Source organism: Streptomyces sp. NPDC091416, from assembly GCF_044756845.1.
GTDB lineage: Bacteria > Actinomycetota > Actinomycetes > Streptomycetales > Streptomycetaceae > Streptomyces.
In genome coordinates this window covers 678477-734391 of the sequence record NZ_JBIVTU010000002.1, presented here as the reverse complement: position 1 = coordinate 734391, position 55915 = coordinate 678477, and the positions used below count along the sequence as shown (strand labels likewise).

The 55915-nt window shown below is 69.6% G+C and carries 54 protein-coding genes (1 of these 54 running past the window's edge); 28 read left to right on the top strand and 26 right to left on the bottom strand.

Going from position 1 to position 55915, the window contains the following annotated elements; all coding sequences use genetic code 11:
• Positions 1–921, bottom strand: partial view of a transglycosylase domain-containing protein gene (locus ACIQMX_RS10155; protein WP_402476287.1) — the 5' portion only. 1479 nt of this gene lie to the left of the window's left edge; 921 of the gene's 2400 nt are visible here — the first part of the coding sequence; the start codon lies at positions 919–921; its stop codon lies off the left edge, out of view.
• Between the two features lie 172 nt (positions 922–1093).
• Between ACIQMX_RS10155 and ACIQMX_RS10150 the strand changes: the two genes are divergently transcribed.
• From ACIQMX_RS10150 to ACIQMX_RS10135, 4 genes are all read left to right on the top strand, one after another.
• Positions 1094–1894, top strand: a complete 801-nt coding sequence (locus ACIQMX_RS10150; RefSeq protein WP_363068220.1) for an ABC-2 family transporter protein — start codon at positions 1094–1096, stop codon at positions 1892–1894.
• A complete protein-coding gene (locus ACIQMX_RS10145) occupies positions 1887–2765 on the top strand; it encodes an ABC transporter permease (RefSeq protein WP_363068223.1) in 879 nt (292 codons plus the stop codon). The genes ACIQMX_RS10150 and ACIQMX_RS10145 overlap by 8 nt, the downstream gene beginning before the upstream one ends.
• 29 nt (positions 2766–2794) lie before the next feature.
• A complete protein-coding gene (locus ACIQMX_RS10140; protein WP_402476283.1) occupies positions 2795–3787 on the top strand; it encodes an ATP-binding cassette domain-containing protein in 993 nt (330 codons plus the stop codon).
• A gap of 71 nt (positions 3788–3858) precedes the next feature.
• Complete coding sequence (locus ACIQMX_RS10135) at positions 3859–4548, top strand: DUF1707 domain-containing protein (RefSeq protein ID WP_363068393.1); 690 nt, start codon at positions 3859–3861, stop codon at positions 4546–4548.
• 13 nt (positions 4549–4561) lie between these two features.
• Here ACIQMX_RS10135 and ACIQMX_RS10130 read toward each other — a convergent pair whose 3' ends face one another.
• Positions 4562–5806: an SGNH/GDSL hydrolase family protein gene (locus ACIQMX_RS10130; protein ID WP_363068227.1), complete on the bottom strand. Its 1245-nt coding sequence runs from the start codon at positions 5804–5806 to the stop codon at positions 4562–4564.
• A 146-nt stretch (positions 5807–5952) separates the two neighbouring features.
• On the opposite strand from ACIQMX_RS10130, the gene ACIQMX_RS10125 reads away from it, so the two are divergent.
• Both ACIQMX_RS10125 and ACIQMX_RS10120 read left to right on the top strand, forming a co-directional pair.
• A complete protein-coding gene (locus tag ACIQMX_RS10125; RefSeq protein ID WP_402476280.1) occupies positions 5953–7347 on the top strand; it encodes a DUF445 domain-containing protein in 1395 nt (464 codons plus the stop codon).
• A gap of 63 nt (positions 7348–7410) precedes the next feature.
• Positions 7411–7533 (top strand): hypothetical protein, encoded by a 123-nt coding sequence (locus ACIQMX_RS10120; protein WP_402476277.1) that lies wholly within the window; start codon positions 7411–7413, stop codon positions 7531–7533.
• A gap of 175 nt (positions 7534–7708) precedes the next feature.
• Here ACIQMX_RS10120 and ACIQMX_RS10115 read toward each other — a convergent pair whose 3' ends face one another.
• Positions 7709–8011, bottom strand: coding sequence for a hypothetical protein (locus ACIQMX_RS10115; protein WP_363068231.1), 303 nt, complete (start codon positions 8009–8011; stop codon positions 7709–7711).
• A gap of 198 nt (positions 8012–8209) precedes the next feature.
• On the opposite strand from ACIQMX_RS10115, the gene ACIQMX_RS10110 reads away from it, so the two are divergent.
• The 3 genes from ACIQMX_RS10110 to ACIQMX_RS10100 all read left to right on the top strand — a co-directional run bounded on the left by ACIQMX_RS10110 (position 8210) and on the right by ACIQMX_RS10100 (position 10920).
• On the top strand, positions 8210–9721 hold the full coding sequence (locus tag ACIQMX_RS10110; protein WP_363068233.1) for an MFS transporter: 1512 nt from the start codon (positions 8210–8212) through the stop codon (positions 9719–9721).
• Positions 9718–10299: a TetR/AcrR family transcriptional regulator gene (locus ACIQMX_RS10105; protein WP_402476273.1), complete on the top strand. Its 582-nt coding sequence runs from the start codon at positions 9718–9720 to the stop codon at positions 10297–10299. The genes ACIQMX_RS10110 and ACIQMX_RS10105 overlap by 4 nt, the downstream gene beginning before the upstream one ends.
• A 66-nt stretch (positions 10300–10365) precedes the next feature.
• A complete protein-coding gene (locus ACIQMX_RS10100; protein ID WP_402476270.1) occupies positions 10366–10920 on the top strand; it encodes a hypothetical protein in 555 nt (184 codons plus the stop codon).
• Between the two features lie 59 nt (positions 10921–10979).
• Here the strand turns inward: ACIQMX_RS10100 and ACIQMX_RS10095 are convergent, their stop codons facing one another.
• Complete coding sequence (locus ACIQMX_RS10095) at positions 10980–11450, bottom strand: GNAT family N-acetyltransferase (RefSeq protein WP_363068239.1); 471 nt, start codon at positions 11448–11450, stop codon at positions 10980–10982.
• Positions 11451–11529: 79 nt separating this feature from the next.
• A complete protein-coding gene (locus ACIQMX_RS10090) occupies positions 11530–13392 on the bottom strand; it encodes a serine/threonine-protein kinase (RefSeq protein WP_402476266.1) in 1863 nt (620 codons plus the stop codon).
• 326 nt (positions 13393–13718) lie between these two features.
• Between ACIQMX_RS10090 and ACIQMX_RS10085 the strand changes: the two genes are divergently transcribed.
• Positions 13719–14339, top strand: coding sequence for a dihydrofolate reductase family protein (locus ACIQMX_RS10085; protein WP_402476264.1), 621 nt, complete (start codon positions 13719–13721; stop codon positions 14337–14339).
• Positions 14340–14441: 102 nt separating this feature from the next.
• On the opposite strand, the gene ACIQMX_RS10080 is transcribed toward ACIQMX_RS10085, so the two are convergent.
• The gene (locus ACIQMX_RS10080; protein ID WP_402476261.1) at positions 14442–16112 is read right to left on the bottom strand and encodes a cellulase family glycosylhydrolase; all 1671 of its coding nucleotides are present in this window, start codon (positions 16110–16112) and stop codon (positions 14442–14444) included.
• Between the two features lie 215 nt (positions 16113–16327).
• Here ACIQMX_RS10080 and ACIQMX_RS10075 point away from each other — a divergent pair, with 215 nt between their 5' ends.
• Both ACIQMX_RS10075 and ACIQMX_RS10070 read left to right on the top strand, forming a co-directional pair.
• Positions 16328–16831, top strand: a complete 504-nt coding sequence (locus ACIQMX_RS10075; RefSeq protein WP_402476258.1) for a cytidine deaminase family protein — start codon at positions 16328–16330, stop codon at positions 16829–16831.
• 415 nt (positions 16832–17246) lie between these two features.
• On the top strand, positions 17247–18005 hold the full coding sequence (locus tag ACIQMX_RS10070) for a MerR family transcriptional regulator (protein WP_363068249.1): 759 nt from the start codon (positions 17247–17249) through the stop codon (positions 18003–18005).
• 199 nt (positions 18006–18204) lie between these two features.
• Here ACIQMX_RS10070 and ACIQMX_RS10065 read toward each other — a convergent pair whose 3' ends face one another.
• Positions 18205–18828 carry a histidine phosphatase family protein gene (locus tag ACIQMX_RS10065; protein WP_402476255.1) on the bottom strand — a complete coding sequence of 208 codons (624 nt, stop codon included), beginning with the start codon at positions 18826–18828 and terminating at the stop codon, positions 18205–18207.
• Between the two features lie 194 nt (positions 18829–19022).
• Here ACIQMX_RS10065 and ACIQMX_RS10060 point away from each other — a divergent pair, with 194 nt between their 5' ends.
• Both ACIQMX_RS10060 and ACIQMX_RS10055 read left to right on the top strand, forming a co-directional pair.
• The gene (locus ACIQMX_RS10060; protein WP_402476253.1) at positions 19023–20030 is read left to right on the top strand and encodes a MerR family transcriptional regulator; all 1008 of its coding nucleotides are present in this window, start codon (positions 19023–19025) and stop codon (positions 20028–20030) included.
• Positions 20031–20736: 706 nt separating this feature from the next.
• Complete coding sequence (locus ACIQMX_RS10055; protein ID WP_402476250.1) at positions 20737–21708, top strand: tetratricopeptide repeat protein; 972 nt, start codon at positions 20737–20739, stop codon at positions 21706–21708.
• Positions 21709–21852: 144 nt separating this feature from the next.
• Here the strand turns inward: ACIQMX_RS10055 and ACIQMX_RS10050 are convergent, their stop codons facing one another.
• Complete coding sequence (locus ACIQMX_RS10050) at positions 21853–22227, bottom strand: hypothetical protein (protein WP_363068257.1); 375 nt, start codon at positions 22225–22227, stop codon at positions 21853–21855.
• A gap of 158 nt (positions 22228–22385) precedes the next feature.
• On the opposite strand from ACIQMX_RS10050, the gene ACIQMX_RS10045 reads away from it, so the two are divergent.
• On the top strand, positions 22386–23714 hold the full coding sequence (locus ACIQMX_RS10045) for a hypothetical protein (RefSeq protein ID WP_402476246.1): 1329 nt from the start codon (positions 22386–22388) through the stop codon (positions 23712–23714).
• Positions 23715–23752: 38 nt separating this feature from the next.
• On the opposite strand, the gene ACIQMX_RS10040 is transcribed toward ACIQMX_RS10045, so the two are convergent.
• Entirely contained in the window at positions 23753–24496 is a 744-nt protein-coding gene (locus tag ACIQMX_RS10040) for a metallophosphoesterase (RefSeq protein WP_363068261.1), read from the bottom strand.
• A 179-nt stretch (positions 24497–24675) separates the two neighbouring features.
• On the opposite strand from ACIQMX_RS10040, the gene ACIQMX_RS10035 reads away from it, so the two are divergent.
• From ACIQMX_RS10035 to ACIQMX_RS10025, 3 genes are all read left to right on the top strand, one after another.
• On the top strand, positions 24676–25281 hold the full coding sequence (locus ACIQMX_RS10035) for a CGNR zinc finger domain-containing protein (RefSeq protein WP_402476243.1): 606 nt from the start codon (positions 24676–24678) through the stop codon (positions 25279–25281).
• Positions 25282–25318: 37 nt separating this feature from the next.
• Positions 25319–26026, top strand: a complete 708-nt coding sequence (locus tag ACIQMX_RS10030) for a class I SAM-dependent methyltransferase (RefSeq protein ID WP_402476239.1) — start codon at positions 25319–25321, stop codon at positions 26024–26026.
• Between the two features lie 126 nt (positions 26027–26152).
• Positions 26153–26551 carry an ASCH domain-containing protein gene (locus ACIQMX_RS10025; protein WP_402476236.1) on the top strand — a complete coding sequence of 133 codons (399 nt, stop codon included), beginning with the start codon at positions 26153–26155 and terminating at the stop codon, positions 26549–26551.
• A gap of 204 nt (positions 26552–26755) precedes the next feature.
• On the opposite strand, the gene ACIQMX_RS10020 is transcribed toward ACIQMX_RS10025, so the two are convergent.
• A complete protein-coding gene (locus ACIQMX_RS10020) occupies positions 26756–27337 on the bottom strand; it encodes a DUF4303 domain-containing protein (RefSeq protein WP_402476234.1) in 582 nt (193 codons plus the stop codon).
• Between the two features lie 396 nt (positions 27338–27733).
• Here ACIQMX_RS10020 and ACIQMX_RS10015 point away from each other — a divergent pair, with 396 nt between their 5' ends.
• Positions 27734–28447 carry a DUF4232 domain-containing protein gene (locus tag ACIQMX_RS10015; protein ID WP_402476232.1) on the top strand — a complete coding sequence of 238 codons (714 nt, stop codon included), beginning with the start codon at positions 27734–27736 and terminating at the stop codon, positions 28445–28447.
• Positions 28448–28592: 145 nt separating this feature from the next.
• Here ACIQMX_RS10015 and ACIQMX_RS10010 read toward each other — a convergent pair whose 3' ends face one another.
• Complete coding sequence (locus tag ACIQMX_RS10010; protein ID WP_402476230.1) at positions 28593–29486, bottom strand: DUF1963 domain-containing protein; 894 nt, start codon at positions 29484–29486, stop codon at positions 28593–28595.
• Between the two features lie 183 nt (positions 29487–29669).
• Here ACIQMX_RS10010 and ACIQMX_RS10005 point away from each other — a divergent pair, with 183 nt between their 5' ends.
• On the top strand, positions 29670–30080 hold the full coding sequence (locus ACIQMX_RS10005; protein ID WP_363068274.1) for a hypothetical protein: 411 nt from the start codon (positions 29670–29672) through the stop codon (positions 30078–30080).
• On the top strand, positions 30077–32233 hold the full coding sequence (locus ACIQMX_RS10000; protein WP_402476227.1) for a tetratricopeptide repeat protein: 2157 nt from the start codon (positions 30077–30079) through the stop codon (positions 32231–32233). The genes ACIQMX_RS10005 and ACIQMX_RS10000 overlap by 4 nt, the downstream gene beginning before the upstream one ends.
• A gap of 24 nt (positions 32234–32257) precedes the next feature.
• Here ACIQMX_RS10000 and ACIQMX_RS09995 read toward each other — a convergent pair whose 3' ends face one another.
• The 8 genes from ACIQMX_RS09995 to ACIQMX_RS09960 form a co-directional block, all read right to left on the bottom strand.
• The gene (locus ACIQMX_RS09995; RefSeq protein WP_402476225.1) at positions 32258–32962 is read right to left on the bottom strand and encodes a methionyl-tRNA formyltransferase; all 705 of its coding nucleotides are present in this window, start codon (positions 32960–32962) and stop codon (positions 32258–32260) included.
• A 230-nt stretch (positions 32963–33192) separates the two neighbouring features.
• Entirely contained in the window at positions 33193–33816 is a 624-nt protein-coding gene (locus tag ACIQMX_RS09990) for a DUF6879 family protein (RefSeq protein WP_402476222.1), read from the bottom strand.
• A complete protein-coding gene (locus ACIQMX_RS09985) occupies positions 33809–34078 on the bottom strand; it encodes a hypothetical protein (RefSeq protein WP_402476525.1) in 270 nt (89 codons plus the stop codon). Before ACIQMX_RS09985 ends, ACIQMX_RS09990 begins: the two co-directional genes overlap by 8 nt.
• A 103-nt stretch (positions 34079–34181) precedes the next feature.
• Complete coding sequence (locus ACIQMX_RS09980) at positions 34182–34592, bottom strand: hypothetical protein (RefSeq protein WP_402476219.1); 411 nt, start codon at positions 34590–34592, stop codon at positions 34182–34184.
• 104 nt (positions 34593–34696) lie between these two features.
• On the bottom strand, positions 34697–35785 hold the full coding sequence (locus ACIQMX_RS09975; RefSeq protein ID WP_402476216.1) for a hypothetical protein: 1089 nt from the start codon (positions 35783–35785) through the stop codon (positions 34697–34699).
• The gene (locus ACIQMX_RS09970; RefSeq protein WP_402476214.1) at positions 35782–36738 is read right to left on the bottom strand and encodes an MvdC/MvdD family ATP grasp protein; all 957 of its coding nucleotides are present in this window, start codon (positions 36736–36738) and stop codon (positions 35782–35784) included. The genes ACIQMX_RS09975 and ACIQMX_RS09970 overlap by 4 nt, the downstream gene beginning before the upstream one ends.
• A gap of 17 nt (positions 36739–36755) precedes the next feature.
• Positions 36756–36977, bottom strand: a complete 222-nt coding sequence (locus tag ACIQMX_RS09965; protein ID WP_363068284.1) for a hypothetical protein — start codon at positions 36975–36977, stop codon at positions 36756–36758.
• 106 nt (positions 36978–37083) lie between these two features.
• On the bottom strand, positions 37084–37491 hold the full coding sequence (locus tag ACIQMX_RS09960; protein WP_402476523.1) for a hypothetical protein: 408 nt from the start codon (positions 37489–37491) through the stop codon (positions 37084–37086).
• Positions 37492–37600: 109 nt separating this feature from the next.
• Here ACIQMX_RS09960 and ACIQMX_RS09955 point away from each other — a divergent pair, with 109 nt between their 5' ends.
• A complete protein-coding gene (locus tag ACIQMX_RS09955) occupies positions 37601–38971 on the top strand; it encodes a hypothetical protein (RefSeq protein WP_402476211.1) in 1371 nt (456 codons plus the stop codon).
• A gap of 54 nt (positions 38972–39025) precedes the next feature.
• Here ACIQMX_RS09955 and ACIQMX_RS09950 read toward each other — a convergent pair whose 3' ends face one another.
• Positions 39026–40135, bottom strand: coding sequence for a cell wall protein (locus ACIQMX_RS09950; RefSeq protein WP_402476209.1), 1110 nt, complete (start codon positions 40133–40135; stop codon positions 39026–39028).
• A gap of 988 nt (positions 40136–41123) precedes the next feature.
• Here ACIQMX_RS09950 and ACIQMX_RS09945 point away from each other — a divergent pair.
• Entirely contained in the window at positions 41124–41855 is a 732-nt protein-coding gene (locus tag ACIQMX_RS09945) for a DUF5919 domain-containing protein (protein WP_363068292.1), read from the top strand.
• Between the two features lie 55 nt (positions 41856–41910).
• Here the strand turns inward: ACIQMX_RS09945 and ACIQMX_RS09940 are convergent, their stop codons facing one another.
• Entirely contained in the window at positions 41911–42726 is an 816-nt protein-coding gene (locus ACIQMX_RS09940; RefSeq protein WP_402476205.1) for a hypothetical protein, read from the bottom strand.
• Between the two features lie 220 nt (positions 42727–42946).
• Here ACIQMX_RS09940 and ACIQMX_RS09935 point away from each other — a divergent pair, with 220 nt between their 5' ends.
• The 4 genes from ACIQMX_RS09935 to ACIQMX_RS09920 all read left to right on the top strand — a co-directional run bounded on the left by ACIQMX_RS09935 (position 42947) and on the right by ACIQMX_RS09920 (position 47775).
• A complete protein-coding gene (locus tag ACIQMX_RS09935; protein WP_363068296.1) occupies positions 42947–43630 on the top strand; it encodes a hypothetical protein in 684 nt (227 codons plus the stop codon).
• A 74-nt stretch (positions 43631–43704) separates the two neighbouring features.
• Positions 43705–45150 carry a transcriptional regulator gene (locus ACIQMX_RS09930; protein WP_402476202.1) on the top strand — a complete coding sequence of 482 codons (1446 nt, stop codon included), beginning with the start codon at positions 43705–43707 and terminating at the stop codon, positions 45148–45150.
• Between the two features lie 2 nt (positions 45151–45152).
• A complete protein-coding gene (locus ACIQMX_RS09925) occupies positions 45153–46976 on the top strand; it encodes a DEAD/DEAH box helicase (protein WP_402476199.1) in 1824 nt (607 codons plus the stop codon).
• The gene (locus tag ACIQMX_RS09920; protein WP_402476197.1) at positions 46957–47775 is read left to right on the top strand and encodes a protein NO VEIN domain-containing protein; all 819 of its coding nucleotides are present in this window, start codon (positions 46957–46959) and stop codon (positions 47773–47775) included. The genes ACIQMX_RS09925 and ACIQMX_RS09920 overlap by 20 nt, the downstream gene beginning before the upstream one ends.
• Before the next feature lie 31 nt (positions 47776–47806).
• Here ACIQMX_RS09920 and ACIQMX_RS09915 read toward each other — a convergent pair whose 3' ends face one another.
• Positions 47807–48310: a hypothetical protein gene (locus tag ACIQMX_RS09915; RefSeq protein ID WP_402476194.1), complete on the bottom strand. Its 504-nt coding sequence runs from the start codon at positions 48308–48310 to the stop codon at positions 47807–47809.
• Between the two features lie 265 nt (positions 48311–48575).
• Between ACIQMX_RS09915 and ACIQMX_RS09910 the strand changes: the two genes are divergently transcribed.
• On the top strand, positions 48576–49868 hold the full coding sequence (locus ACIQMX_RS09910; protein ID WP_363068306.1) for a DNA (cytosine-5-)-methyltransferase: 1293 nt from the start codon (positions 48576–48578) through the stop codon (positions 49866–49868).
• Here ACIQMX_RS09910 and ACIQMX_RS09905 read toward each other — a convergent pair.
• From ACIQMX_RS09905 to ACIQMX_RS09890, 4 genes are all read right to left on the bottom strand, one after another.
• Entirely contained in the window at positions 49803–50306 is a 504-nt protein-coding gene (locus tag ACIQMX_RS09905) for a very short patch repair endonuclease (RefSeq protein WP_402476190.1), read from the bottom strand. The genes ACIQMX_RS09910 and ACIQMX_RS09905 overlap by 66 nt on opposite strands.
• Complete coding sequence (locus ACIQMX_RS09900) at positions 50281–53214, bottom strand: Z1 domain-containing protein (protein ID WP_402476187.1); 2934 nt, start codon at positions 53212–53214, stop codon at positions 50281–50283. Before ACIQMX_RS09900 ends, ACIQMX_RS09905 begins: the two co-directional genes overlap by 26 nt.
• Before the next feature lie 46 nt (positions 53215–53260).
• Complete coding sequence (locus ACIQMX_RS09895) at positions 53261–54790, bottom strand: ATP-binding protein (protein WP_402476184.1); 1530 nt, start codon at positions 54788–54790, stop codon at positions 53261–53263.
• A gap of 136 nt (positions 54791–54926) precedes the next feature.
• A complete protein-coding gene (locus ACIQMX_RS09890; protein ID WP_402476182.1) occupies positions 54927–55514 on the bottom strand; it encodes a hypothetical protein in 588 nt (195 codons plus the stop codon).
• Positions 55515–55915: the final 401 nt, after the last annotated feature.

Below are 55915 nucleotides of genomic sequence, written 5' to 3'. Positions count from 1 at the left end.
GGCGGGCTTGACGGGGCCGGGCAGGGGGAAGGTGAGGGCGGCGCGTTCGGTGGGGTCGAGCCATTCCTCCTTGACCATGCCGTCGAGTACGTAGTTCCAGCGGGCGAGGACGGCCGGCCTGTTCTCGGGGTGGGTGATGACGTCGTAGGCGCTGGGGGCGTTGAGCAGGGAGGCGAGGTAGGCGCCTTCGGCGGTGGTGATGTCGCCGATGTCCTTGCTGTAGTAGGCCTGGGCGGCGGCCTGGATGCCGTAGGCGTTGCGGCCGAAATAGCTGGTGTTGAGGTAGCCCTCGAAGATCTGGTCCTTGGTCTCCTCGCGGTTGAGTTTGATCGCGATGAAGAATTCCTTGATCTTGCGGACGACGGTCTGTTCCTGGCCCAGGTAGTAGTTCTTGACGTACTGCTGGGTGATGGTGGAGCCGCCCTGTTTGCCCTTGCCGGTGAGGGTGTTCCAGCCGGCCCGGATCATCGCCTTGATGTCGACGGCGCGTTCGGAGTAGAAGTCGCGGTCCTCGGCGGCGAGGACGGCGTGCTGGACGGTGAGGGGGACCTGGGCGAGTCCGACGTTCTCCCGGTTGACCTCGCCGTCGCGGGCGATGACGCTGCCGTCCTTGTAGAGGTAGACGTTGGACTGGGCGGTGGCGCTGGCGTTGGCGGGCGGGATCTCGACGAGTTGGTAGCCGGCGATGAATCCGCCGATCAGGACCAGTGCGATGAGGAGGATCGCGCCGAGGACCATGCGCCAGGTGGGGATCGCGCGGCGCCAGCCGGTGCGTTTGGGGCGCTTGGGTTTTTTCTGCTTGCCCGTGCCCTTGGCCGGGGTGCCCTGTTCCGCGGGGGCGGCAGCGTCGGCAGACAGGTCCCTGGGGGTCCAGCCCGGGTCTGCCGGGTCCCCGTTCTGCTGCTGTGGCTCGTCGCTCATGTCGGTGCAGACTCCTCGGCCGCGGTCAGTTCCCCCATACTGCACTTTTCTGCGGAATATCCACCGGATCGACCGCGGAAAAGCGGTCGCGGCGGTTCCCCCGGCTGGACTAGGCTCCTGCGCTTTGGTGTCCGCGCACGGCGGGGCACCCCGATCGTGGGGGGTGGTTGTGGTGCGGCTCTATGCCGTGGTGGCGGCGGGCGGGTTCCGGCGCTATGCCACGTACCGGATCGAGACGGCCGCGGGGGTGTTCACCAACACCGTCTTCGGTTTCATTCTGGCGTACACGTATACGGCGCTGTGGGACGAGCGTCCGCAGCTCGGCGGGTACGACATGGCGCAGGCGCTCACGTACGTGTGGCTGGGGCAGGCGCTGCTGATGACGTGCGTGATGATGGGCGGCGGCTTCGAGGACGAGCTGATCGAACGGATCCGTACGGGCGATGTCGCGGTCGATCTGTACCGGCCGGTCGATCTGCAACTGTGGTGGCTGGCGGGTGACTTGGGCCGGGCCGCGTTTCATCTGCTGGGGCGCGGCATCGTGCCGATGATCTTCGGTTCGCTCGCCTTCGATCTGGCGATGCCCGGGTCGCCGGGGACCTGGGTGGCCTTCCTGGTCGCGGTGACGCTGGGGGTCGTGGTGAGTTTCGCGATCCGCTATCTGGTCGCGCTGTCGGCGTTCTGGCTGCTGGACGGGGCGGGGGCGGCGCAGATGGCGTTCCTGGCGGGGATGTTCTTCTCGGGGATGCTGCTGCCGCTGAACCTGTTCCCGGGGCTGCTGGGCGAGGTGGCGCGGGCGCTGCCGTGGTCGGCGCTGCTCCAGGTGCCGGCGGATGTGTTCCTCGGGAAGCACACGGGCTGGGGTCTGGTGCGGGTGTACGCGTTCCAGGCGGGCTGGGCGCTGGTGCTGCTGCTGGCGGGGCGGCTGTTGCAGTCGGTGGCGACGCGGAGGGTGGTGGTCCAGGGTGGCTGAGTCGGTGGAGTCGGCGGACGCGGGTGTGGGTGTGGGGCCCGGTGCGGTGTTCGTCCCGCGGTCGCGGCTGGTCGAGGGTGTGCGGGCGTACGGGCTGATCGTGGCGATGTGGCTGCGCTCGACGATGGCGTACCGGGCGTCGTTCGTGATGACGACGTTCGGGAATTTCGCGGCGACGGCGTTCGACTTCGTGACGATCCTGCTGATGTTCTCCCACATCGACGCGCTGGGCGGTTACACGCTGCCGGAGATCGCCCTGCTGTACGGGTCCGCGGGTACGGCGTTCGGGCTGGCGGATCTGCTGATGGGGTCGATGGACCGGCTGGGCCGGCGGGTGCGGGACGGCACGCTGGACACGCTGCTGGTGCGGCCGGTGCCGGTGCTCGCGCAGGTGGCGGCGGACCGGTTCGCGCTGCGCAGGCTGGGGCGGGTGTCGCAGGGGGCGCTGGTGTTCGGTTATGCGCTGGTGACGCTGGACATCGACTGGACGGTGGCGAAGGTGCTGATGGTGCCGTTGATGGTGCTGAGCGGTGCGGCGATCTTCGCCGCGGTGTTCGTGGCCGGGGCGGCGTTCCAGTTCGTGGCGCAGGACGCCTCGCAGGTGCAGAACTCCTTCACGTACGGGGGCGCCACGCTGCTCCAGTATCCGCCGACGGTCTTCGCGACGGATCTGGTCCGCGGGGTGACGTTCGTCGTCCCGCTGGCCTTCGTGAACTGGCTGCCGGCGCTGTATGTGCTGGGCCGGGACTATCCGCTGGGCCTGCCGGACTGGGTGGCGTTCCTGCCGCCGCTGGTGGCGGGTGCGTGCTGGGCGGTCGCGGGTCTGGCGTGGCGGGCGGGGCTGCGGGCGTACCGGAGTACGGGAAGTTGACGCGGGGCGAGCGGGAAGAGGCGGCGGACATGGGTGTGAGTGTGGACACGGATACGGACTTCATCGAGCTCGACGGGGTCGAGAAGGTTTTCGACGTCCGTCGCAGGACGGGTTTCCTGCGCAGCGAGCGGCGGGAGGTGCGGGCCGTCGACGGGATCAGTTTCCGGGTGGGGCGCGGTGAGATGGTCGGGTACATCGGCCCGAACGGGGCGGGGAAGTCGACGACGATCAAGATGCTGACGGGGATCCTCACCCCGAGTGCCGGTTCGCTGCGGGTGGCGGGCATCGATCCGTCCCGGGAGCGTACGAGGCTTGCGCAGCGCATCGGTGTGGTCTTCGGGCAGCGGACCACGCTGTGGTGGGACCTGCCGCTGCGTGACTCGTACCGGCTGATGCACCGGATGTACCGGATTCCGGATGACCGCTTCCGGGTCAACATGGACCGTTGCATCGCACTCCTCGATCTGGCGGAGCTGTTGGATGTGCCGGTGCGTCAGTTGTCGTTGGGGCAGCGGATGCGGGGCGACATCGCGGCGGCGTTGCTGCACGATCCGGAGGTGTTGTACCTGGATGAGCCGACGATCGGTCTCGATGTGGTGTCGAAGGCCAAGGTGCGTGGATTTCTGCGGGACTTGAACGCGGAGCGCGGTACGACGGTGCTGCTCACCACCCATGATCTGACCGATATCGAGCAGCTGTGCAAGCGGGTGATGGTGATCGACCACGGGCGTCTGATGTATGACGGTGCGCTCGCCGGGCTGCATGAGGTGGGGGAGAGCGAGCGGATGCTCGTGGTGGATCTGGAGCGTGAACTCCCGCCGATCGTGCTGGAGTCGGAGCATGCGGTGCGCACGGTGAAGGTCGAGGGGGTGCGGCAGTGGCTGGCGTTTCCGGCGTCGGCTTCGGCGGCGCCGCTGGTGGCGCGGATCGCGGCGGAGTACCCGTTGGTGGATCTCTCGGTGCGGGAGCCGGACATCGAGGCCGTGATCGCGAAGATGTACGCGTCGGCCTCCGGCCTGTAGTGCGGTGACGGGAGCTGAAGCGGTCAACAGGCTCCAATAGGCTGCGCGGTATGACAAGCGAACTTCCGGAGATGCGTGCCTCCGATGCCGAGCGTGAACGGGTTGCCGAGGTTCTGCGTGAGGCGGTGGCTGAGGGCCGTCTGCAGATGGAGGAGTTCGAGCAGCGGCTCGACGCCGCCTACAAGGCCCGTACGCACGGTGAGCTCGAACCGCTCGTCCGTGATCTGCCCGCCCCCGGTGGCGGGGCGGTGGCGCCGGCGGCCGCGGGGCAGCGGCCGCGGACGGGCTCGCTGGCCCGCTGGTCGGAGCGGGTCGGCAAGCCGGCCACGTCGAAGGGTGCTTTCGCGGTCTGGAGCGGGTTCTCCCGTCGCGGGAACTGGACGATCGGCCGGGTGTTCACCGCGTTCGCGATGTGGGGCGGCGGCGAGATCGATCTGCGCGAGGCGAACTTCGAGGGCGGCGAGGTGGTCGTCCGCTGCTTCGCGATCATGGGAGGCATGCAGGTGACGGTTCCGCCGGAACTGAACGTCGAGGTGCGCGGGATCGGCATCATGGGCGGTTTCGGGGAGCGCACGAAGGACGACGGGTTCCCCGCACCCGATGCTCCCCGGGTGCGGGTCACCGGTCTGGCGCTGATGGGCGGCGTCGGTGTGGAGCGTAAGTGGAGCAAGGCGGAGAAGCAGCGTCGTCGCGACGCGGAGCGGCAGCGGCTGAGCGGTGCGGAGCGTCCGCGGCTGGAGAAGGGCGACGACGGGCGTTAGCGCCCGGCGCCTCTCACAGCGCGTCCGACGACGGCTGGGCGCGCAGCAGGGAGGCCACGTTCACCAGGGAGCCCAGGCGCTGGTAGCCGTCGTCGTTCAGGTGGAGGTGGTCGCCGGAGTCGTAGGCGGGCAGCAGCCGGTTCGGCCGCGACGGGTCCCGGACCGCGAGGTCGAAGTCGAGGAACTCGTCGAAGACGCCGCCGGCCCGGATCGTCTCGTTGACGTGTTCGCGTACGGCGTTCCGGGCGGGGGTCCAGTTGCCGTGGCCCTCGTACGGCATCAGGGTCGCGCCGATGACCCGCAGCCCGCGGGTGTGCGCGCGCTCGGTCAGGGTGTGCAGGGCGTCCGTGATCCGTGCGGGGTCGCTTTCCTGGGGGAAGGACTGGATGTCGTTGATGCCGAGCGCGATGACGACGGTCTTCACTCCGGTGACGGCCAGGACGTCCCGGTCGAAGCGGTCCAGTGCGCGCGGTCCGACGTCGTTGAGCAGGATGCGGTTGCCGCCGATGCCCTGGTTGACGACCGCGTACCGGCCGGCCAGCCGGTCGGCGAGCACGTCGGGCCAGCGGCTGTTCGTGTCGGTGGTGGAGCCGCTGCCCGCGGTGAGCGAGTCGCCGAACGCCACGAGCGTCCCGGTGGCGGCCCTGCCCCGCACGTCGACGGCGGTGAGGTAGCGCCAGTCGGTGGTGGGCCTGGTTCCCTGGGGGCCCTCGGTGGAGGACGTCTGGTGGCTGTTGGGGTGGACGGTGACCGGGCCCCGCGCGGTGGGGGTGCGCAGGGTGACGACGAGATCGGTGTCGGCGGCGACGGGGGTGACGACGGGGTCGCTGACGATCTGTCCTCCGGCGGCGATCGTCACGTAGGCGGCCTTGCGGAACGTCACCGGGACGGCGTTCACGGTGACGTGGTCGACGAGCAGCGGCTGCGTACCGAACAGGTTGGAGAGGGTGATGCGGGCCGCCTCGCCGCCGATGCTGGTGTGCACGACGTTACGGATGGTGCGCAGGCTCGGGTCCGGGCCCTGCTCGGGGTCGGTCGCGCCGAGGACGGGCGCCGCGGCCCAGGTGGCGAGCCAGAGGCCGGTGGAGCGCGCCGGTGCGGCGGGGGTGCGGGCCACGCCCTGCGGGCCGGCGACGGCCACGGCCTTCGCCCGGGGCTCGGTGAACAGCAGCGAGCCGGTGAACGCCACGAGCGCGGCGAGCGCGGCGGTGCCCACCAGGAGGGCTATGAGCAGGGCGGAACCCTGGCGCCTGGGCATGGACGGTGTGTCTCCTCATTCGTTCGTGGGCCGGACCCATGATGCGGCAGGGCTCGGGGAACTCGACGTGCGGCCCGGGAGTAGGTCAGGTAGGCACAATGCGTACGGGGCGCCGGGGGCGACGGTTACGCGGACGGGTGGAGCGGATGGAACGGATCGAAGGCACGGCCGAGCACGCGGCGGCCGGCACGGCGGGCACCGGCGCGGGCGCGGGCCCGGGCGACTCCGGGGAGGGGCCGGGGCGGCGGACGGGACCCCGTCCGTCGGCGTCCCTCGCCTCGTTCGCGTACACGGCCGCCGACGAGGAGAAGCGTCGTGGCGTACGCCGTATGAAGACCACGGCTTCCGGCCTCCTTCTGCTGGTCGCGCTGGTGTACGTCCTCGCCACCTGGGCGAAGAACGAGGGGGTGGGCGGCTGGCCGGGCTTCGTCGCAGCGGCCGCCGAGGCGGGGATGGTGGGTGCGCTGGCCGACTGGTTCGCGGTCACCGCTCTCTTCAAGCGTCCGCTCGGACTGCCGATTCCGCACACCGCCATCATTCCAAACAAGAAGGACCAGCTCGGGGCCTCACTCGGTTCCTTCGTCGGCGAGAACTTTCTGTCGGGCGGCGTCGTCCGTGACCGGATCCATTCCCTCGCCATCGGCGGCCGGGTGGGTGCCTGGCTCGCGGAGCCGCAGCACGCGGACCGGGTCACGGCCGAGCTGGCGACCGCGCTGCGGGGCGCGCTGACCGTGCTCCGTGACGCGGATGTGCAGGCGGTGGTCGGTGAGGCGATCACCCGGCGGGCGAACGCGGCGGAGGTCGGCCCGGGTCTCGGCAAGATGCTGGAGAAGGTCGTCGCGGACGGCGGCCACCGCAAGGTGGTCGACCTGGTCTGTGTGCGGGCGCACGACTGGCTGGTGCAGCACGGCGACTCGGTGATGGACGCGGTGCAGGGCGGTGCGCCGGGCTGGACCCCGCGGTTCGTGGACAAGCGGGTGGGCGAGCGGGTCTACAAGGAGCTGCTGCGGTTCGTCACCGAGATGCGTGACATGCCGGGGCATCCGGCGCGCGGCTCGATCGACACGTTCCTGACGGACTTCGCGGCCGACCTCCAGACGGATTCGGAGACCCGGGCCCGGGTGGAGCGGCTGAAGTCGGAGATCCTGGGACGCGGCGAGGTCCAGGACGTCATCGCGTCCGCCTGGTCGTCCGTACGGCAGATGGTGATCGCGGCCGCTGAGGACGAGCGGAGCGAGCTGCGGCTGCGGGCCCGCGCCTCGCTGATGTCGCTGGGCGCCAGGCTGGCGACGGACGGACGGCTCCAGGCGAAGGTGGAGGGCTGGCTGGAGGACGCGGCGGTGTATGTCGTGACGACGTACCGGGCGGAGATCACGTCGCTGATCAGCGACACGGTGGCCGGCTGGGACGCGGACCAGACGTCGAAGAAGATCGAGGCCCACATCGGCCGTGACCTGCAGTTCATCCGGATCAACGGCACGGTGGTGGGTGCGCTGGCGGGGCTGGCGATCTATTCGGTGTCCCGGGCGTTCGGGGCCTGAGGGGGCTGAAGGGGCGTTCGGGGCCTGAAGGGCTTGAAGGGCTTGAGGGGCCTGAGGGGGCGTTTGGGGCTTGAGGGGGCTGAAGAGCTTGAGGGCTTGAAGAGCCTGAGGAAGACCGAGGGGCTGAAGAGGCCCGAGGAGCCCGAGGAGCCCGAGGGGCTGAGGAGGCTCCTCAGGTTGGCCTGAAAACAGCCCCCGCACGCCCCGTCCACGCCCCCCGCGAGGGGCCGGGTGCGTATCCGTCCGGTCGAGTCCTGTCGATTCGTTTCGTTCGGATACGCACCCGGGTGACGCGGGGGAGTGCCCATGAGTACGCACCCCGGGCCACCCGCGTTCACCCCGCGCCGGGCGGATTCTCCGTTCAGGCGGCGCGGCGCGTGACGGCCCAGGACGCGGCGGCCACGGTGCCCGCCACGGTGAATACCGCGGGCCAGGCGCCGACCTTCTTCGCCAGCGGATGCGATCCCGCGAAGGCGGCCACATAGGCGCCGGTCAGGGCGGCGGCGGCCCGCGGCCCGGCCTGCCGGTTCCACTCGTACGCGGCGACGCCTCCCGCGGCGGCGAGCGCGACCCCGCCCAGCGGCCGCTTCCTGGTCCACCGTGCGACGGCGTAGCCGCCGACCAGTCCGCCCGCCGCCACCGCCGCTGCCGGAACCTTCGCCATCGCAGCCACCTCAGCCTTCTCGTAGATCGTCGCCGGGGATGCGGTATGTCCGCCCGTACCGGCTGTCGGATCCGAGGCTAACGCGGTCTTCGGGCATCCCGTCGCCGAGGGGGTGCACAGGCGTTTACCCTGGGGGTGAACAGACGTGCACCCCCTTGCCTCTGCCCACTCCGGCAGCCGAGCACCGTACGGAGACACATGCCCGCGGACATACCCGCCCCCGCCGCCCCCGCGCCCTCCGGCGTCCGGCCCCCGCACCCCCGCTTCGCGGTCGGCGTGCTGGCCTTCTGCGGGGTCGTCGTCGCCGTCATGCAGACGATCGTCGTCCCGCTGCTCCCGCACATCCCCGAGCTGACCGGCGCCACCCCCACCGCCGCGAGTTGGCTGGTCACCGTCACGCTCCTCACCGGTGCGGTCTTCACGCCGGTCCTCGGCCGGGTCGGCGACATGTACGGCAAGCGCCGGGTGCTGGTGGCCTCGCTCGCGGTCCTGGTCGTGGGCTCGGTGCTGTGCGCGATCAGCTCCCACATCGGCGTACTGATCACCGGCCGGGCCCTGCAAGGAGCCGCGATCGCCGTCGTACCGCTGGGCATCAGCATCCTGCGCGACGAGCTGCCGCCCGAGCGCGTCCTGTCCGCCGTCGCCCTGATGAGCTCGACGCTCGGGATCGGCGCGGCCATCGGTCTGCCGGTCGCCGCGCTCGTCGTGGAGAACTTCGACTGGCACACGATGTTCTGGGTCTCCGGTGTGATCGGCCTCGTCGACATCGTGCTGGTGCTGCGCTGCGTACCGGAATCCCCGCTGCGCAGCCGCGGCCGCTTCGACGTGGTCGGCGCGCTGGGCCTGTCCGCGGCCCTCGTCTGCCTGCTGCTCGCGGTCACCCAGGGCGCCGACTGGGGCTGGGGCTCGGTCCGCACGGTCGGCCTGCTCGCGACCGCGGTGGTCGTGGCGCTGCTCTGGGGCGCGTACGAGCTCCGCGTCGCGACGCCCATGGTCGACCTGAGGGTCTCGGCGCGCCCGGCCGTCCTGCTGACCAACGTCGCCGCGCTGCTGATCGGCTTCGCGTTCTACGCCAACTCGCTGGTCACCGCGCAGATGGTGCAGGAGCCGAAGTCCACGGGGTACGGGCTCGGCGCCTCGCTCGTCGTCAGCGGACTGTGCCTGCTGCCGGGCGGGGTGGCGATGGTGGCGCTGTCACCCGTCTCGGCCCGGATATCGGCCAAGCACGGCCCGAAGGTCAGCCTCGCGCTCGCGGCCGGGGTCATGGCCGTCGGCTACGGGGTGCGGTACTTCACCAGCCACAGCCTGTGGCTGATCATCGTGGGCGCCACGGTCGTCGCCTCGGGCACGGCCATCGCGTACTCGGCCCTGCCCGCCCTCGTGATGCGCGGGGTCCCGGCCAGTGAGACCGGTGCGGCGAACGGCCTGAACACCCTCATGCGCTCGATCGGCCAGGCCTTCTGCAGCGCGACGGTCGCTGCGGTCCTCGCCAACATCACGTTCCGGGCGGGCGGCAGGACGGCTCCGACGCTCCACGCGTACCAGCTGGTCTTCGTCATCGCGGCGGGCGCGGCACTCGCCGCCCTGGCCGTGGCGCTGTTCCTGCCGGGCAGCAGGCCGGCCGGGGCGGGTACGGTCGAGGAGAGAGGCAAGGCACCGGACACCCGCAAGGGGAGTGTGCGGACGGAAGAGCTCCAGGAGGGCGCATGACAGGCGGCCAGGTCATCGCGGCGGCCCCCGTGGCCCCCGCGGAGGCGGGCAGCGGCCGGGACGCGATCCTGCTCGCCGCACGACGGGCGTTCACCCAGCGCCCGTACGCCGAGGTGACGATCCGCAAGATCGCCGCGGACGCCGGGGTCAGCCCGTCCCTCGTGGTCAAGCACTTCGGCCGCAAGGAGGAACTCTTCAACACCGTGGCCGACTTCGGCCCGGCGGCCGCGGAACTCTTCGACGCGCCGCTGGACGCGCTCGGCCGCCACATGGTCGTCACGCTGGTGACGTACCGCCGCACGCTGAAGTCGGACCCGCTCCTGCGCGTCGTGTTCTCCCTCGGCAACCAGGACGAGCGCTCCCTGCTCCGCGACCGCTTCCACGAACAGGTCACCGCCGCCCTGACCGCCCGCCTGGCCGGCCACGACCGGGCCCTGCGCGCCGAACTCCTGGCCGGCCACCTCCTGGGCCTCGGCGCGACGCTCAGCCTCCACCGCGAGGGCGCGGGAGCGCTCGCCACCCCGGAACGCATCGCCGACCTCTACGCTCCCGCGCTCCAGACCCTGATCACGGGCTGAAAACCGCGGATCACCGGCCCGGGACCGCACGGTATGGTCTGGGCCAACCGACGAGGGGGGCCTCACGTGTCTGTTCACGCGCGCATCCGCATGTCCGCGGCCGCACTGGCGACGACGGCCGCTCTGGTGGGCGCCCTGGCCGGCTGCTCCGAGGCGAGTACGTCACAGGGTCCCGGCGGCGATGTCCCGTACGTGGCACCTTCGGTGAACGCGTCGGCGGTGAACAAGGGGATCGAGCGGAAAGAGGCCGACGCGGAGGCCTCGGAGGCGGCTGAGGCGAACGCGGCACAGGAGGAGGCCATGAACAGGCCTCAAGAAGTACGCGATGCCTTCGCCGGCCTCCAGGCGACCTACCAGGACGGCTGCGCACCCGGGGACGGCAACTGCGCCTACTTCCTCGGCCGGGTGAACGACGAACTGAACGGCCTGGACAAGTCGATGAAGGCCGACGGCGGCGGGCCGAACCACTTCAAGGAGCCGATGGGCTGGATCGGCGCGCTGCGCACCACGCTCGCCGGCGACACCACCACGGACAACCTGGAGAAGCACCGCAAGCAACTGCTGGGCACGCGCGAGCGCGTCAACACATGGATGCAGGGCCACCCGGAGGACTACCGCTGACGAGCTCTTCCTGACGCGGGCGCCCGCTCCCTCCGCACCCGCCCCCCTGCACCCGTCGGCTACGCCAGCTCCCGCTCCGCAACCACCTGGTCCCCGCTCAACTCGCCGGTAGGACGGAAGCCGAGCTTGCGGTAGAACTCCTCGGGACCGTGCGCACCGGGCACGTACGTCACGGTCGTCCGCGTGCACCCCCGCCCCCGCAGCTCGTCGTTGACGGCCTCGACGGCGAACCGCCCGTATCCGCGCCCCTGCTGCCCGGCGTCGATGTTCAGCCGCCAGAGCCCGGAACGGAACGGGTCATCGGGCGTCCCGGGAGCGAACTGCACGTTGATGAAGGCCATGACGAAGCCCACGAGTGTCCCGCCGTCGGCGATCAGCCGGGGCCACGCGATGTCGGGGGTGGTGTAGGCCTGGGCCAGCGACCAGGCGACGGGCTCGACGAGCTCGTTCTGGTCGGGCCGGACCGAGAGTGCGCAGGCTGCTTCGACGTTGTCGGATGTGACCGGCACGAGCCGGAGCGATGAGGACATCCCGGCAACCTACATTCGCGCCCGGGACCGGCGCCCCGGAATTAATGCCGGGGCGCCGGTCCCGGGCGCGAGGCGGCTGTCACCGCGAGGCGTTGCGCCAGACCGTCACGTCGATCGTCATGTAGTCACTGGGAGAGTCGTCGGGCGAGTGGCCCTGGTACGTCACGAGCGCCAGATGCCCCGTCCCCGTGATGACGCAGACCTGCCGCCCCTTGGTGAGCTTCTCCAGACCGATGTCGTCGGCGAACCGGGTCTCCGCCCGGCAGATGTCCAGCGACCCCTGCTGCCCCGGGTCGAGGAGGACGAGCTTCCCGCCCTCGGCCTCCGCTTCGAGGTAGCCGCCGGAGTCGTAGACGAGCTCGTACCCGGCGTCCTCGCCGTCCTGCGGGCGGATGTCGTCGTCCCCCAGCGTCAGGTGGTACCCCTGGGTGAGGTTGATGCCCGTGAAGGTGTCGGGTTCGGGGTCCACCGTCGCGGAAGGCATCGGATCCGTCGTGGCACCCGAGTCCTCGTCCCCGCCCTCCTCCGCCGCGGGGGTCGGTGTCGAGCTGCTCTTCTTCGTCGGGGTGCTGCCGCCCTTGGGCGACTCGCTGCTCTGCGACGACTTCCCGTCGTCCTTGAGCAGGAAGTACGCCGTCCCGCCGCCCGCGACGCCGATGACGAGCGCGACGGCGATCGCGATGGCGGCGACCCGGCCGCCGCGGCGCTTCGCGGGCGGCGGCGCGGTGTGCCCCTGGGGCGGGAGATGCCCGGGGTGCGTCTGGGCCTGCGCCGGGTACGCGGCGGGGAACGGCGCCGGGGTGTGCGCCTGCGCGGCCGGGTCCTGCACCGGATACGGGTGCTGCGGGGCCGGGGTCTGAGGAGCCTGCGGGCTCTGCGAAACCGGCGGCGCCTGGCCGGGCGGCGGCGTGACCGGCGGGCCGAACCCCGGGGGCGGCGTGCTCGGCGCCGCCGGAGCCGTGGGCGAATAGGCGGCGGCCGGGGCGGCGGCCGGAGGCGGCGGGGTCTGGACGGGCGCCGGGGCAGCCGCCCGTACGGTGATGTCGGCGGCCACCGGGCTCGGCAGCCAGTCCTCGGGGCGCCGCAGCACGGTCTCCGCGTTCGCGGTCTGGCACAGCGCGATGACCTCCGCGACCGACGGCCTGGCCTCCGCGTCCTTGGCCAGGCAGCGGCCGACGAGCTCCATCAGCCGCTCCGGCACACCGGTGAGGTCCGGCTCCTCGTGGACGATCCGGTAGAGCACCCCGTGCGAGGTGCCTTCGCCGAAGGCCGGTGAGCCCGTGGCCGCGAACGCCGCGACCTGACCGAGCGCGAAGATGTCGGTGGCCGGAGTGACCCGCCGCCCCGCGGCCTGCTCCGGGGCCATGAACGACGGGGTGCCGATGGTGACTCCGCTGCCGGTGAGCGAGGTCGCGTCGGCCGCGTACGCGATACCGAAGTCGATGACGCGCGGACCGTCGGCGGCCAGCAGCACGTTCGACGGCTTGAGGTCGCGGTGCACGATGCCCGCCCCGTGGATGACGTGCAGCGCCTCCGCCATACCCGCGATCAGCAGCAGCACGGCCTCCACCGGCAGCGCTCCGTGGGCGACGACCGCCTGGGCGAGCGAGGGCCCCGGCACGTACGCGGTGGCGAGCCACGGCTGGGCGCCGTTGGTGTCGGCGTCGATCACGGGCGCGGTGAACAGCCCCTGCACCCGCTGCGCGGACTGGACCTCCTGCGCGAACCGCCGCCGGAACTCGGGGTCCTCGCCGAACTCGGGACGGATCACCTTGATGGCGACGGGCCGTCCGCCGGGCGTGTACGACAGGTACACCTTGCCCATGCCGCCCGCGCCGAGCTTGGCCGCGAGCCGGTATCCGGCGATGGTGGCCGGGTCGTCACCCGTCAGTGGCTGGAAGACCTGGGAGGCGCTGCCGCGCTGTGGCTGCTGACCGCTCATTGACTCGTAACTCCCCCGGAGAGCACCGCTGTAGAGAACGGAACCTTATCCAAATCCGGCCGCGCACAGTACGTGTGTTCCGGACGGCTCGCACGCCCTGCGGGCCGGACTGCCCGTACAGACAGCGGACTTGCCCGTGGGGCCCGGATGCCGCGGACCAACACCGGCTGAGGGTGGCGTCGTTCCGGTGCGCTGAGCCACCGGCGAGGGGTGGGGACCCCCGCGCGGAAGGCGCCGTTCCCGTTGCGGGCCGGGCGCGTCTGTTTGATCATGACTGCCGACGGGTGCCGGGCCGACGGCGTCCGTCGACGGACGAAAGGCCCTTCGTGCGCAAGCTCGTGTACTACATCGCCTCCACCCTCGACGGCTTCATCGCCGGTCCGGACGGCGCCGATCCCTCCGCGCCCGACGGGTTCTGGCCGATCCCGGAGGACTACGTCGCGCACCTGATCGCCGAGTACCCGGAGACGCTTCCGGGGCCGGCCCGCGCGGCGCTCTCGATCACGGCGGAGGGAACGCACTTCGACACGGTCGTCGAGGGACGCCGCTCCTACGAGATCGGCATCAAGGCCGGTGTCACGGACGCCTATCCGCACCTGCGGCACCTCGTCTTCTCCCGCACGCTGGGCGAGAGCCCCGACCCGGCCGTGGAGATCGTCGCCGCCGATCCGGTCGCGCGGGTGCGGGAGCTGAAGCAGGAGGACGGCAAGGACATCTGGCTCGTCGGCGGCGGTGAACTGGCCGGAGCGCTGTACACCGAGATCGACACGCTCATCGTCAAGCTGAGCCCGCTGACGATCGGTGCGGGCATCCCGCTCTTCTCCCGCGAGGCCACGTTCGACCCGACCGCCTGGACGCTCACGGACCACAGGATCCTCGACAGCGGCGTGGCGTTCCTTACGTACGAGCGCGCCACGAACACCGTCAGGGTCACCGTCGACGACTGACCGGCCGGCGGAGGCGATGCCCTCCACCGGCCGGCGCGTCACGTACCTACGACGTCACGTACCTACGACGTCACGTACCTACGACGTCACGTACCTACGCCGTCACGCGGCCGCGGCGCAGGTCGCGCCGCTGAGCGTGAAGGCGGCCGGGGCCGCGTTCGTACCGCTCTGGCTGCCGGTGAAGCCGACGGTGACGGAGCCGTTCGCGGCGATCGTGGAGGTGTACGACGCGGGGGCGACGCTCACCGAACCGCCGGTCTGCGTGGGGGTTCCGCCCCACATGTTGGTGACGGTCTGGCCGTTGGCGAAGGCGAAGCCCAGCGTCCAGCCGTCGATCGTGGTGGTGCCGGTGTTGCGGATGGTGATCTCGCCCTGGAAGCCACCCGACCACTGGTTCACGACGCGGTAGCCGACGGAGCAGCCGACGCCCGGCGTGCTGCCGCCCTCGTCCGTGGTGACGGTCACCGTGGCCGAGCGCGCCGAGCGGTTTCCGGCGGCGTCGCGTGCGTACACGGCGAACGTGTACGCGGTGTCGGCGGTGAGGCCGGTGACGGAGACGCCGGTGGTGGCGGAGGCGGCGACGGTGGTCTCCGAGGTGCCGTTGACGCGGACGACGTCGTAGCCGGCGACGGCAACGTTGTCGGACGACGCGGTCCAGGTCAGGGCGGCGGAGGTGTCCGTCACCGCGGAGGCGACCGGGGTTCCCGGAGCGGTGGGGGCCTCGGTGTCCTCGGAGGCGCCGCCGAAGACGGTGGCCTCGCGGGAGGTCTGGGCGATGCCGTTGGCGCCGTGGAAGATGCGCTCGCCCCAGGAGCTGAGCTGCGTGGGGTCGAAGCCGATCGTCAGGTCGAGGATCGGGTCCGTGTTGCCGCTCCAGGACCAGGCGATGTAGCCGAGCTTGAGCTGCTCGGCGGTGGCCATCATCGTGTCCTCGTCCGGGTCGCCGTACTGGTCGGCAGGTCCCCCGAACTCCCCGATGAGCAGCGGCAGTCCGGCGTCCACGAAGGCGTGCAGGTAGTCGGTGACCTTCTGGGCGGTGTTGTAGACGCTGTACATGTGGATCGAGAAGATCAGGTTGCCGGTGGGGTCGGCGTCGTACACGGCCTGGGCGTTGTCCCGCATGACGTTCTGCCAGTCCTGGCCCCAGTTGGGCGCGTCCACCATGATCGTGTGCGCGAACCCGGCGGCGCGCAGCTTCTGGATCGCGGCGGTCGTGGGTGCGGTCCAGCCGGCCGGATTCGTGTTGCCCCAGGGCTCGTTGCCGATGTTGATGACGACGTAGTCCTCCTGGCCGGCGAGGACGCTCTTCAGGCTGATCCAGTAGTCGGCGGCGTGATCGAGCGTGCCGGCCGCGGAGTCCTCCCCGTAACCCGTGGTGTCGTGCACCTCGAGTACGCAGATGAGCCGGTTGGCCTTGCACTGCGCGATGACGGCGGCGACGTCGTCGGGCCCGTTCTTGCTCCAGCGGAAGCCGTCGGACAGCACGACGCGGACCGTGTTGGCGCCCGTCGCCTTGATGTCGGCCAGCGACTGGGTCTCGCCGGGGTACCAGGTGTGGGCGTGGTTGACCCCGCGCATGACGAAGTCGTTGCCGTTGCCCTCCACCAGGCGGCCGTCGCTGATGTGCAGCCCGGTCGCGGCGGCGGTGGCGGCCTGCGCCGGGGCGAGGCCGCCGAGGGCGACGAGCCCGAGGAGGGTGACCAGGGCGGTCAGGAGGGCGGTGACGGGATGCTTGCGCGCCGGGTGCTTCGTCGTGCTTCTTGCTGTTCTCACTGCGGCTCCAGGGGATGGGCGGGATCAAGAGCTGAGCATCGACAGACGTTTCAAGGCTGCGTGGGAGCGCTCCCACACTTGTGCGCTCCCATAAAGCCATTCAGTCAGGGGCACGTCAATACATCGGACGGATCCGAATGCTCGGGAGAGGGGTGCGGCAGCGTCGGCCGACCTCGACGCACCGGCACGCACCGCGAAGCTCTACCCTGCGGGGCATGGACATTCCCTGCCGCGAACTGACACCCGATGACCTCGAACTCGTCGCCTTCGCCAAGCGAATCGTGGACGCGAACACCGATGGCGAGGACGGCGCGCACACCATGGGTGCCGCCGTCCGGGCAGCCGACGGGAAGATCTACGGCGGCATCAACGTCTACCACTTCACCGGCGGCCCGTGCGCCGAACTCGTCGCGCTGGGCCACGCCCGCGCGTCCGGCGCCCGGGAGCTCGCGACGATCGTCGCGGTGGGCAACCTCGACCGGGGCGTCTTCGACCCGTGCGGCCGGGACCGCCAGGTGCTGTTCGACTACCACCCGGGCATCCGGGTCATTCTGCCCACGTCCGACGGCCTGAGGAGCGTCCGGATCAGGGACCTGATGCCGCTCGCCGCGGGGTGGACCATCGACGGGGGAGCGCATCCGTTCGGCGTGAACTCCACCGAGGACGTCGGGGACGCCGGGGACGCCGGGGACGCCGGGGACGGCCGCCCGGTCCTGTGAGCGTCGGGTACGCCGAGGACTCCGAGAACGCCGAGGACGGCCGCCCGGTCCTGTGAGCGTCGGGTACGCCGGTCGGGGCGCGGTCGGGGGAGCGCTCCGGGGGCGTGGAACGCCTGACGGCTGCCGTCGTACCGGTCACCGGACCGTGTGCAGTGAGGGCGGGACGGGGCGGCCGGGCCGAGGCGGAGGCCGAGGTCGTGGCGCCCGCGATGCCGTCCTGCGGTGAAGTCGCCGGCCCGGGTGCGGACCGGGACCAGGACCGGAGCCGGGGCCGGGGCCGGGGCCGGGTTCACGCGTTCCCGGTCGTTTCGGGTAAGCCCGGATTCCGGGGTTGAAGTTGCCGCTGCGGCAGCTTCTACCGTCCTGACCAGGGCCGGAAAGACCGGCCCGGTGACGCGTGTGTGAGGGAGCGGCAATGGAGTGGCCGATCGCGGAGGTCGCCCGGATGTCCGGCGTGACCGCCCGGACCCTGCGCCACTACGACGAGGTCGGCGTACTGTCGCCGGCCCGGATCGGCGCAGGTGGCTACCGCTATTACGGCGAGCCCGAGCTCCTGAGGCTTCAGCAGATCCTCGTACTGAGGGCGTTGGGCCTCGGGCTGCCCGAGATCGGCCGGATCCTGACCGAGCAGGTCGACGAGGTGGACGCCCTGCGCGGACACCACCGTCGACTGCTCGCCGAGCGGGACCGCCTCGATGCCCTGGCCACCACCGTCTCCCGCACGATCGCCGAACTGGAGCAGTCCAGAAAGGACGGCCGACCCATGACCATCAACCGACCGGAGAACCTGTTCGAGGGTGTGCAGCCCGCCCAGTACGAGGACAACATGCGCGACTTCCCCGCACTCGCCGAGGAGGTCGGCCGACGGGCCGCCACGATGACCCAGGACGAAGCCGACGCGGGCCACCGCGAGCGCACGGCGCAGATGATCCGCCTCGCCGATCTGATGGCCGAAGGCCACCGGGCCGACGCCGAGCCCGTACAGGCCGAGATCGACGCCCAGTTCCGGGCGCTGACCCGGCTGCGCACCGTCTCCGCCGAGGAGTACCGCGCCATCGGGCGCTCCTGCGTGGACAACGACGTCTGGCGTGCCGCGTACGAGGCGATCGCCCCCGGCCTGGCCGCGTACCAGCGGGATGCCATCGAGGCGTACACCGCATCCGGGCTGGTCTGACCGCAGGCGGAGCCGGCGCCTTGGTACCGGCTCCGCCGATGCGTTCCCGGGCTTTGGTACCGGCTCCGCCGACGCGTTGCCGGACTTTGGTACCGGCTCCGCCGATGCGTTGCCGGGCCTTGGTAACGGCTCCGCCGACGCGTTCCCGGGCCTCGGTACCGGCCCTGCCGGCCCTGCCGACGCGTTCCCGGCGCCTCCTTCAGATGGGGAGGTCGGCCGGAAAGCAGGCCGAGCGCAGCTCCGGGGGCAGATGCCCGGTGTCGTTGTAGAGGAGTACGGCGGCGGGCCGGCCGGGCTCGTACCGGATCACGGTCAGCGCGGCGTTGGCATGGTAGAGGCCCATCCAGCGCCACTTCGGAGCGTCGAGGGCATCCCGGACGAGCCAGCCGGTGAGGAAGTTGTGGGTGACGACCAGCTCATGACGCGGCTGGTCCCCGTCCACCGCCCCCGTGAACCGGGCGAGCGCCTCCCGGGCCGACTCCGGTCCCTGTTCACGCTCCTGGGCCGGGAACTCGGCCAGCCGCGCGATCATGGCGTCGGCCGACTCCGGCGGCAGCTCGTGCCGCTCCGGCAGGTACGGAACGTAGTCCCCGGCCGGTTCGGACATCCGGAGCGGAACGGCGTCCAGCTGCTCATGGATCAGCCTGGCGGTCTGCGCGGCCCGGGGGAGCGGACCGTGGTGGATGGCCGTGAGCGGGCAGCCCCGAAGCCGCCGGCCCAGCAGGACCGCCTGCCGCCGACCGTTCTCCGTCAGCTCGCTCTCGTCCGGCGAGGCCTCACCGTGGCGCGTGAGATAGAGGTAGCGGGTGGCTGTTCCGGTCATGGGGGCGAGATCCTCCGGAGTGTGGGTCGGTGATGCGATCGTGCGAGTCCCTGAACGGACGCCGCCGTACGCCCGTGTGGTTCCCGTCGCGGCAGGGAAGCCACGCGGAGGCAGAGTGCCCGAGGACCGCGAAGGACCGTATCCGGGACGGCCTTGACCTTGCCCCCGTGGGAAGGGTTTACGTTCGTCGGATCATGAGGATCAACGAGGTCGCCCGGTGCGCGGGTGTGACGACGAAGACGGTTCGCTACTACGAGTCGCTGGGGCTGATCGTCCCTGCCCGGCTCGCCAACGGCTACCGCGACTACTCCGCGCACGACGCCCGGCTGGTGCGTGAGGTCCGGGAGCTGAACCGCCTGGGCATTCCGGTCGGGCGGACACGTCCCTTCCTGGACTGCCTGACCAGCGGCCGGGACCACGCGGACGACTGCCCGTCCTCGCTGGCCGGCTACCGCGAGGCCATCGACGATCTGACCCGGCGCATCGAGGAGCTCACCGCCCGCCGGTCCGTACTGGCCCGGCAGCTGCACCGGGCCGCCCACCGCAACAGCCGCGCCCGGGCAGAGGGCGCCGATGAGGACACCGTGAGCCACCTGACCGATCTGCTGCCCCCGGACCTCCCCGTCCCCGAGGACGACGGAGCGGCCGCGCACCTCCCCGGCCGGGCGGTGCCGCCCATCGAGTTGCCCGACACCGCAGGCGGCGTCGTCCCGCTGCACGCCCTGGGCCATGGCCGGTCGATCCTCTACTGCTACCCGCTGACCGGGCGGCCCGGCACCGACCTCCCCGACGGCTGGAACACCATTCCGGGAGCACGGGGATGCACCAGCGAGGCCTGCGACTTCCGCGACCACCACGACGACCTCAGGGCCGCCGGCGCGACCCATGTGTTCGGCCTGTCCAGCCAGGACACCGCCTATCAGCGGGAGGTCGTGGACCGGCTCCGGCTCCCGTTCCCGATGCTCTCCGACCCCGGCTTCCTCCTCGCCGCGGCGCTCGGCCTGCCGACCTTCGAAGCCGCTGGAGCGCCTCTCCACCGACGGATCACCCTCGTCATCCGTGACGGCAGGGTCGAGCACGTCTTCTTCCCGGTCTTCCCGCCGGACACCCACGCGCATCAGGTGCTCGCCTGGCTCCGCGACAACCCGGAGGACCGGCCGGCGGAGAACGAGGTTCCGGCGCCCGGGCCGTCCCGTGACTGACCACGGCGGTTACGGCGACAGCGGCGACGACGACGGAGGACAGGACGACGCGGTCCGGTGAGCCGAGCGCGCCACCCGGTTCGGCTGGACGGCGATCGCCGGAGTGACGGGAGCGCTCGGCTGCGCGCTGATCGCCTTGGCCATGCTCTGTGCGGGCGTGGTGGCGGCATGCCTGTACGTCGTGGTGGCAGCGCACTACTAGCGCCGTACCAGTGCCGCGACGGGACGAACGTTGCCTGCGCTCATTGCGTTCGCGGACTACGCGCGGGCACCGTGCGCGGCGGCGAACTCCGCAGAGGTCCGACTCCCCGCAGCCGCGGTGCCGTACCTGGCAACCCTCGAACTCGCGGGCGCTGCCGGTTGATCGAACGCCGTACGGCGCGTCCGATCGGATGCGCCGCCGCGCGAAGGACGGACGCGTCCCGGACGGCGGCGGGGTGGCGTGCCCACGGCCGTAGGCAGTCGCGAGGCACCACCGCGGAGCAGCGCACAGCCCGGCACCACGAGCACGATGACTGCTCGCGACCTCATCCGTCATCTCGCAGAGCTTTCGTGACCTCGCAGAGGGGAAACGCGTTCGACTGATGCCTGCCCACGGGCAATGGTTGGGCAGTCAGGCAACCACCCGGGCGCGGCGGGTTCGTTCCGTTCGCCGCCGTGAACCGGCGGCGAACGGCCGGGTGCCGGGAATCCGGAGGGGACGTTCATGCAGGAGGGTTCGAGGGACGAGGGCAGGGCCGGCGACGGGACCGGCCGGCTTCGTGAGGCCGCCGAGGCGGGGGATGCCGAGGCGATGTTCCGGTACGGCCTGCGTCTTGGCACCCACGACGACCGGGCGGGCGGCGAACGCTGGCTGCGTCTGGCGGCCGAGATGCGACATCCCGATGCGGCAACCACCCTCGGCGTGCTGCTTCACGAGTGGGGGCGGAACGCCGAGGCCGAGGCGCTGCTGCGTGAGGCCGCCGGCGGCGGGCACGTGCGCGCGATGGAGATGGTCGGGTATCTCTTGCGGAAGCGCGGCGAGCAGGTCGAGTCCGGCCGCTGGTACCGGCGTTCGGCCGAGGGAGGCAACGCGAACGCGATGGCCGTCCTCGGCGAACTGTGTCAGAAGCGGGGTGCCGAAGCCGAGGCCGAGAGCTGGTACCGCCGGGCCGCCGAAGCGGGACTCGCCGACGCGGCGTATGCCCTGGGCCAGTTGCTCTACCTCAGGGGTGATGTGGAGGAGTCCGCACGGTGGGCCCGGCGGGCGGCGGACGGCGGGTCCACCGCCGCGATGAACGCCCTGGGCGCCCTGTCCCTGCACCGGGGCGACCGGGAAGCGGCGAAGTCCTGGTACCGCAAGTCGGCCAGGGCCGGCGACGACGAGGGCGCCCGCCGCCTCGCGGCACTGCTCAGCCGTGCCGAGATGGCCGCCGAACTCGATGCCTGGCTGACCGAGCGGGCCCGGAAGGGGGACGCCGACGCGGCGTTCGCGCTCGGGCGTTCCAGGGAGCGGGATCGTGATCTGCACGCAGCGCAGGTCTGGTACGAGAAGGCCGCCGAGGCCGGGCATATCGATGCGATGGTCCGGCTGGCGGATCTCTCGGAGCGCCAGGGTTACTCCCGGCAGGCGCAGGCGTGGCGCCGGAGGGCCGAGGAGGCGCGGTCGCGGGGTGACGACGGGGGCCACGGTCGATAGCCGCCCGTGCCGTACCGGCGGGCCGACCGGCCGGCTGGGCCCGGCGCGCGGCGCCGCCGATGCCGGTCCTGCGCGACGCCGCCGATGCCCGGCCCGTGGGCAGTCGCCGATGCCCGGCCCGCGGGCAGTTGATGAGGCCGGTCGCTATCCGCCCAGGCGGGTCGTCATCTGCGCCGCCTGGTCCGGGTCCAGCGGATAGGGCGACCCGTACAGCATCTGGCCGGTGAGCACGGCGGGCCCGGTGACCGCAGGCGAACCGTGCTCGGCCGCGAGGCTGCTCGCCGCGGGATTGGGCGCACCCGGGTGGGGCCGGCCGGGCGCGAGCTCGGAGTGCCAGAGGGTCAGGTCGTCACTGATCCTGGTCGACCGTATGTGCTCGGATCCCAGGAGGCGGCTGACCTCCTGGACGAGCTCCATCCCGAACAGGGAGGTCGGCACGTTCTTCACGTGTCCGTCCTTCATCACCAGCATGCGGTGCGTTCCGGTACTGCTTTCCTTGCGGCGGCTGAAGAGTCCCATCCGGCGACCCTAGTGCCATGAGCCCGCGCCCCGGGCGGAGTTGAGCTGGTTGCCGACTGCGGGCACGCGCGGGGCGATCTCCGTTCCGTGACCGAATCGGTCGGCATCCGTGCTCCCCACGAGTGGTGCGGCCCGGGCAGGGTGGTGCGGGGGGTCTCATGCGCAGACTGTTCGGTCTTCTGCTTCTTCTTCCGTTGCTCGCAGGCTGCTTCGCGTCCGGTCCACCGGACACCAAGTGGTACGAGGACGTCGAGGACGCCTTTCGTGTGCCGTTGCCCGTGCCGACGGACGGATCGGGGCGCTGGGCGCTGGTGAACCCACGCCTGGGGGTCATCGGGCAGGGCCGGGTGGTGGCGAGGGTCGACGCGAGCGGGGAGGTCCTCTGGCGTACGAGGCTGCCCGCCCGGTTCGCCCTCACCGGACGCCCGGGGCAGGTGCACGCCGTCGTCGGCCCGTACGAGACCCCGTTGACGCTCATCGGTGAGCCCGTGCCCGGCCGGTTGCCGTTCGTCGCGACGCTCGATCCCATGACCGGCCGCTTCACGGAGCTTGCCCACCCTCCCGCCCGTACCCCTGGGGAGCTGCGGTACGTCACCGTCACGTCGACATCGGGAGCGCGTACGGCGGTGGCCGCCACGTGCCTGCCCGAATCCTCCTGCACGCTGACAGCCTGGAACACGGTCACCGGCCAGGTCCGGTGGAAGTACCGAACCCGCGGCCCGGCAGTCTTCGCCGGCCCCTGCGACCAGGACGGGATGGGGGCGGGACGTCCGGACAGCCAATGGCGGAGATGCGATCCACTGGTCTTCGTCGCCGACGGCCGGCTCGTGAGGCTCTGGAGCGGGGAGGACCGGCTCCGGTCGAACCCCGTCGACCTGCCCGCAGGTGACATCGCGCAGGTGATGCCCACCCTCTACCGCGTCCTCGTGGTGACAGTCCCGCACGGACCCGGCTGTCGCGCGCAGGCAGCGGCGTACGGCTTCGAGGCCGAGACGAGTGCTCCGGCCTGGGAACGCGCCTTCACCTGGGACCAGCCCCAGGCGGCCGTCCATGAGGGCTGCCGCAGGGATCCGTCGATCCCGCTCCTCCTGGACTCCACCCTGACCCTGCCGGACGCGGCGGGCGCCTTGGTCGGGGACGATTACGACGGAACGTTCTTCCTGCGCCTGAAGCCCGGCGAGTACCCCGTCATCCACGGCGTCGAGGTGCTCGCGTATCGCCCGGACGGCAGCCACCGCGACCCGGAGCGTCGCACCTCGTCCGGCCTTTCCCGAAGCCGTCCCGAAGAACTCGGTCCGACCGCCGTGGAGTTGGGGCAGGGTTGCTGGTACGTCCCAGGGAAGGGCCGAAGGGGCGAGGTCGTCGCGGCCGACGTCTACGGGAAGATCACCTGGCGGCGCGCCACCAGCGGCCTCCCGTTCTTCCTCGGCAACCGCCTCGTGTACGCGCACGGTCCGAGTCTGGCCGCGCTCCGCCCGGCCGACTGAGCCGCCCGGCCCCGAAGCCTCCCCGTGCGCGCGACCGCTTACGGGAGCACGACGCGGTAGTGGGTGGTCAGCCGCCGCTCGTCGTCCAGGACGTGGAACGCGAGGCCGGGCGGCTGCTCCAGGTCCGCGACCTGCTCGCCCTCCCAGGGCATGCGCAGGGTCCAGGTGACGGCCGGTCCGACGATCAGCGGGCGGGCGGCGAAGGTCGAGGCGGCCGCGGTGTGGGCGTGGCCCGTGAGGACGGCGGCGACCCGCGGGTGCGCGTCGAGGAGGTCGGCCAGGTTCCCGGGTTCCTGGAGCAGGCAGGAGTCGGGCAGCGGGTGATGCAGCGTGACCGGCGGCTGGTGGAAGGCGATCAGGGCCGGGGTGTCCTGCGGCAGCGCGGTGAGGGTGGAGTCGATCCAGCCGACCGTTTCGGTGTCCAGTCGTCCCTCGTCCCGGCCCGGGATGGTGGAGTCGCACATCAGGATCGCGGTGCCGGAGACGTGGTGGAGCCGGTTGATCGGCCCGTCCTCGGGCGCCTCGCCGAGCAGGGCCTTGCGGTACGCCGGCCGGGCGTCGTGGTTTCCGGGGCAGGTGAGCACGGGGAAGGGCGCGGCCAGGATCCGGGCCGCCTCCTCGTACTCGGCCTCCGCGCCGTGATCGGCGATGTCCCCGGTGACCAGGACCGCGTCCACCGGGTGCGGCAGGGCCCGCAGGTAGTCCATGACGCGGACGGCGCGCCGGGTCGCCCTCTCGCTGCCGTCCAGGTGCAGGTCGCTGATCTGCGCAAGCAGCGTCATTCCGCGGTCTCCTTCGATGGCGGCCCGGCCGAGGCCGGTCCTGTGTGGGGCGGCGCAATCGCTGCGCCACTCTCAGGCTCTAACGGAAGTTGTCAGCTTTTCCGTTAGAGACCATAAGGTGTGTCCAGGGATGTGATCAAGTGGTCGACGACCACCGACGAGACGGAAGGGGACGTCCTGTGGAGCGCTGGCTGCCCTTGGAACTGGCGAGCACGGTTCGCCACGACGGCGACGGAGGCGTTGCCGACGACCTCGTCACGGTCGGGGGAACGACGCGCTGGATCCAGGCGCAGGCGGATCTGCTGGCCGCCCATGTCCCGGTCGCGGAGCTCGTGGCCGACGAAGACGTCAGACTCCGCGTCATCGAGCTCCGGCAGGCGGTCCGGGCCCTGTTCGCCAGGGCCGTCAGCCCCGCTCCGCCCAGCCCCGCGGACGCCCGCCGCCTGATGCCCGCCGACCGGGCCCTGACCCACCTCAACACGGTGGCCGCGCGTGAACCGGTCGCACCACAACTGGACTGGCCGGCCGAAGGAGTTCCCGGCCCCCGGCTGCTGTCGGCGGAGAGCGACCCGTACGTACGGCTCCTCGCTGCTCTGGCCCGGTCCGCCATCGACTTCCTCGGCGGCCCGCAGCGCGAGCAACTGCGCTCTTGTACCGCGCCCCGCTGCGTGCGCTACTTCGTGAAGAGCCACGGGCGCCAGGAGTGGTGCAAGCCGTCGTGCGGAAACCGCGCCCGGGCGGCCCGCCACTACAGCCGCCGGCGCACGGCGGCCGAGGGCGGCTGAGGGGCCGCTTCCCCACGTCGTCAGAGAGGTGACCGTCATGCCGGACGTCGACGGCCAGATTCCCTACTGGGACTCCGCCGCGGCCACGAAGACGTTCACGCACCCGCTGCACATGCCCTGGCTGGACGGCCTCGGCACACACGCGGCGATCCTCGACTACGGGTGCGGCTACGGCCGCACCCTGCACGCGCTCCACCAGCAGGGCTTCGACCACCTCACGGGCGTGGACACCTCACCGGCGATGATCGAACGGGCCCGCCACCTCCATCCAGCCCTGCGCTTCACCGTCCTGGACACGCCCCCGCACTCGCCGTACCCGGACGCGGCCTTCGACGCGGCCGTGCTCTTCGCGGTGCTGACCTGCATCCCGGACGAGGGCGCACAGCATCGGCTGATCGCCGAGCTCCACCGGCTGCTCAAGCCCGGCGGGACCTTGTTCGTCAGCGACTTCCTGGTGCAGGACGACGCGCGCAACCGCGAACGGTACGAACGGGACGCCGCCCGCTATGGCACCTACGGTGTCTTCGAGACGGACGAGGGCGCGGTGTTCCGGCACCATCCCCGCTCATGGTTCGCCTCGCTGCTCCGCGACTTCGAGCCCGTGGACACCCGGGACATCACGGTGAACACGATGGGCGGACACGAGTCGACGGGCATCCAGCTCCTGGTGCGCAAGCCTGCCCAGCCGTCCCCCGAGCCCGGGTCCGGCCTGGTCGAGGAGGCGGAGCGCCCGGGCCGCTCGTGAGCGCGCCGGCCGGCACCTCGTGGTGGAGGAGGTGCTTCCGGGCTGCCGGATCGCGAGTCGTATGGTCATGCGGAACGCCCCGAGCCCTCAGTGGCCGGCAACCGTTCCGAACGAGTGGGAGAGACCATGTGGCCGCGAGCCAACGGCATGCGCGCACTGGAGCTGGGCCACCCCGGCGACATGCGCGCCGCGCTGAACGCCCTGGTCCTGGCCGGCGACAAGACGGCCACGACCTGCCTGCTCGACGAGTACGCCGAGGAGACCGAGGGCCTGGAGTACGTCGGTGAGCGGCAGGCGCTCCTGGACAGCGAGGGCCGTCCGATCGCCACGCTGGAGTACACCGGCGTCGAGGTGAAGCCCTTCGCGGAGGTTACCTGGGAGCACGCCCGCGCCGAGGGCGAGGGCGACGCCTCCCTCGACGCCTGGCGCGAGGTACACCGCCGCTTCTGGGCGGGGTCGGGGACGCCGGTCGGGGATGACACCGTTGTGGTCTGCCTGACCTTCCGGGTGGTGAGCCGCGTCTGAACTGCACTGGCGGTACGGTGCCGCAGGTACGGACGACCGGCCCGACGGCAACGACGCCGGCCTCTTCCCTGCCACCTCACGCCTGGCCAATCCACCTATGCGTGTGACCGCGCAGCCGCACAGGCGGGTGCGTAGAGGATTCCGGTCGCCGTATCCGGCCGCGGCACGAAGGACGAGCCTGCGCCGCCGTGCGGCCGATCCGTCTCAGACGGCGTCGAGCTGCAGGAACTCCCGGAACTCCGTCGTGCTGACCTGATCGTTCAGCGCCGCGTTCCACTGCGCGATGTCGTCATTCGAGACGTCGGCGTCGAGTGGGAGGAAGACCAGGACGGCGTTCGGCCACTGGTCGAAGAACCCGCGGGCAACCGCGTCCGTCAACGCCTGCGAGATCGAGTCCCACACCGTCCTCCGGAATGCGCGAAGGCCCGGCACCGCGAGAGGGTCGGCGCTCGAATCGGTGAAGCGCAGCGCCGCCCGTTCCGCCTCGGCGCGGATCGGCGCCAGCGGGTCGTCGGTCCCGTCAACTCCTGCGATGCCCAGATCCCATTCGCCGAGGTGCCATCTCACGTCGACGGCGAACTCCGGTTCCTCGGCGGTCATCCCGTCGAAGTGCTGCCGCGAGTGAGCGAAGGCGACGATCGACGTGGCGTGGGCGTCGGTCGCGATGCCGACGCCGACCACGTCGGCCGCCGGCAACTGTCCTGCGACCGCTTGGACGGCCCGTTCGAGCGCCGAGCCCAGGCGGTCGGACCAATCGCGTGCCCACGCGGAGAGCTGAGGATCCATGGCTCCATGGTCGGCTGTCTCCGGTCGGTGAACCATCGACAACACCTCGCGGGCGCGGCGAGTGCGTCCCGGTTCTGCGCCCCTGCTGCGAGAGGAACCGCACAAGACCCTCTGCGGCTCCAACCCGCTCGGGCCTGGGGCCATGCCTCTGCCCTCCCGGCGTGTGCGGCTGGGGTCCGTCGTGGGGTCCGTCGTGGGGATCATCGTGCGGATCGGAGGAAGGACGGGGCGCCGTGTCCGGGGACGACAGCAGGGCGTAAGCGAGGCGGTAGCCGGACGTGAGCGGCGGGCGGAATGCTTCACATGTCAGCAGGCCGAGCGAGGTAGCGGCTCGCCGCGTGTTCCGGGCCGCGACTGCACCTCCGTATTCGACCGCCATATATTCGAGGAATTCACATGCGTACGACGCCCCACTCCCGCAAGCGCACCGCCACCATCGGCGCAGCACTCACCGCCGTCCTCGCTCTCGCCCTCACCGCCTGCAACGGCGACAACAGCGCGTTGGGCAGCGCGCAGGCCGGCCCCGCCGCGTCGGCGGACAAGGCGGGCGGCACCGGCGGGGCGGGCCAGACGGACCAGAGCGCCGGTACCGGCACCGGCGGGAGCGACCAGAGCGCCGACACCGGCACGGGCGGGAGCGACCAGAGCGCCGACACCAACACGGGTGACACCAGCGGGGCCAAGGTCGGCATGTGCCGCTCCGGCGCGCTCGACGCCACTGCCGCTGACAACACCACGGACAAGACGGACGGCGTGGTCACCGTCACCTTCGAGAACGTCGGCGGCAGCGACTGCCGCATCAGCGGCTTCCCGGGTGTCGATCTGAAGACGTCCCTGGGCGACACCTTCTCCGTGGACCGCAACGGCGAGCAGGCCGCGCCGCAGATCCTCAAGGAGGGCGAGACTGCAGCCTTCAACATCACGTTCCCTGTCAACAACAGCGGCGGCTCCGGCGTGCGGCTGACCGACATGGTGGTGACGCCCCCGAACGAGACCGAGCCCTTCACCCTGACGTGGCCGGCGGGCACGCTCGCCGTCACCGACGGCGAGGGCGGCGGGAGGATGGAGGTCAGCCCGGTGAGCAAGGTCAGCGACTCGCCGGCCAGCTGACCCCGCTCCGCCCCGCCGGGCCCGCTCAGGAACTGCTGCGGGGGCCACCATGACGTTGAACGCGTGCGCCCCACCCCCTCCCGCCACCCCGGAGAACAGCAGCGCGAAGTCGGCGCCGCCCCAGCGGAGATGGGCGGCGCCCGGGTCACGCGGTCCTGAAGCTGGTCACGGCCAGCGCCTTGTCCACCCGAGCGGCGGCCAAGTCGTCGTGGCGGATCACGAAACTCGTGCAGTACTCCTCGTAGAGCCGGGCTTCACCGGCGAGCGATATCCATTCGCTCGTCAGCCGGTGCCGTTCCTCCTCCAGATGGGAATCCCATTTCGCGATCGGGATGGCGGAGATCTCGCCCGCCTTCTCGCGTCCCGCGAGGGACTGCTCCGCAAGACTGCTGATCACCTCGGCATCGGCATACCCGCCGATGAGGACGAAGGCGTCGGACGACCATAGGTCGTGGGCCAGAGCCCGGAGTTCGGCCAGGTGCGGCAGGTCACGCTCCATGGAGCGGAACAACTGCTGCTGGAAAGCCGACATGTCCTCCCACTCGAGATCCTCCCAGAACTCGTGCCACTCGTCGTCCTCGTCGCCCTCCTGGAGCCAGAGGGGCAGTTCGGCTCTGAGCTCGGCGCTGACGTCGAGCCGCTCGCGGACACACCGGGAGCCGGGGGCTTTCGCGATCGCCGTTTCGGTGCCGTCCGGTACGTAGACGACACGCGCGTACCTCCCGGAACTGTCCTCGTGGTCCCGCTCCTGGTCCACGAAGAAGAGCAGGGTCCCGTCCACCGGCAGGTCGAAGCCGTCGACTCTCGGCAGCGCTCCACAATCGACGGAAAGAAGCAGCGGCAACGGAACGTCCCCGGCGGACGGCCACTCCATACCCACCGGCAGCCTGGGCACCCCGCCGAACTGCCCTACCGGAGAACCACCACCGCCCACGGACAACCCGATCGACAGCCGAAGGTGCCGGCTGAATTCGCTGATCTCGTCGTCCGGGATGCCCAACCCAAGGGCTGCCCGGCGAAACTCTCCCTGATGATCCATGCCTGAGAAGGTAGCTCCCTAGCAACCCAGCCGGGATCATGGATTATTGGCGAGAGAAGGCGGTGCGGAGGGAAGCCCGCAGCCGGGGCCGAGACGGCGTGAAATGCCGCTGAAAGTCCGGTGTACTGAGACCGCGTCGGCTCCCTAGAGTTGTCACGGAGCCGGATCGAGGGAGGACAACGGATGGACGCGGAGATCACCCTCTTGGCGGGCACCGCCGGGACGACGATCGCGGCGCTGCTGGCGACCGACACGTGGAACGGCGTGCGGAACGGCGTGCTCACCCTGTGGAGGCGTGTCCGACCGGACCACGAGGAACAGGTCGCCGCCCAGATCGACACGTCACGCCGGGATCTCCTGGACGCGCAGTCCGATGGTGACGAGGAGACCGAACGGGAGATCGCGGCGGAGTGGCAGGGCCGCATTCGCCGTCTTCTCGTCGCCCACCCCGAGCTGGTGGCGGAACTGCGCTCCCTGCTGACCGAACTCGACCCCGGCACGTCCGCCGTCCCGACCGTCACCCAACGGGCGACCGCATCCGGCAGCTCACGCGTCTACCAGGCCGGCCGCGATCTGAACGTCGACCAGCGGTGACCGGCCGCAACGACGGCCGGGCCAATGACCAGGGGCGCGTCTACCAGGCCTCCGGTGACCAGCACATCACCGAACACCACCATCACGGCGTCACCTGGGCCGGCCCGGACTCGGTGCGGCAACCGCCCATCGGCCGGGCACCGGCGATCCTGAGGGACCGCGGCGAACTCATCGGACGCCTGAGAGAGGCGGTAGCCGAGGACGCGGGAAACACCGTGTTCGTTCTGCACGGCCTGGGAGGATGCGGAAAGACGGCCGTGGCGTGCGCACTCTTCGAACACGCCACCCGGGAACGCGGACGCCTGGGCCTCTGGGTCGACGCCTCCGATCAGGCGTCCCTACGGGCAGGGATGCTCGCCGTGGCCGCCGACCGCGGCGCCGGCGACGGGAAACTGATGGCCGCGCGCAACGGCTTGCGCGCGGCAGCGGACTTGGTCTGGGAACATCTCGACCGGTCCGACGCACCATGGCTGCTGGTGCTGGACAACGCCGATGACCCAGCGGTGCTACGGGACGGCGGATGGCTGCGCACCAGCCCTCGCGGAACCGTCCTGGTGACCACACGGCAGGCCGCCGGCCACTGGTGGCCCGCTGCCGAGCTGCTGTACGTGGATGTCCTGCCACGTGAGGAGGCGGCCCAGGTCCTGCGCGACCTCGCCCCGGGAACGGGCTCCGTCGAGGACGCGGCCGCCATTGCCGACAGCCTAGGCCGCCTGCCGCTCGCCCTGACGCTGGCGGGCGGGTTTCTGGCCCATCAGGTGATCGACCCCTGGACGATGGAGGAGTACGGGCGTCGCCTGCGGGAGCGTCCGGATCCCATTGAGCTGATCGACCAGGGAGCCCTCGACGCGGGCAACGACTCGCGGCACCTGGTCAGCGGAACGTGGCAGCTCTCGTTGAACTCCCTGGCCGGACAGAACCTGCCCGAGGCCGTCACCCTGCTGAGCCTTCTGGCCTGCTGGTCGAACACTCCACTGCCCCTGTCGCTGCTGGCCAACGCCCGGCTCGACCTGCCCCTGCCCGCCGGCCGAGTGCAACTGGCGCTTCGGGGGCTGCTCGACCACTCGCTCACCGAACTCGTGCCCGGCGACATCCGCTGCTTGCGTACGCACGGCGTGCTGCTCGACAGCGTCGCGCGCGTCACCCCGGCCGGAGAACGAGACCAACTCGTTGCCGCGGCAGCCGGACTTCTTCTGCAGTCCTTGCCCGCGTCCCCGGAACGCGGCTTGCGCGACAGCCTGCTCACCCCTCTCGCCCCTCATGTGCTGGCGCTGCTTCGCCGCGTCATCACCTGGCCCGAGACCACGATCAGTACTGCCGAGTCCGCTGCCACCTGTGCCTTACGTCTGGCGACGGCCCAGCATCGTTCCGGCGACTACGCATCTGCGCTGGCGACGGCCGAACAGACGACGGTTCTCGCGCGACGACGACTGGGGAACGATCACGTCCTGGTGCTGCGCCTGCGGCAGCGGATCGGGAAGGCGACCGATCGTCTGGGACGCCTCGATGAGGCAGCGAACTGTCACCGCGAGCTACTCGACGACCTCGAACGGGTCTGCGGCCCCGAGGCACTGGACACCCTGACCACGTGCCTCCATCTGTCCCGCCCCCTGGTCTGGCTCCATCGACTGACGGAAGCCGTGCAGCTGATGCACCGGGCGGTCGCCGGCCGATCGATGCTGCTGGGCCCATGGCACCCGCTGACGCTGGAGGCGAGGGCGTGCCTGCTCGAACTGCCTCCAGGACCGGACCTGGACCGTGAGGCACTGGCAGGCCCCGATGTGGTCGCCGACTGCCGCCGGGAGCTGGGAACCGACCACCCCATCACGCTGTCGGCCGAGCTCAACTGCGCGGGAGCGCTGCTCAACACCGGAAAGCACACCGAGGCGCTGCTGTCGGCCCGCCGCGCACTGACAGCACACGAACAGCGGTTCGGAGCCGACTACCCCATCACCATGGCGACACGAAGCTTGCTCAGCAACGTTCTGAACACAGTCGGAGAACACCGGGAAGCCATCGAACAAGGGGAAGTGGTCAGGGAGTGGCGTGAGCGGGTGCTCGGCCCGGAACACCCGTGGACGAAGGGGATCCAGGACAAGCTCAGGAGGTACCGGCAGTCCCTGGCAGAGGCAACGTCATCGGACTCGAACTGACCTGTGGGGGCCGGAGTGCCCGCTTCAGGACCCGGAGTCCGTCATCGGAACGGACTCCGTAATCCATACGTGCCCGTCCCCACACATCACCCGGAATCCGTCCGCCGGCCGCAACGATGTGCGCAGAACCCGCACCCGACGGTCATTCACCAGGGCAACCGGGCCGGATCTGCCCGAGCTGGCGAACCGGATGGCACGCACCTGGTTGTGAACCGCCTCCCTGGAGGCGCTCCAGTCGATCTCCGAGAACGCGGGTTCCATCCACCCCGCGTAGGTGGCAGAGCTCTCCTCCTGCGGTGTACCGGGCGAACCGGCCACCGCCAGCGACAGCGCGCGGGGCAGAAGCCGCTCAATGCACCGGTCGACCTCTGCCCACAACGGCTGCGGAGCGACATCGTCACCCAATGCGATGCCCGCCTCCTGGGCCAGGATCCCGCCGGAGTCGAATGCGCTCTCCATCCAGTGGATGCTGACGCCGATCTCCTTGTCGCCGTTCCTGATCGCCCAGTTGACCGGGATGGGGCCTCGGTACTTCGGCAGCAGCGATGTATGGACGTTGATGGCACCCAAGTTCGTCGACCGGAGTACTGCCGGCGGCAACTTCCAGGGAAAGCCGTAACAGACGATGAGATCGGCCTGGTATCCCGCGACGAGGTGCGGCAGCATGCCCTTCCGGCCCGGAATCAGTAGATCCATTCCGTTCGGAAGGGCGTCGACGATCTCGCTCACGACATCGCCCGCACCACTTCGCGTCGGTTCGCCCGGCCGCAGCGACCGTGCGTGTAGGTAGGCGACGGGCGTGTGCCCGGCCCGCTCGCACACGCGGTACAGGAGGGCGAAGCCCTGGGCAGAGTATGAAATCAAGACAATGCGCATATGCGGCCCCCGTAGTGCTCCTGGCATTCGGCCGAAATTTCACCCCCGCCCCTGAGTCCCGGTCGACTTCAGGGCAGGATCAGTCAGCTCTGTTCCTCGGTAACGGTCGGCGGGGGCAGCGCGGCGACCCGGCGGCTGAAGAAGTCGCCCAACGGCTCACCGGCCCGGTGCATTTCCTGAATCGTCTTCCGCCACCCGGAGATGACGTAGGGATCGTCGAAGCGGATACCGCCGGCGAGCTTCCCGTCGTCGTCGTAAAGCACCTCGTACATCACGGAAGAACCCAGGACCACGATCTCCGGGAGTGGATGCTGCGCTTCGTACGGGAGGATGCCTTCCCGGCCGAGGACTCTCGTATCCTCCCCGCACTGGGATTTCAGGTGCAGCAGATGTAGTTCCCACTGGAGGTACGGAGCGATGGGCTCCTCGACACAGCGGACACGGTGGAGGGCGAATCCGCTTCCGGCGATGCGCCGGAGGTACTCCTCGTAGTGACCCCGCTGCGCCTCGATCAGCGCCAGGGACTCGTCCCAGCACCCTTCGTGGAAGGCCTCCCAGCTCTCCACCCCGGGCTCCTGGAAGCTCTGTTGACGTTCGAGCTTCCAGAACCCCTCGGAGCCGGAACGCCAGAAGTAGCGGCCGAAGTCCTCGGTGTAGTCGTCGAGCCCGAGCCGCTGACCCGGATCGTTGGTCTGTGGGCTAAGCATCAGGGAGGTCCGTTTTCGCCGCAGCGGCTGTCCTGCGGGGGATGACGACGATCCGTTCATCGGGCGCGACGACAAACCCCGGGGGGAGGTTCGACAGGTAGGAATCGGTGACGTCGCGGCCAACGACGGCGATGTCCCCGTTCTCCAGTTCCCAGATGTCAGGGCACCCCTGCTCGCCGCCCGTGGTTCCGAGTTCGGCGGGGGATCTACCCAAGCGGCGCACCAGCGGCGAAGAGGGATCGGCTTCCCAGCCCCGAATCATCACGGCTCTCCATTCAGTTCCCCCGAAGGTAACCGAGAGCACGTCTGACGCAGTGCTGGGCTGCGACTTCCGGCCACCCAAGTGATGGGACGACGGGCCCGCGTCACGGCCTCCGCCACCCGTCCGAGGCGCGTTTGACCGCGTAGCCGCACAGGCGGGTGCCGTAGAGGTCCAGGGCGTCGTCCGGGTCCGTGGCGTAGTGCTCGGCGATCTCCGCCCAGCGGTCCCAGCCGTAGAGGCGGGCATGGCGGCGGTCGTCGTCGGTGCGCGGTGGTTCGTGGAGCTCGGTTGCCGTGGCGCGCTCCCGGAGCCATGCCTGCCAGGCGGGGTTGCCGGTGGGCCTGGCGGTGTGCGGGTGGGAGGCCACGGCCGACAGGTCCTCGTGAGGGGCGTCAGCGGTCCGGCTGCGGAGTTGTGCGGTGATGTACGCGGCGGGCCGTGCGGGACGCCAGTTGATCCACCAGGAGGTCAGCTCGGCGGCGATGTCGTGGGCGTCGAGGCCTTGGTCGATCAACGGCCGCAGGCATCCGTAGCCAGCGGAGGTTGCCGGGCCCGACGGCGGCGGGCCCGGCAACCCTTCGTCCGTTCGTGGCCGCCTCGCGCCGAGCGAGGACCGCTTCAATCCGTCGGCGCGGGCCAGCAAGGCCCCTTCGGATCGCCGTACCAGAACCGCTGACCGTCCGGTGTGATGGTGAGCCCGAAGTCCTCGTGGGCGGGAGTGCCGTCGCGGAAGACGGACGCCAGATGCTCCACCGTGTCCCAGAGCCGCTCGGGACCGATTTGGCGGACCGTACCCGTGGCGTGGGCCGTGGCCGTGGAGCCGTCCTCGGTCCACAGCCCCACGCCGGTGACCCGACCCGTCGCATCTCGCCACGAGCACGAGTTGTACCCGGGGAGCGCCAGGGACAGCGGGAACCGGAGTCGGTCGATCACGTCCGACACGGGGACGGCAGTGGTCTCGCCGACCGCGGTTTCCACGCCCGGGAAATCGGGGTTCAGAGCGGGTCCGCGACGGCGCATGAAGAAGGCAGGCATCGACAGGAAGCGGCCCGATGCCTCGCCATCGCCCGAGACGACGACCCTGGCGATGCCGTACCCGATCGGCGCGACGATGACCGTTCCCACACGCGCCTGGCTGAGCAGAGCGGGCGGGACGCGGCGGAGACCGGCTGTGGCAATGATGCGGTCGTAGGGCGCTCGTTCCGGCACGCCCTCCGTCCCATTGCCTGCCAGCACGAAGGGCCGGTACCCGGCCGCTGCCAGCCGGCCCTGGGCGAGGAGGACGAGACCGGGGTCCACATCCACGCTCACCACGCTGTCGTCGCCCAGTACCGACGAGATGAGGGCCGCGTTGTAGCCGGTTCCGAGGCCCAGTTCGTAGAGCCGGTCGCCGGGTTCGGCGCCAAGCGCGTCGAGCATGGCCAGCATGAGCCGCGGCTCGCTGGACGAGGATGTGGGAATGCCGTGTTCATCGAGCTGAGTCGTCAACGCGATGTCCGAGTAAACAGTTTCCAAGTAGCCCGGATCCCCGTCCGAGAGGGCGAACCACTGGCCCTTGTCGTCCTGCTGGTGGAAGCGCGGTACGAAGAGTTCACGCGGAACCGTGGCGAATGCTGCCGCCCACTTGCTTCGCTGCCCGTCATCGAGGGCAGCGGCGAACTCGGCGCGCAAGGTGGCCGCCGAGGTGAGGTCGTGCGGTTCGTTCATGCCGTGTTCCCTTGCAGGTAGTCGGCGTGTGCGGCTGCGATGGGCAGCCCGGTCCGGTTCTCGACCCACGACCATGTACCGGCCGGGTTGTTCTCGAAGAACACCCAGTCGTCGTCCGGCGTGACCGCGAAGTCGAAGGATCCGAAGACGATGCCGTACGACGCCATGAAACGACGAACCGCGACAGCGACATCACCGGGCACCTCGGTGGTTCCGTACTCGATGTGCTCGTAGTCGGTCCGCCAGTCAGTGCGGGCCTTGTCCGACGTTCCGAGGAGCGTGCCCGCGAACATGGCCCCATCGACGTAGACAAGACGTACCTCGTACTTCTTCGGCACGTCCTCCTGGAAGTAGTGAGCCGTGAGTCGGATGCCGTCGTCGAAGCAGGCCGGATCGACGCGATGGGTTGCCACCATCAGCTGCCGATCGGCACCGGTGTTCAGGCGTCCTCCCAGGACCGGCTTGCAGATGAGCGGACCGTTCACCGTCTTCGCGAACGAGCGGGCACTGGCCGGATCGTTGGTGATGACGCTGCGAGGGACGCGCAGGCCGGCGCGAGCGGCTGCGACGAGCTGCTGGGGCTTGTGCGCGGCAATGCGGTCGTGGTGCGGATTGTTGATCCAGCGTACGGGCAGCGCGGACAGGAGATTGAGCAGCGCGGCATCTGCCTGGTCCCGCGCCCAAGTCGTGTAGGGCTCTGCCACGGTGTCGGCGATGACAGGACGTCCGGGGCGTCTGTAGTAAACGGCCCGGACGTCTCCGAGCCGCACCGACCGGCGCTCGTCGCTCAGCACACCTTCCCATCCCGGAGCCGTCGGCCCGTGGTCAGCGGCCAGAGTGACGCCTTGGGGGAAGTCGGCCGCGTCGAATCGCATGACGGGCACGTCTCGCCGGTTCAGTTGGTCCACGACCATGTCGGCGGAGGCGTCGAGCCGTTCAGCGACGACGAGCACAGGGCGGACGGTGGCCATCAGGAAGCGGGAGCGAAGTAGGGGTCGGTCACGTCATCGCCCCTGCCGTCCAGATTGGTGTCGGTGGTCGAGGCCGCATGGTCGGCGGTGTGCCAGGCCGTGCCGTCGGCCTGAAGGTTCATCTGGCGGTCGTCGTCCCAGACGACACCCGCGACGGACGTGGTCACCAGACAGGGCGGCTCGGCCGCACGGGCGGCGAACGGGATCGTGGTGATGGCCATGACTTCTCCTCGATGGTGATCTGTCGTTTCCCGGCGAGTGCTCGGAAACGGTGGTGCGAACCGACCCCGCACGTTCCTTACGAGGTCGACGGGTCGGAGGCGGCTCCTATGCCCCGCCCGGGTGGAGCGGGAGGCCAGGTCGATGGTCCGGGGCCTTGAGGAACGCGTCGAAGACGTCCAGAAGGCGCTGGGCTACGAGGGCCGTGTCGCGCAGATACGCGAACGCCTCGAAGACCGGTGTTTCCTCACTGGGGCGCCGACCGAGGTCGAGCAGGGCGTATGCCTGCCTGAAGAGATCACGGACAGCCGGGTCGGAGTCGTATCCCAGCTCTTCGCCCATCAGGAGATTGAGGTGCCCCCGGACATGGCGAACGCTCACGTTGATGTCCTCGCGCGTCGTGGTGGCCAAGGGCAGGGCGAGCGCGTGGAGCAAATCGTCGCGGACGCACTCCACGTCGATCGGCAGGCTGCCGGGATCCACTCCGACAGTCGGGGCGTCGTGCTCCTGCGCCATGGTGATCACCACATATCTCCCTCGGGGCCGTTGGCGGCGGTACGTGAAGAGCTAACCGCGCAGAGTGTCGGTGCGGGTACCTTGGAACGGAGGGCAGAGCATGAATCCCATGAATGCGCGGGGAGTTGACGTGGCTGCAGCGTCCGAGAAACAGCGCAACACCAAACTGAAATTCCTCCTTGACCAGGCGCAATGGTCCGAGACGCGACTTGCTCAAGTTGTGAACCGACTGGGGACCGAGGCCGGCATGGGTCTCACATACAGCCAGTCCACGGTGGCTCAGTGGATCAGAGGCTCGCAGCCGAACGAGCGGGCCAGACCCCTGATCATCGAAGCGTTCGAGCGGAAGCTCGGGCGCCCTGTCCCCTACGCGGAAGCCGGTCTCGAGCGGCCGAAGTCGGAGGGGATCGAGGCGCCGGGCGAAACCGTCGAGTCCCTGCTCCAACTCGGGAAGGCAGACATGGACCCGTCACGCCGTCGCGTGCTTGCCGCCGGTCTCTATTCGGCTGCGCTCTCCGTACCTCTGTTCGCCGACGTCGCCCACGCCGACGACAGGGAGCGCGTCGCCGGGCCGACCGGGCGGATCGGCCCGGGCGAGGTCGAGACGGTCCGGAGGATGACCGACAAGATCGCCGACATCCTTGACGAGCTGGGTGGCGGGCACGCACGGCCCATGGCCGCCGCGTTCCTCGTCAACACGGTGGCTTCGTATCTCAAGGCCGGCGCCACCGAGGACGTGCACAACGACATGCTGTCCGCGGCCTCCGACCTCACCTATCTGACCGGTTGGATGGCCATGTACGAACGGGCCCACGGACTCGGCCAGAGGTACTACCTCGAAGCGCTCAAACTCGCTGGGGAGTCCCGGGACCAGATCACGTACTGCCGCACGCTCCGAGGCATGAGCCTGCAAGCGACCAATCTGCGTCACGGCCGCAAGGCCCTGGAACTGGCGGATTCGGCTGCGGAGGCGGCACCACAGGCCGGCCCGAGGCTCGTCGCGTTCCTGCGCGGGCAGCAAGCGCATGCCTCGGCGATGGTGGGGGACAAGCGAGCCGCGGCCACGCGGCTTCGAGAGACCGAGGCGGCGCTCTCCAGGGCGGACTCCCGCCGTGAATCGGTCGGCGGATACGACCAGGCCGCCTACCTCTTCCACGTCTCCCACGTTCATTACGAGAACCGGGATCTGGCCGACTCCATCCGCGCGATGAAGCAGTCCATCAAGGCGACGCCCAGTCAGGAGAGGCAGGGCCGTCTGCACGCGAACGCCGTGCTGGCTCAACGGCAGTTCGAGTTCGGCCATGTCGAGGAGGCGTGCGCTTCGTGGAGCGCTTTCCTCGACGACTACATGGTTCTCTCCACGGCTCGCGGCGACGAGCACTTCGAGAAGATGCGGAAGAGTCTCGCTCTGCATCGGACGTCCCGCGCGGTGCGAGGAATCGGCGAACGGGTGCGGGTGGTGGCTGCCATGAAGGCGTGAGTCCGGACCGCGGGGACGAGCAAGGAGCCGTCGTGATGGCACGTCGGGTCCGTTTCAGTGCCGTTCCCGGTCCTCCGAGGCGCGTTTGACCGCGTAGCCGCACAGGCGGGTGCCGTAGAGGTCCAGGGCGTCGTCCGGGTCCGTGGCGTAGTGCTCGGCGATCTCCGCCCAGCGGTCCCAGCCGTAGAGGCGGGCATGGCGGCGGTCGTCGTCGGTGCGCGGTGGTTCGTGGAGCTCGGTTGCCGTGGCGCGCTCCCGGAGCCATGCCTGCCAGGCGGGGTTGCCGGTGGGCCTGGCGGTGTGCGGGTGGGAGGCCACGGCCGACAGGTCCTCGTGAGGGGCGTCAGCGGTCCGGCTGCGGAGTTGTGCGGTGATGTACGCGGCGGGCCGTGCGGGACGCCAGTTGATCCACCAGGAGGTCAGCTCGGCGGCGATGTCGTGGGCGTCGAGGCCTTGGTCGATCAACGGCCGCAGAGCGTGGGCGAGTCGGCGTAGTCCCTCGCTCTGGGTCCAGGGGACGCGCGGCCGTACCTGAGCGGCGATCCGGATGTCGGCGGCGACCTGGAGCGGGCTTCTCGGTGTTGAGTTGCGTGGGCGGGGGGTGGTTCGTGACCTCGCGCGCTTGCGCGGGGTGTCTTTAAGCTTCCCGTCTACCTCGACTACAGGTTTACGGGGGCGGGCGGCAAGAGATTGGGGCTCACGCGCCCGGCGGCCGGTACCGTCCGCCGCTGCGGTGTGCGCGGGTGGCACCGGCACCCCGATCACCCGGGCCCCGAACCCCTGGCCGTCGATGCGGTTGCCGTGCGCCCGGTCGTAGGCGTACGGGATGGTGGCCGCGTAGATCGTTGCCGTTCCCGTGTACGGACGCCCGGGAAGCCGCAGATTGCGTCGCGATCCGTGGCGCACCCAGGCCAGTGCGCCCAACTCCCGCAGGTATCCGACGTGGCGCTTGACCGTCGCCCTCGACAGAGCGCAGCGGGTGGCAGTCCCGTCGAGGTCGTACAGTATGGTTCCCGCGGTGTAGTCCATCCGCCCGGCCAGGTCCCGCGCGATACGTAACGTCGCCTCGCCCGCTTTCGGATGGAGCCCGGCCTCCTCGATCAGCCACGCCACGGCACGCAACCAGGCCCGGGGCTGAGCATGCCGGGCGGGGGTTGTGGACACCTCTTGGAACGGGCCGGGGACGGGTTGCCAGTCTGGCTCGGGGCATGGCTGGGAGACGCGGCACGGGGCCGCGCCGAGAACACGACGCATCACTGTCCAGGGAGGGGAGGGAGGGCAGGCCGCGGCGGAAGCGCGCGCCGCCCCAGGGAGTTGGTATCGAAGGGCAGCGGCACGTCGGCTTTTGGAGTGATCCTGGGAGGGGTTCAGATTCCGGTTGGCCGAGGAAGGCGGCAGTGTGGCGGTTCTGCCGGCCGTCGGCCGCTCGGCATCTCTACCTCGGCTGGCAGAGAATTTCGGCCTGACCGGTCCCAGGCGGGCAGTGCATGACCGTGCTCCGAAGCGGAGGGCGGGAAAGCGGTGTCGGCCCCTGGCTGTGATCGCCGAGGCGACGGGGAAGGTGCGGCGGTGTCCCGTTCCGCAGGGCGGCCCGAGCCGGCGGGCTCACGCAACAGCGCCGCAGTGATTGTCTCGACGGCCTCCGCATTCAAGATTCCGAGGTAGACGTACGGTCTCCCGGTGGACGTCGTCGCCGGGCGGATACGGCGGTAGCTGCGCTCCGGAAGTCCCAGTTTGGCGAGGGCCGCCCTCAATCCCTCACTTGCCGCCAGGGCGGCCGCACGGCTCTCCCGCCACTGCTGGAGGCCGACGTCATTCACTGGATCCCCTGGGCTTCGTGAGGGTGCCTGCGGATCTCTACCGAGGCATCGGTGGCGCGTGAGTAATCTCCCGCGCCTCTGGCGATGCGCCGTTGTTCAGCTAGGTCGGAGCAGACACGGCAGCCGGCTGATGGCTCGGGTGGAGCGGGCGGGATGGGGAGCGCGACAGATCCGTCGGATGCGGGCTTCAGGTTCTTCATGGCGGTGAGGATGGCCGCCCCTTTGGGACGTATCTCCTCGAACCCCAGGGACGGTTGGACGCTCTGCCGCTATGTTCCAAGAAGGCCCAAACGTCGCAGGGAGAAGTCTTGAACGTCGCTCTACGATCGGCTATGTCGGATGCCCAGTTGTCACCCCGCAGGCTCGCGGCTCGCATCGGGGTCGCGCCGAAGACTGTAGAGCGATGGCTGGCCGACGCCGAGCTCGTACCCCACGCAAGAAACCGTATTGACGCCTGTCAGGCGCTGAAGGTGGATGAACAGATGATCTGGCCGAAGGCTGTGCAGGTCCGAGTGAAGTCCGGCCATGACCGGGAGCTTGTTCAGGCCTACCCCTACCGGTCCGCATGTCCGTCGACTGTTTGGGGTGAACTGATCGAAGGCGCTGCGGAGGAGATCTACCTGGCCGGATACACGAACTACTTCCTCTGGCTTGAGCAGCCGGCCTTCGTTGAGACCCTTCGAAGGAAGATCGATTCTGGATGCCGGGTCCGGTTCCTGCTGGGCGATCCGGACGGTGAGGTCACCCGCCAGCGGGAGACCGTCGAGGATGTCGCACTGAGCGTTTCCACGCGCGTCCGTATCACTCTTGAGCACTTGGGGCGCCTGGGCGTAGCCAGCCGCGTGGAGGCTCGTTTCAGTAACCATGAGGACGCTGTCAACCACGTGTCCCTCTCCGTGTTCCGGTTCGACCAGGACGCGCTGGTCACTCCGCACCTCGCTCGGCTTGTCGGACACGATTCGCCGTTGCTCCACCTTCGACGGCAGGGCGACGGTGGCATGTTCGACCGTTTCACTGAACACGCCGAGGAGCTGTGGAGCCGGGGCGTTCCGGTGTCAGTGTGATGCCGGCTGGTGCGCGGCAGGCCGCAGACCGGGCTCCATAGCGTGATCGACGCGGTCAGCGCGGGGGCCGCGTGGCCGCCGTGAGCATGAACGTGACGTCTCTGTGCCGGCCGGCGTGGTCCAGTGCCGCCACGACGTTCAGGACTGCTTGTCTGTCTGCTCGTTCAGTGACGCTGATCAGTATCGTCTCGGCTGCGTCGTCCAGTCCTGCCGCGCGGCAGGAGGTGACGGCCTCGACGATGCCAGGGGCGGAGTAGGACGCGCCCGCCTGCCACAGGAGGAAGCCGGCTTCGTGATTCTGGCCATCGGCGAGGTATCTGGCCACCAGCTTTGCTTCCGGCCAAGTGAGCTCTGCTGATTCTGTGGGGCGCCGGTCCCCCTCGCGGCGGGGGACCGGCGCCCCAGTGTCTTCCTGCGGCACTGGAATTTCGCGTCGCCGGGCGCGGCGGCGCAGGCGTCGCGCCCGTGCCAGCCCGGGATTCGCGACGATGCGGGAGGCCGGCTGCTGGGTAGTGTCAGAGGGCTCGACAGTCGCCGGATAGCCGACGACGCAGCACTCGCAGTGCTTCGTCTTGGCGTCGAGGCGGAGGTCCAGAAGCTCGGCCAGGGTGTGGGGCAGGGGCCCGTTCCCGGACGTGGCGGCGTCCTTCTCCACTGCCGCGTAGAAGCTCCGAAGAAGCGACTCGTCGGGGACGCGTCCGGCATTGAGGTGGTTTGAGAGGGTTGTCGGCTCCTGACAGGCGTCCTTCGCGATCTGCGCCTGGGTGCGTGGGCTGAACTCCCGGGTCTCGCGCAGCGCTTCCGCCAGTGCGCGGTGGGCGGTGCTGATGTGAGGCGGCAGCTCTTTCCAGTTTCTGCGGTTCACGGTCACGCAGGCAGGCCTTCCGTTCACTTTGCGATTCAGAACAGACGCCAATTCTGTCGGAATCATGGGTTCTTTGGGAGCGCGTGGATGTTTTCCGTCCTGCCTCGAAACCTTGCAGAACCTGGCGTGATGGGACGTCAGGGGGTCAAAGTGGAGGGGTCCGCGAGGGGGGCCAGCCGCCTGGCATTCGCGGATTGCCGTGCACCTGAAGCGAAAGGGCCTCTGGATGACTCTGCCGTCCTGGCAGGACGAAGACCTTGGAACGATGAAGCGCGCAGCACTCTGGCTGGTGACTGTCGTGGGGGAGGACAGCATCTTCACCAAGGAAGAGCTCAAGAACGCGTTCCCTGGCGTCGCCCAGGTGGACCGCCGGGTCCGTGAGCTTCGGGACCACGGCTGGAAGATCGACACCCACCGCGAGGATGCTCGTCTGGGGCAGAACGAGCAGCGGTTCGTCGCACAGGGGGAGCCTGTCTGGATCCGTGGCAAGGGGACCAGGGCCAGCTCTTCTCTGACGGAAACCCAGCGCCGTAAGGTCCTTGCCCGCGATGGCCACCGCTGCCGGTCGTGCGGGATCACGCCTGGCCAGACGTACACCGGCACTTTCGAGACCGCCCAGATCGACATCGCCCGGCGGAGCGTCAAGCTGCCTGACGGATCCGCTGACGTACAGCACATCGCCGAGTGCAACCGCTGCCGTGTAGGCGGACGCTTCCTGGACGCCGACCTGGGAGCGGTGCTGGACGGCATCTCCCAGCTCAGTGGTCTGAACCGGCAGACCATCGCGGGCTGGGTTGCCGCTGACGAGCGGGAGTTCAGTGTCGTGGAGCGGCTCTGGTCCGACATTCGTACGCTGCCGGCGGAGTCACGCGACGAGGTCCGCAAGGCTCTCGGCCTTCCGCCTGCCTGACGCCCGGCTTTCGGCCCATGGCGGGGCCGCCGTCAACGGCGGCCCCGCCATGGGCTCAGATGAACCCTTTGAGCATGAGGAGAAAACGGACCGTGACTGAGAACGCCAGGGACTTCGGCCTGCCACCGCACGCCGCCAAGAACAAGGTGACTGTCGAGGGGCGCCTCCTGGACGCGGCAGCCGGCAGCGGGCTCCAGGAGACCCTGACGATCGAGTGGCGTACGAAGCCGCAGGTGGTGCAGGTCATCGATATGCCGGTGCACTCGCTCTACTACAACCCCGGAACGCACAGGATCCAGGCGCAGCGGAGCTACGACCCCCTTCTGGACCGCCGGCTCGACGAAGACCCTTGGAGCGACGAGAGCCAGAACTACCTCGACAGCCTCCTGAAGGCCGAACCTTCCGATCCCTCCAAGCGGGACAAGGATTTCGATGCCCTTCAGCAGAGCCTCAGTGACTTCCGGCAGAACGAACCGGGGCTGATTACCCGCGAGGGCATTCTGGTCAACGGCAACACCAGGGCCGCGGCCCTGAAGGAGCTCGGGGTGTCCGAGATCCGGGTAGCTGTCCTGCCGGAATCCTGCACATGGGCCGACATCAACCGTGTCGAGCTGTCCTTGCAGCTGCGCCACGACACCCGGCGCCCCTACTCATACATCAACCGGCTCCTCACGATCGACGAGCAGGTGGAGGCGGGCCGTCCGCTGAAGGAGGTCGCGCGGGACTTCCGCATCAGGGAATCGACGGCTGAGCAGGACTTGTGGGTACTCAACTGCCTTCGGGACCTGACGGAGAGGTCATCCGCGAACGGCGTGCAGCTCCGGCTGCTTGACTTCGAGGATGCCCAGGAGAGGCTGCGCGAGGTGCATCGCGCCTATGCCAAGGAATCCAAGGCCAACATCGAGAGGGCTGAGCTTCTGAAGGAGAATCGCCTTGCCGCGATCGTGATGAACTTCTCCAAGACCGACCTTCGTCTCATCGAGCCGGACTTCCGGGACCGCTATCTGGAGACCCGTCTGCCCGAGGAGCTGAAGCCGGCGCCGGCTGCCGCTCAGGGGCGGGTGATTCCCGGGCTCAACCGCACGGTGAAGGCTGAGGTACCCCAGGTGGCGGCGGCCCGGGCGTTCACCGACTCGGTCCTCCGGGCCAAGGCCGTGGTCAGGGCGAAGGCGGGCAAGGTTCCTGCGGCCGAGCAGGAAGAGGCGTCGGCCCTCTTCAACGCCGCGCACAGCGCGGTCGAGCGAGCGCTTGAGCCTGCCGGCAAGGATGCCCGTGTCCGCAAGCGGAAGCAGGCTGCGCCCGATCGCCTCAACGACGCCTGCGAGGACATCGAGCAGTGCATCACCGACATGGTTCTTGCCAGTGCGGCGAACAACCTGGATGAGGAAGCACTGGACGAGGCCGTTCTCAAGCTGAGGGCGACCTTGACGAAGCTGGCCCAGGTCACTGCCCGGACCATCCAGGTGCCCGGCGATGGCGTTGAGTGGCTTCGTGACGCGGTGCAGCAGGACCCGTCGTGATCATGACTGATGAATCGTCCCTGCATATTGGCCTGGACGTAACGAGGACGAAGGCCGTCCTGCGGGTGGGCGAGCCCTACCGCTCCGCTCTGACGCGACTCGCGGCCCGGTTTCCCGGCGGCAGTCCGCGGGGCCGTCTCGCACTGGAGATGGATCTCGATGACTTCCTCGTAGGCATCGACGCGCTCGCGGACTGGCCGCACCCCGACTCCGTGGTGTGGTCCGAGGAACTCAGCGCCCTGGTCGGGGAAGTCCTCGACGATGCTGAGCGGGCTGAGGAGCAGCTCCGCTCGCCCAGCCCGGACGGGGACTGGGACGACAGCGCTGTGGAAGCGGCGCTTGGCTCGGGATGGTGTGCTGGTCTCACGGAGTTCCAGCGACGGGACATCGCGCGTCTGCTGTCGCTGCGGCACGGCGCCAACTTCAGTGTCCCCGGCGCCGGAAAGACGCGCGTGGGCCTGGCCGTATACGCCGCCATGCGTGAACGCGGTGAAGTGCGCCGACTCCTGGTGGTCAGTCCCAAATCGGCGTACGAGTCGTGGCTTTCGGAGAGCGAGTTCTGCTTCAAGCGGCCGCCGCATGCCGTTGTGATGGACAAGACCCCTGATCTCCGAGCCGAGATCATGATCGTCAACTACGAACGCCTGGACCGGTCGCTGGCAGCGCTGGCGGACTGGCTGAGGGGTGCGCCGTCCATGGTCATCCTTGATGAGGCGCACCGGATGAAGCTTGGGGCCCGGGGGACATACGGAAGCGCATGCATGGCGCTTGGTCCCCTCACCCGCCGACGCCTCATCCTCACGGGGACACCTGCTCCGAACGGGGCCCGGGACCTGGAGAACCTTCTGTCGTTCGTGTGGCCCGGCCATGGGCGCAGAGTGGTGACCCAGGCCGTGGCCGGCGGCGATCTCGCGCACGCGAGCTCCGTGCTGCGGCCCCTGTTCACGCGTACGACAAAGAAGGAACTGGGACTGCCGCCCTTCGAGACGCGGATCACGCGGCTGAAGATGCCGGAAGTGCACCGTGAGGTGTACGACGCGCTCGTGGGACGCTTCAGCGCGCGGGCCGAGGCGTCGCGGGATGACTTCGACGCTCTGGGTAAGTCCATGCTGCGCCTGCTGATGGCGGCCACGAGTCCCGCACTGCTCATCGAAGGCGAGAGTCGCTACGAGCCGCTGACGTACCAGCTGCCGCCGCTTGAGGTGCCGGAAGGAGAGTCGCTCTACGCGCTCATGAAGAACCTGCCCGCGCATGAGCTGTCCCCGAAGTACAAGGAGGCGCTCAACATCGTCGCGGCTAACGCCGCGATGGGGAGGAAGACCCTTGTGTGGACGACTTTCGTGCGCAGCATCACCACGATGGAGAACCTGTTCGCGGCGTTCCAGCCGGCGGTTGTCTACGGCGGAACACCCGACCGGGAGGAACAGATCAGGCGGTTCCGTGAGGACCCCGACTGCCATGTCCTCCTGTCCAACCCCGCCACCCTTGGTGAGGGGATCAGCCTGCACCACGTCTGCCATGATGCCGTCTACGTGGACCGCGACTTCATGGCGGGCCGATTCCTGCAGAGCCTGGACCGGATTCACCGGCTTGGGCTGGCCCCCGACACCCAGACGCGTGTCACCGTCCTGGCGGTCGAGGGCACGATTGACGAGGTGGTGGCCATGAGGCTCGCGGAGAAGCTTGAGTTCATGGGCCGGATCCTCGACGACCCTGCCGTGCAGCAGCTCGCCGACCTCGTGGATGAGCCTTCCGGTGCCGCCGGCATGGATATGGCGGACGTCCGAGCCCTCCTGGAACACGTCGATGCCGTCGCTGCCCACTGAGGCGACGCGCCGGGCGGCGCTTCGCTGGCTGGATGAACTGCGCGTGGCCGGGGTTCCACGGGTGCGGGCGCTCTTCACGCATCACCCGTGGTACTCGGATCTCACGCCGGCCCAATACGCCGAAGGCCTCGCCTGGCTCAGGCGGGCTGGCATGGTGACCGCCGCAGGCCGGCCCGTCGTGGATGTGGGGGACTGCGGGTTGTCGGGCGGCGGGGAGCGGGCGTCGGTTCCCCGCGTGCTGTGGAGCCAGGAGGCGGACGCCGCGAGGCGCGCTGTCGGGGCAGCTGGTGAACAAGCGCTGCTCCGGCTGTTCCGCGACAACGGGGTACCGCATGTCAGACATGTGGCCGCAGAGTCCGACGCCTATGGATACGACATACAGGCCGCGGGGTCCGTGCTGGACCGGGCGCACATTGAGGTGAAGTCGACCACTGACCCGACTCGTCTGGTGATTCACCTGTCGAGGCACGAGTACGAGGTGATGTCGCACGACGAAGACTGGTGCCTCGCCGCTGTTCTCGTCGGCAGTGACGGGAGCGCGGTGAACGTGGCCACGGTAAGCAGGCGCTGGCTTCACTCGGCGGTCCCCGCTGACCGGACGACTCGCGGGCACTGGGAGTCGGTCCGTCTCGATGTACCGGCCTATGCGCTCACCCCAGGGCTGATGACGCAGACATGGCAGCCGCTGCCGGACAGCGTGGTGCCTGTGCGTGAGGTCTGGAACTGTCCGCCGGCGGCGACCGGTGCTGAGCGTGGCGGCCGGTCGGCGCGGCAGGAACTCCACATCAGCCTGGATTAGCTCGCATGTTTGATTATTTTGACCGCCCTAATCACACAGCTTCCGCATCAGACGATGGCGTCGCGCAACCTGGCGGCTCCGGTGTTTCGCAGTTGCTGTGACCGAACTGTCCGGCGATGTTGTTCCACATGAAGCCGTCCCGCCAGCCCGGCTTCATGCTGGCCCAGCCGAGCAGCGCCACGAGAACCTTCTCCCGAGCGATCGTCTGTGTCTGGTAGTGCAGCTCGGCCACGCCGTCGCGGAATTCGAGCTGGTAGGTGTTGTTCTCGCGGAGCAGTACCTGGATGTACCAACTCCCGGGATGCTCCTCGTTCACCCTCTCCAGGACCAGGTGAGCGTTGCCCCGTTGCAGGTTGGCCAGCATTCTTCCGATGGCCGGCCTGGAAGGGCGCTTCACAACATGGCCGTGTTCGTCGGTCGCGGTCAGCATGGCCTGATCATCCAGCAACGGTCTGACACCCTCCTCGATGCCCTTGGCCAGGGGAGGCCGGCATTCGATGGCGCGAGCCGTGCAGTGATCCAACTGCAATGGCAACTGGTCAGGATCCGGTGGCACGGGGCAGCGTCAGCCGGGACTCGCCATGCTGTCCAAGGGTGCGTCGCTCCACCCAGACGCCTGCGCGCCTGGGGCCCGGTAGGCTCTGTCCGTATCGCATTCAACTTGGCCCGAAGTGGCTGGCCGGCACACTCGGCCATGTGTCGCGCGAGGAGCTGTCGCGACGCGGGGTCCTCGCTGTCCATCCGTACGTACGAAGAGGAGACCGGAGCCGATGGGCCTCCAGCCCCACCAGGAGGACCCGATGGGTCCCAGTGACGACGTGCTGACCTCGATTGAGATCTGCGCGGGGGCTGGCGGACAGGCCATCGGCCTCCATAAGGCGGGTTTCAAGCATCTAGCGCTCGTGGAGATTGACCCCCACGCCTCGAAGACGCTCCAGCTCAACATCGGGCGGCTGGCGGAGTGGCGCTGGGAGAAGAAGTACTGCGACGTTATCGCCGGTGACGTCAACGACTTCTCCCCCCTGTCTTCCGAAGAAAAAGAAACAGATGTGAAGAAAGCCCAGGGGTACCTGGGAAAGCCTCTAGCCAAGGGCGATCTTCATCTTCTGGCAGGTGGAGTTCCGTGCCCGCCCTTCTCTCATGCCGGAAAGCAGCTTGGCAAGGATGACGAGCGCGACCTCTTCCCGCGCATTCTTGATCTCACGGACGAGCTCCGTCCAGAAGCGGTGATGATCGAGAACGTGCGCGGAATCATGGACGCGAAGTTCGACGAGTACCGTGCCTACATCAAGGCGCGCCTTCAGGGTGGACCGGCCAAGCACCCGGTTACCGGAGTCTCCGAGACCTTCGATGGTCTGGGTTACCAGGTCTGCGAGTGGGAAGTCCTGGAGGCCAGCGACTTCGGTGTTCCGCAGTTGCGTCCCAGGGCCGTGCTGGTGGCCATCCGCACGGATGTGCTGGGGGACCTCAAGTTCGTATGGCCGACGGCCACCGGGGCTCCGAGGAGCGTATTCCAAGCGCTGAAGAAGTCCATGGAACTCAGGTACGCTCCGTACCTGAAGCAAGGCGGAGAAGTCGCGCACCTTGCGAAGAAATGCCTTGGCCGGTGGAAAGAACTGGCGCAGGGTGCGGAGAGCCGGAAAGACTCGGGCGTGGCTCCCACTTTGGTCGGCGGATCAAAGAAGCACGGTGGCGCAGATCTCGGCCCGAGCCGCGCGAAGGCTGCCTGGAACGCCATGGGCGTCTCTGGTGTCGGTGTCGCTAACGCGTACGCGGAAAGCATGGAAAAGGACAGTCACGAGCGGGATCTCTTCAGGCCCGAGGGCCCGATGCTGACTGTTGAACAGGCCGCGATCATCCAGGGATTTCCGGAGAACTGGGAATTCTACGGCGGGAAGACCGCACGGTACCGGCAGGTCGGCAACGCCTTTCCGCCGCCCGTTGCGGCCGTGGTGGGCCAGGCCATCGCGGACGTACTGCGCGCCGCCCGCGAACGTGACCGTCCCAAGGCGGACCTCGCCGGTGCGCTACCCGGACAGGCGCCGTCGGCGCTCACGGACCGTGTCGACGATGCTCAGGGCGCACGCGTCTGAGTCCTGGTGCTCCCAGAACCGCAGGACCAGCCAGCCCGCTTCGGCGAGGCGCTGGTCGGTATCGCGGTCCCGGGCCACGTTCCGGGCTACCTTGTCTGACCAGTAGCCCGGGTTGGTCTTGGGAGCGACGTAGTGCTCGGGGCAGCCGTGCCAGTAGCAGCCGTCGATGAATACGGCCACCTTCGCCGGGCGGAAGACCAGGTCTGCGGTCCGGCGAAGGTCTGGCAAGGGTCTGGCGGCGACCCGGTACCGCAGTCCGTTCGCGTGCACGAGCCGCCGGATGAGCCGCTCCGGCTGCGTGTCACGGCTGCGGATTGCCTGCATGTTCCTCCTGCGTGCCGCAGAGGACGCCCACGAACCGTCTGGCGGGGTCCAGTCCGTGGGATCAGGCACCGTAGTCACTCCAGAATCGTCATGGCACTTCAATTGTGGCTTCATCGAGTCGGGACGAGTCGACCGCCCGGAAGCGAACGTAGGGTACCGAGCCTCCTGAGGCGCTGGCGGCCGGGATGAATGCGGCTGCCAGTACCACCTTGGCCGGATCGATACTTCCGCCGGTCACGAGCCCCGCTGGGTTGCCGATATCAGGGTCGACCACCGGATAGAGGAGCACAGCCCCCCGGCGCGGCTTGTGCAGCTGGGATGCGAAGGGGTCGTCATCGCTGAGCGGGTGCAGGCCCGCGATCCGCTCAGCGGACTGGCGATGGGACACACCAGAGATGCGGTTGAACATACCTCGGGCGTTCCGCTTGCGCTGTACGAGCGTGATGGGCGGGGTTCCGAGGATGCTGGCTGCCACGCTGGTCGGTCCGGAGGTCTGGGGCAGGATCAGCGTCCAGTCGTCGGTAGCGCAGCCCGTGTCGCTGCCGTCCGTGAGATACGCCAGGTGCGGAGCGAAGAGGTCCGGACGGCCCCAGGTAAGACTGCTCATGATGCCGAGCAGCTGAGTGTGACTGAGGACCGCCGTCTTGGCTGGATAGCGGGTATAGCTGCCCTGGTCGTTGTCGGCGAGAGTCACGAAAACTGTGAGGTGTTGGCCCAGGGTCTCGAGAGCAGGCCGCCAGATCTCCGCGTTGTGCCGCAGGTCCCCCGCCCCCGTCGGGTAAGCCGTCGGCTCCACCCACTGCCCCGGCGACCGGATCTCCACCAGCTCCGCGTTGAACATCTTGTTGCGGGCCGCGGGCCTGAGCCACGACAGGTGCTGGGAGACCAGCGGGGGGATCTGGGCCGGGGTGACCTGGGGTTTGCCGTCCACCAGGGTGGCGTACCGGGTGAGCTGGGAACGGAACGTTTCTTCGTCGCGGCAGATGGCCTCGAAGGCCTCGTACAGGTCGACCGTCCTCGACTTGCCCAGCGCCTCCTCGCGACCGATGTACAGGCGGACCAGGTCGCGGTAGCCGGGGCGGAAGCCGAACCAGCGGCCCATCTGCATCAGGGTGTCGGCCTGCTGAGTGGTGCGGCGGTAGTACGTCACCGTAAGGCCCTCGACCGTGAAGCCGCGGGAGAGCTTGGTGCCGCCGACCAGGATCTTCCACACGTGCGGGGTGCGGTCGAAGTCGAGCTCGGGCTGGGCGTAGTCGCGTTCCGTGTCGCCGTTGACCACGAGCACCGGGGAGCCGCCGGCGTTGATGAGCTGGCGGGCGCGCGAGACGCAGCCCTTGAGCTCGGCGTACGACTCCGGCATGGGCAGGTCGTCGGCTGCGAAGCGGTGGAAGTCGGAAGCGAAGAGGGCAGCCAGGCGGTCGTGGCCCTGCTGGCTCGTGTACGCCGCCCGGTGCCACATGGAGTTGATGCGCAGGGCGAGGGCCGCGTGCTCGGCCATGCGTACCGACTCGTGGACCAGCATGGTGTGGTGGCGGAACGGGCCTTCGTCCACCCCGTGGTCCACCCGGTACAACTTGAGCGCGCCGGTGAGGACGAAGGCGTCCAGGGCCTCCTGGAGGCGGTCGCCCGTGTCCTCGTAGATGCCGCGGATGTGCGTCTCCTCGGCCGTGCCCTCCGCCGATTCGAGGTCGTGGAAGTCCTGGACGCCCATGTAACCGGTCGGCCGCGGCAGCGAGATGAGGAAGTCACGCGGGAAGATGTCCTCCCCGTCGCCCGGGTCGACGAAGACGTTGGCGAACGGCGTCGCGGTGTAGCCGACGTACTGGGCGCGCGGCAACAGGGTGAGCAGCTGGGAGATCTGGCTGTTGATGGCCGTACGGGCCACCTTGCCGTCCTCCCACTTCTTCGGGTCCGTGGTGTTGACCGAGGCCTGGTCCGACTCGTCGTCGATGATCAGCGCGGGGATCTCGGAGAGGATGGGGCCGATCTTCTTGAGGTCCTTGATCAGCTTGGACAGGACGGACTTGTTCTTCTTCACGACCATGACGCGGGCTGCCGCGTGGTGCAGGTTGGCGGGGTCGTAAAGAGGCTGCGTCCGGGCCTGCTTCTCGATGTCGAGGGCCCGGATGCCGTTCTCCAGGCTCTTGTAGTCGTCGTCGCGTGTGGTGAGGCGTTCGATGTCGAACGCGCCCAGGGCGGACGGGCGGCCGCCGTGGCTGACGAACTTCGCCGGCCAGTCCTCGTCGTCCTGGTAGTCGATGCCGACCAGCGCGTCCGGATCCGCCGGGTCGGCGCCGCGCAGGATGTTCTCGCGGCCGATCAGCTCCATGTCCAGGCGGCGCTGGGTCTGGCCACGGAGGAGGTTGAGCGTGCCTCCGAGCACGATGACCAGGCGGTATCCGGCGTCGATGGCCTTGGCCGTGACGCCCGTGAAGTTGGCGGTCTTGCCCGACTGGACGTAGCCGACGACGAGGCCCCGCGCCCCGTACGCCTCGGTCCTGGTGGGATCGGAGAGCCGCTCGACCACGGCGTGGCTCGCCTCGTCGAGACCGGCGACCGCCTCGTCGGACCATCCCTTGCGGCGCAGGAGCTGCTCGTACGAGTTCCAGTAGAAGGAGCGCGCGGCGGCGGCGTCGCGCGAGTACCAGGACGTGAACTCCTTGCTGATCACCGTCGGTCCGGGCTCCTTGAACACCGGGACCGCACCGTCGAGCGCCTTGCGCAGATCGGCGCCGAAGCCCAGTCGGTCGTACGCCTCGGAGCGGCGGGCGTCGGTACGGGCCGGGGTGGCCGGCCAGTCGGCGTGTTCCGCCAGGTCCCAGGCGGTCAGGGTGCGATGCCAGAGCGCGATCAGGCTGTCGCCCGGGTCCGCCGCGAGGATCCGGTCACGGAAGTGGCCGAGCGCGGTGTCGGCCGGTTCCTCGGCCTCGGAGAGCACGAAGGCGAGCTTGGCGAAGGGCTTCGGACCGCGGCGCATCGCGGCCAGCACATCGCCGTGCAGGGTGAACAGGTGATCGGTCATGGCGTCGCGGCTCTCTCAGGTCGGAACGGGGCGGGGGAGTGGCGGTTCAGCGTTCGAGCTCGCAGCGCGCGGCGGTCACCAGGACGCTGTTCCACAGCGCCACGTTGTCGGTGTGGACGGCCCGGACCCGCTCCTTCTGGAAGATTTCGTTGACCATGAGGTAGAGCATGCTCTTCACCACGGGGGCGTCGTTGAGCCCCCCGCGCCGGCCGCCGTTCAGCAGCTGCCGGTACTCCTTGTTGAGCCGTACTTCCCGCTGCTCGCGGTCGAGTTCGAAGAAGACGTCCGACGGGAGCGTGTCCCAGCGGAAGGCGATCGGGTCCTCGCCCTCCAGCTCCGGCAGTTCGTCGCGCAGGGTTCGCCGCAGCTTGGGGTCCATGCCCTTCCCGGCCGGGAGGACGGCCTTGCGCTGCGGCTCGGTCGCGCGTCTGGCGGCTTCCCGGTACGTGGCCGCCGCCTCCTGCACGTACGTACCGAAGGCCTGTCCTTCTCCGTCCACGGCCTGCTCCAGGCCGCGGGCGAACGCGGGCGTGACGGTCACTCCGTCCTTCTTCACCGTGAGGGCGAAGACGTCGTTCGGTTCGGAGGGCAGCTCGACGACGACCCGGGCGAGCGCGAGGTGGCCCTCGGGGCTGCGGGTGCTGTTCCAGCCGCCCGCCTGGACGAGCCGGTCGTTGCGGTAGATGTAGAAGCCCTGGCGCTCGGCGAGCGGGCCGATCCCGCGGTAGCTGACCAGGGGCGACTTCGGTGGCCAGATGTGCGCGGTGAGCGCGACCTCGCCGACGCCCTGGACCAGCGCGGTGTACGTACGGGGGAAACCGGCCCGGCCGGGCACCCGGTAGCCGAACGGGTCGATCGGCTCGACGCCGCGGTGGTCCAGCTCCTCCTTGGTCCGGACGTCCTCGACGACGATGTCTATGTTGAAGTCCTCACGGGCGAGGAAGCGGTGGAGGTAGAGGCCCAGCTGGGTCTCCAGCTTCTCGATCGCGTCGTTGAGATAGCGGTCGGCCTGGCCGGTGGTGACGGTGTCGAAGGCGCGGACGCTGTCCCAGCGCACGATCGTGCCCTGCCACTCGATGAGGCCGTCGTAGCGGTCGACGAGGTCCTGGCAGTAACCCGGGTCGACGATGTCGCAGGTGAAGTCGGCCTGCGCGCGGGCCGTCAGCCAGCGGCGGCCGGTGGAAGGGCTGCGCTTGGTGCGGCTGATGACGGTGAGCGAGTCGGCGTGCGAGAGGGAAGCGGCCTTGAGTCCTGCGCCGAAGTGTCCGAGGGCGCCGTCGTCGTAGTTCTGACGGCCGCCGACCGTCATCGCGGTGTCCAGCGCCGCGTCGTCCATCCCGCGGCCGTCGTCTATGACGAGCAGACTGACCAGGCGGTCCTCGTCGCGCAGGAAGCTGACGACGACGTTGCGCGCCCCGGCGTCGATGGAGTTGTCGACCAGGTCGGCGATGGCAGCCTCGAATCCGTACCCCTGATGCGTCAGTGACTCGACGTAGCGGGCAGCGGGCGGGAGCCGCTTGGTGCCGGTGGTGGGAACCTCGAACTGCCAGTCGGCAGAGGGCTGATACGGGGGCATGAAGGCTTCCTCGCGCACACAGAGCTGAGACCTGCGTGGGGAGGTGTGGCCCTGGAATGAGTAGTTGGCTGTGATGATATTGCAAAGGTCGGACAGTGGGGGCTCTCGGTGACAAAAGCGTTGCCGGAGGTCGCCGTCAGAGCCGCCCCGGCGCCCCGAACCACTCCCGGCACTCCGGCTGGTTCGGGCGGACGATGAGCAGGATCGCCACGGCGAGCCAGATCAGGGCCAGGATCGGGATCGCGGCGAAGGCCCAGACGCAGACGGTGAAGGCCAGGGCCACCCATCCGTAGGCGATGGCCGAATTGCGCACATTGGGGTGGCGGGTCGGGAACTTGAGGGCGGTCAGGATGCCCCAGGCGGCGATGGCCAGGATGAGGATGCCGACGAAGACGACCGTACCGGCGTGGGCTTCTCCGGGAGTCCGGCAGCACGGGGTCGACGCGTCCGCCTCGCCCCAGATGGACGTGGCGATGGAGACGCTGTTGGTCACCAGGGCCAGGCCGAGGATCGCCTGGAGGCCGCCGACGACGATCATGAGGACGCGCAGGCTGCTGACCGGGGCGGGCATCTGGCCCCCGACGGGAGGCGGGCCGCCGCCGAAGCCGCCGGTGCCGGGCGGGTGCGGTGGGCGGGGCGGGCCGCCGGGGCCCGGGTTGCTGCGGGCCCAAGGGCGTGGGGGTGGGCGCTTGTTGTCGGGCGTGCCCCGGTCGTCCGCGCTCATGTGTGGCCTTCCCCCGCAGTGGTCCACGCTCCAGGAGGCCATGGTCGGGGCGCGGGGTGTGGTTGGCCAGAGATAAGTCGGCCATGTGCGGCCTGGACGGGCGGGGTGTCGGCGGACGCGTACCGCTTCCGTCCCGCCGGTCGAGGTCTCCAGGGCGAGTGCCGGCGAGAGGAACCCTCCGCGAGTCTGCCGGCACGACGGCACGACGGCACGACGGCACGACGGCACGACGGCACGACGGCACGACGGCACGTGCGCCCGGTCGGCGTGTGGGCGGGCCGACGCCCGCCGGCAAGGTGGAGCGCGGGGAAGTTTGGGCGGAGGCCAGGCCGTGTAGATACCGACGCAGGATCAGCCAGCGTCGCACTGGCCGCCGCATCAAAGGGCGTGGCGTGCGACCG

Coding starts and splice junctions, on each gene's coding strand:
- ACIQMX_RS10060 (WP_402476253.1), top strand. CDS start 19,023: ATGAGGATCAACGAGGTCGCCCGGTGCGCGGGTGTGACGACGAAGACG.
- ACIQMX_RS10125 (WP_402476280.1), top strand. CDS start 5,953: ATGGAACGGATCGAAGGCACGGCCGAGCACGCGGCGGCCGGCACGGCG.
- ACIQMX_RS09945 (WP_363068292.1), top strand. CDS start 41,124: ATGTCGGATGCCCAGTTGTCACCCCGCAGGCTCGCGGCTCGCATCGGG.
- ACIQMX_RS10055 (WP_402476250.1), top strand. CDS start 20,737: ATGCAGGAGGGTTCGAGGGACGAGGGCAGGGCCGGCGACGGGACCGGC.
- ACIQMX_RS09990 (WP_402476222.1), bottom strand. CDS start 33,816: ATGCTTAGCCCACAGACCAACGATCCGGGTCAGCGGCTCGGGCTCGAC.
- ACIQMX_RS10135 (WP_363068393.1), top strand. CDS start 3,859: ATGCGTGCCTCCGATGCCGAGCGTGAACGGGTTGCCGAGGTTCTGCGT.
- ACIQMX_RS10015 (WP_402476232.1), top strand. CDS start 27,734: ATGCGTACGACGCCCCACTCCCGCAAGCGCACCGCCACCATCGGCGCA.
- ACIQMX_RS09895 (WP_402476184.1), bottom strand. CDS start 54,790: ATGCCCCCGTATCAGCCCTCTGCCGACTGGCAGTTCGAGGTTCCCACC.
- ACIQMX_RS10105 (WP_402476273.1), top strand. CDS start 9,718: ATGACAGGCGGCCAGGTCATCGCGGCGGCCCCCGTGGCCCCCGCGGAG.
- ACIQMX_RS09985 (WP_402476525.1), bottom strand. CDS start 34,078: ATGATTCGGGGCTGGGAAGCCGATCCCTCTTCGCCGCTGGTGCGCCGC.
- ACIQMX_RS10090 (WP_402476266.1), bottom strand. CDS start 13,392: ATGAGCGGTCAGCAGCCACAGCGCGGCAGCGCCTCCCAGGTCTTCCAG.
- ACIQMX_RS10095 (WP_363068239.1), bottom strand. CDS start 11,450: ATGTCCTCATCGCTCCGGCTCGTGCCGGTCACATCCGACAACGTCGAA.
- ACIQMX_RS09965 (WP_363068284.1), bottom strand. CDS start 36,977: ATGGCCATCACCACGATCCCGTTCGCCGCCCGTGCGGCCGAGCCGCCC.
- ACIQMX_RS10030 (WP_402476239.1), top strand. CDS start 25,319: ATGCCGGACGTCGACGGCCAGATTCCCTACTGGGACTCCGCCGCGGCC.
- ACIQMX_RS10050 (WP_363068257.1), bottom strand. CDS start 22,227: ATGGGACTCTTCAGCCGCCGCAAGGAAAGCAGTACCGGAACGCACCGC.
- ACIQMX_RS09905 (WP_402476190.1), bottom strand. CDS start 50,306: ATGAAGCCACAATTGAAGTGCCATGACGATTCTGGAGTGACTACGGTG.
- ACIQMX_RS09900 (WP_402476187.1), bottom strand. CDS start 53,214: ATGACCGATCACCTGTTCACCCTGCACGGCGATGTGCTGGCCGCGATG.
- ACIQMX_RS10065 (WP_402476255.1), bottom strand. CDS start 18,828: ATGACCGGAACAGCCACCCGCTACCTCTATCTCACGCGCCACGGTGAG.
- ACIQMX_RS09925 (WP_402476199.1), top strand. CDS start 45,153: ATGACTGATGAATCGTCCCTGCATATTGGCCTGGACGTAACGAGGACG.
- ACIQMX_RS09910 (WP_363068306.1), top strand. CDS start 48,576: ATGGGTCCCAGTGACGACGTGCTGACCTCGATTGAGATCTGCGCGGGG.
- ACIQMX_RS09920 (WP_402476197.1), top strand. CDS start 46,957: ATGCCGTCGCTGCCCACTGAGGCGACGCGCCGGGCGGCGCTTCGCTGG.
- ACIQMX_RS09890 (WP_402476182.1), bottom strand. CDS start 55,514: ATGAGCGCGGACGACCGGGGCACGCCCGACAACAAGCGCCCACCCCCA.
- ACIQMX_RS09935 (WP_363068296.1), top strand. CDS start 42,947: ATGACTCTGCCGTCCTGGCAGGACGAAGACCTTGGAACGATGAAGCGC.
- ACIQMX_RS10130 (WP_363068227.1), bottom strand. CDS start 5,806: ATGCCCAGGCGCCAGGGTTCCGCCCTGCTCATAGCCCTCCTGGTGGGC.
- ACIQMX_RS10040 (WP_363068261.1), bottom strand. CDS start 24,496: ATGACGCTGCTTGCGCAGATCAGCGACCTGCACCTGGACGGCAGCGAG.
- ACIQMX_RS10025 (WP_402476236.1), top strand. CDS start 26,153: ATGTGGCCGCGAGCCAACGGCATGCGCGCACTGGAGCTGGGCCACCCC.
- ACIQMX_RS10115 (WP_363068231.1), bottom strand. CDS start 8,011: ATGGCGAAGGTTCCGGCAGCGGCGGTGGCGGCGGGCGGACTGGTCGGC.
- ACIQMX_RS10020 (WP_402476234.1), bottom strand. CDS start 27,337: ATGGATCCTCAGCTCTCCGCGTGGGCACGCGATTGGTCCGACCGCCTG.
- ACIQMX_RS09960 (WP_402476523.1), bottom strand. CDS start 37,491: ATGGCGCAGGAGCACGACGCCCCGACTGTCGGAGTGGATCCCGGCAGC.
- ACIQMX_RS09955 (WP_402476211.1), top strand. CDS start 37,601: ATGAATGCGCGGGGAGTTGACGTGGCTGCAGCGTCCGAGAAACAGCGC.
- ACIQMX_RS09975 (WP_402476216.1), bottom strand. CDS start 35,785: ATGAACGAACCGCACGACCTCACCTCGGCGGCCACCTTGCGCGCCGAG.
- ACIQMX_RS10070 (WP_363068249.1), top strand. CDS start 17,247: ATGGAGTGGCCGATCGCGGAGGTCGCCCGGATGTCCGGCGTGACCGCC.
- ACIQMX_RS10045 (WP_402476246.1), top strand. CDS start 22,386: ATGCGCAGACTGTTCGGTCTTCTGCTTCTTCTTCCGTTGCTCGCAGGC.
- ACIQMX_RS10075 (WP_402476258.1), top strand. CDS start 16,328: ATGGACATTCCCTGCCGCGAACTGACACCCGATGACCTCGAACTCGTC.
- ACIQMX_RS10110 (WP_363068233.1), top strand. CDS start 8,210: ATGCCCGCGGACATACCCGCCCCCGCCGCCCCCGCGCCCTCCGGCGTC.
- ACIQMX_RS10010 (WP_402476230.1), bottom strand. CDS start 29,486: ATGGATCATCAGGGAGAGTTTCGCCGGGCAGCCCTTGGGTTGGGCATC.
- ACIQMX_RS10005 (WP_363068274.1), top strand. CDS start 29,670: ATGGACGCGGAGATCACCCTCTTGGCGGGCACCGCCGGGACGACGATC.
- ACIQMX_RS09930 (WP_402476202.1), top strand. CDS start 43,705: ATGAGGAGAAAACGGACCGTGACTGAGAACGCCAGGGACTTCGGCCTG.
- ACIQMX_RS10140 (WP_402476283.1), top strand. CDS start 2,795: ATGGGTGTGAGTGTGGACACGGATACGGACTTCATCGAGCTCGACGGG.